The 57,671-nt window shown below is 60.3% G+C and carries 48 protein-coding genes (1 of these 48 cut by a window edge); 24 read left to right on the plus strand and 24 right to left on the minus strand.

Translation table 11 applies throughout. From position 1 onward, the window contains the following. Positions 1-147: 147 nt before the first annotated feature. The 8 genes from ACA060_RS14660 to ACA060_RS14695 all read right to left on the minus strand — a co-directional run bounded on the left by ACA060_RS14660 (position 148) and on the right by ACA060_RS14695 (position 13,286). On the minus strand, positions 148-744 hold the full coding sequence (locus ACA060_RS14660; protein ID WP_497311556.1) for a DJ-1/PfpI family protein: 597 nt from the start codon (positions 742-744) through the stop codon (positions 148-150). 1,124 nt (positions 745-1,868) lie between these two features. Then, a complete protein-coding gene (locus ACA060_RS14665) occupies positions 1,869-2,393 on the minus strand; it encodes a cupin domain-containing protein (RefSeq protein ID WP_109631558.1) in 525 nt (174 codons plus the stop codon). A 102-nt stretch (positions 2,394-2,495) separates the two neighbouring features. Then, positions 2,496-5,393 carry a sensor domain-containing phosphodiesterase gene (locus tag ACA060_RS14670; protein ID WP_497311557.1) on the minus strand — a complete coding sequence of 966 codons (2,898 nt, stop codon included), beginning with the start codon at positions 5,391-5,393 and terminating at the stop codon, positions 2,496-2,498. Positions 5,394-5,515: 122 nt separating this feature from the next. Further along, on the minus strand, positions 5,516-8,005 hold the full coding sequence (locus tag ACA060_RS14675; protein WP_497311558.1) for an efflux RND transporter permease subunit: 2,490 nt from the start codon (positions 8,003-8,005) through the stop codon (positions 5,516-5,518). A gap of 31 nt (positions 8,006-8,036) precedes the next feature. Further along, positions 8,037-9,107 (minus strand): WD40/YVTN/BNR-like repeat-containing protein, encoded by a 1,071-nt coding sequence (locus ACA060_RS14680; protein WP_497311559.1) that lies wholly within the window; start codon positions 9,105-9,107, stop codon positions 8,037-8,039. A 68-nt stretch (positions 9,108-9,175) separates the two neighbouring features. After that, complete coding sequence (locus ACA060_RS14685; protein WP_109631568.1) at positions 9,176-10,534, minus strand: DUF1329 domain-containing protein; 1,359 nt, start codon at positions 10,532-10,534, stop codon at positions 9,176-9,178. A gap of 38 nt (positions 10,535-10,572) precedes the next feature. Beyond that, positions 10,573-12,588, minus strand: a complete 2,016-nt coding sequence (locus ACA060_RS14690) for a DUF1302 domain-containing protein (RefSeq protein ID WP_497311560.1) — start codon at positions 12,586-12,588, stop codon at positions 10,573-10,575. 131 nt (positions 12,589-12,719) lie between these two features. Next, on the minus strand, positions 12,720-13,286 hold the full coding sequence (locus ACA060_RS14695; protein ID WP_497311561.1) for an RBBP9/YdeN family alpha/beta hydrolase: 567 nt from the start codon (positions 13,284-13,286) through the stop codon (positions 12,720-12,722). A 259-nt stretch (positions 13,287-13,545) separates the two neighbouring features. On the opposite strand from ACA060_RS14695, the gene ACA060_RS14700 reads away from it, so the two are divergent. Continuing rightward, positions 13,546-14,595 (plus strand): AraC family transcriptional regulator, encoded by a 1,050-nt coding sequence (locus tag ACA060_RS14700; RefSeq protein WP_497311562.1) that lies wholly within the window; start codon positions 13,546-13,548, stop codon positions 14,593-14,595. 137 nt (positions 14,596-14,732) lie between these two features. On the opposite strand, the gene ACA060_RS14705 is transcribed toward ACA060_RS14700, so the two are convergent. From ACA060_RS14705 to ACA060_RS14755, 11 genes are all read right to left on the minus strand, one after another. Then, positions 14,733-15,743, minus strand: coding sequence for a YeiH family protein (locus tag ACA060_RS14705; RefSeq protein ID WP_109631576.1), 1,011 nt, complete (start codon positions 15,741-15,743; stop codon positions 14,733-14,735). Continuing rightward, positions 15,740-16,066: a Rieske (2Fe-2S) protein gene (locus tag ACA060_RS14710; protein WP_497311563.1), complete on the minus strand. Its 327-nt coding sequence runs from the start codon at positions 16,064-16,066 to the stop codon at positions 15,740-15,742. The genes ACA060_RS14705 and ACA060_RS14710 overlap by 4 nt, the downstream gene beginning before the upstream one ends. Beyond that, positions 16,063-16,725 carry a DsbA family oxidoreductase gene (locus tag ACA060_RS14715; protein WP_109631581.1) on the minus strand — a complete coding sequence of 221 codons (663 nt, stop codon included), beginning with the start codon at positions 16,723-16,725 and terminating at the stop codon, positions 16,063-16,065. The genes ACA060_RS14710 and ACA060_RS14715 overlap by 4 nt, the downstream gene beginning before the upstream one ends. After that, on the minus strand, positions 16,722-18,041 hold the full coding sequence (locus ACA060_RS14720) for an MFS transporter (protein WP_497311564.1): 1,320 nt from the start codon (positions 18,039-18,041) through the stop codon (positions 16,722-16,724). The genes ACA060_RS14715 and ACA060_RS14720 overlap by 4 nt, the downstream gene beginning before the upstream one ends. 92 nt (positions 18,042-18,133) lie before the next feature. Continuing rightward, a complete protein-coding gene (locus tag ACA060_RS14725) occupies positions 18,134-19,186 on the minus strand; it encodes a beta-keto acid cleavage family enzyme (RefSeq protein WP_497311565.1) in 1,053 nt (350 codons plus the stop codon). Positions 19,187-19,272: 86 nt separating this feature from the next. Beyond that, on the minus strand, positions 19,273-20,121 hold the full coding sequence (locus ACA060_RS14730) for a TauD/TfdA dioxygenase family protein (RefSeq protein ID WP_497311566.1): 849 nt from the start codon (positions 20,119-20,121) through the stop codon (positions 19,273-19,275). A gap of 14 nt (positions 20,122-20,135) precedes the next feature. Beyond that, positions 20,136-21,116, minus strand: a complete 981-nt coding sequence (locus tag ACA060_RS14735) for a quinone oxidoreductase family protein (RefSeq protein ID WP_497311567.1) — start codon at positions 21,114-21,116, stop codon at positions 20,136-20,138. Between the two features lie 114 nt (positions 21,117-21,230). Beyond that, entirely contained in the window at positions 21,231-22,046 is an 816-nt protein-coding gene (gene ppk2 / locus ACA060_RS14740) for a polyphosphate kinase 2 (protein WP_497311568.1), read from the minus strand. An 82-nt stretch (positions 22,047-22,128) separates the two neighbouring features. Further along, positions 22,129-23,910 (minus strand): SulP family inorganic anion transporter, encoded by a 1,782-nt coding sequence (locus tag ACA060_RS14745; protein ID WP_497311569.1) that lies wholly within the window; start codon positions 23,908-23,910, stop codon positions 22,129-22,131. Positions 23,911-24,108: 198 nt separating this feature from the next. Then, positions 24,109-24,306: a YbdD/YjiX family protein gene (locus tag ACA060_RS14750; RefSeq protein WP_109631600.1), complete on the minus strand. Its 198-nt coding sequence runs from the start codon at positions 24,304-24,306 to the stop codon at positions 24,109-24,111. Between the two features lie 15 nt (positions 24,307-24,321). Continuing rightward, positions 24,322-26,379 (minus strand): carbon starvation CstA family protein, encoded by a 2,058-nt coding sequence (locus tag ACA060_RS14755; protein WP_497311570.1) that lies wholly within the window; start codon positions 26,377-26,379, stop codon positions 24,322-24,324. A gap of 396 nt (positions 26,380-26,775) precedes the next feature. Between ACA060_RS14755 and ACA060_RS14760 the strand changes: the two genes are divergently transcribed. Both ACA060_RS14760 and ACA060_RS14765 read left to right on the plus strand, forming a co-directional pair. Next, positions 26,776-28,143 carry a cache domain-containing protein gene (locus ACA060_RS14760; protein WP_497311571.1) on the plus strand — a complete coding sequence of 456 codons (1,368 nt, stop codon included), beginning with the start codon at positions 26,776-26,778 and terminating at the stop codon, positions 28,141-28,143. Positions 28,144-28,175: 32 nt separating this feature from the next. Then, the gene (locus ACA060_RS14765; RefSeq protein ID WP_497311572.1) at positions 28,176-28,808 is read left to right on the plus strand and encodes a response regulator; all 633 of its coding nucleotides are present in this window, start codon (positions 28,176-28,178) and stop codon (positions 28,806-28,808) included. A 10-nt stretch (positions 28,809-28,818) separates the two neighbouring features. On the opposite strand, the gene ACA060_RS14770 is transcribed toward ACA060_RS14765, so the two are convergent. Beyond that, positions 28,819-29,343, minus strand: coding sequence for a transporter suffix domain-containing protein (locus tag ACA060_RS14770; RefSeq protein WP_497311573.1), 525 nt, complete (start codon positions 29,341-29,343; stop codon positions 28,819-28,821). A gap of 116 nt (positions 29,344-29,459) precedes the next feature. Here ACA060_RS14770 and ACA060_RS14775 point away from each other — a divergent pair, with 116 nt between their 5' ends. Genes ACA060_RS14775 through ACA060_RS14785 form a run of 3 tightly spaced genes read left to right on the plus strand, consistent with a single transcriptional unit; the run spans position 29,460 to position 33,148 of the window. After that, positions 29,460-31,001: an efflux transporter outer membrane subunit gene (locus ACA060_RS14775; protein WP_497311574.1), complete on the plus strand. Its 1,542-nt coding sequence runs from the start codon at positions 29,460-29,462 to the stop codon at positions 30,999-31,001. Beyond that, a complete protein-coding gene (locus ACA060_RS14780; protein WP_497311575.1) occupies positions 30,994-32,133 on the plus strand; it encodes an HlyD family secretion protein in 1,140 nt (379 codons plus the stop codon). The genes ACA060_RS14775 and ACA060_RS14780 overlap by 8 nt, the downstream gene beginning before the upstream one ends. Continuing rightward, complete coding sequence (locus ACA060_RS14785) at positions 32,123-33,148, plus strand: DUF2955 domain-containing protein (protein WP_497311576.1); 1,026 nt, start codon at positions 32,123-32,125, stop codon at positions 33,146-33,148. The genes ACA060_RS14780 and ACA060_RS14785 overlap by 11 nt, the downstream gene beginning before the upstream one ends. Here the strand turns inward: ACA060_RS14785 and ACA060_RS14790 are convergent. Beyond that, complete coding sequence (locus ACA060_RS14790; RefSeq protein WP_497311577.1) at positions 33,133-33,585, minus strand: hypothetical protein; 453 nt, start codon at positions 33,583-33,585, stop codon at positions 33,133-33,135. The genes ACA060_RS14785 and ACA060_RS14790 overlap by 16 nt on opposite strands. Before the next feature lie 145 nt (positions 33,586-33,730). Further along, on the minus strand, positions 33,731-34,027 hold the full coding sequence (locus ACA060_RS14795) for a hypothetical protein (RefSeq protein ID WP_497311578.1): 297 nt from the start codon (positions 34,025-34,027) through the stop codon (positions 33,731-33,733). Positions 34,028-34,196: 169 nt separating this feature from the next. Between ACA060_RS14795 and ACA060_RS14800 the strand changes: the two genes are divergently transcribed. Next, complete coding sequence (locus ACA060_RS14800) at positions 34,197-36,584, plus strand: DUF3772 domain-containing protein (protein WP_497311579.1); 2,388 nt, start codon at positions 34,197-34,199, stop codon at positions 36,582-36,584. Positions 36,585-36,604: 20 nt separating this feature from the next. Here the strand turns inward: ACA060_RS14800 and ACA060_RS14805 are convergent, their stop codons facing one another. After that, positions 36,605-37,528 (minus strand): helix-turn-helix domain-containing protein, encoded by a 924-nt coding sequence (locus ACA060_RS14805; protein WP_497311580.1) that lies wholly within the window; start codon positions 37,526-37,528, stop codon positions 36,605-36,607. A gap of 161 nt (positions 37,529-37,689) precedes the next feature. On the opposite strand from ACA060_RS14805, the gene ACA060_RS14810 reads away from it, so the two are divergent. From ACA060_RS14810 to ACA060_RS14855, 10 genes are all read left to right on the plus strand, one after another. Further along, a complete protein-coding gene (locus tag ACA060_RS14810; RefSeq protein WP_109631634.1) occupies positions 37,690-39,048 on the plus strand; it encodes a glutamine synthetase family protein in 1,359 nt (452 codons plus the stop codon). Between the two features lie 150 nt (positions 39,049-39,198). Next, a complete protein-coding gene (locus ACA060_RS14815) occupies positions 39,199-40,287 on the plus strand; it encodes a polyamine ABC transporter substrate-binding protein (protein WP_109631637.1) in 1,089 nt (362 codons plus the stop codon). Then, positions 40,284-41,576, plus strand: coding sequence for an NAD(P)/FAD-dependent oxidoreductase (locus tag ACA060_RS14820; RefSeq protein ID WP_497311581.1), 1,293 nt, complete (start codon positions 40,284-40,286; stop codon positions 41,574-41,576). Before ACA060_RS14815 ends, ACA060_RS14820 begins: the two co-directional genes overlap by 4 nt. Positions 41,577-41,805: 229 nt before the next feature. Then, a complete protein-coding gene (locus ACA060_RS14825) occupies positions 41,806-42,402 on the plus strand; it encodes a paraquat-inducible protein A (protein ID WP_497311582.1) in 597 nt (198 codons plus the stop codon). Continuing rightward, entirely contained in the window at positions 42,399-43,058 is a 660-nt protein-coding gene (locus tag ACA060_RS14830) for a paraquat-inducible protein A (RefSeq protein ID WP_497311583.1), read from the plus strand. The genes ACA060_RS14825 and ACA060_RS14830 overlap by 4 nt, the downstream gene beginning before the upstream one ends. After that, on the plus strand, positions 43,039-44,694 hold the full coding sequence (locus ACA060_RS14835) for a PqiB family protein (protein ID WP_497311584.1): 1,656 nt from the start codon (positions 43,039-43,041) through the stop codon (positions 44,692-44,694). Before ACA060_RS14830 ends, ACA060_RS14835 begins: the two co-directional genes overlap by 20 nt. A gap of 16 nt (positions 44,695-44,710) precedes the next feature. After that, positions 44,711-45,271: a PqiC family protein gene (locus ACA060_RS14840; RefSeq protein ID WP_497311585.1), complete on the plus strand. Its 561-nt coding sequence runs from the start codon at positions 44,711-44,713 to the stop codon at positions 45,269-45,271. A gap of 207 nt (positions 45,272-45,478) precedes the next feature. After that, entirely contained in the window at positions 45,479-46,492 is a 1,014-nt protein-coding gene (locus ACA060_RS14845; protein WP_497311586.1) for an iron ABC transporter substrate-binding protein, read from the plus strand. A gap of 3 nt (positions 46,493-46,495) precedes the next feature. After that, on the plus strand, positions 46,496-48,094 hold the full coding sequence (locus tag ACA060_RS14850) for an ABC transporter permease (protein WP_497311587.1): 1,599 nt from the start codon (positions 46,496-46,498) through the stop codon (positions 48,092-48,094). Next, entirely contained in the window at positions 48,091-49,161 is a 1,071-nt protein-coding gene (locus ACA060_RS14855) for an ABC transporter ATP-binding protein (protein ID WP_109631662.1), read from the plus strand. The genes ACA060_RS14850 and ACA060_RS14855 overlap by 4 nt, the downstream gene beginning before the upstream one ends. Positions 49,162-49,164: 3 nt before the next feature. Here ACA060_RS14855 and ACA060_RS14860 read toward each other — a convergent pair whose 3' ends face one another. Further along, on the minus strand, positions 49,165-50,055 hold the full coding sequence (locus ACA060_RS14860) for a site-specific integrase (RefSeq protein ID WP_497311588.1): 891 nt from the start codon (positions 50,053-50,055) through the stop codon (positions 49,165-49,167). A 401-nt stretch (positions 50,056-50,456) separates the two neighbouring features. Here ACA060_RS14860 and arnB point away from each other — a divergent pair, with 401 nt between their 5' ends. The 7 genes in view from arnB to arnF are tightly spaced (each overlapping or abutting the next) and all read left to right on the plus strand, a layout consistent with a single transcriptional unit that may run on beyond the window. Continuing rightward, positions 50,457-51,605 carry a UDP-4-amino-4-deoxy-L-arabinose aminotransferase gene (gene arnB / locus ACA060_RS14865; RefSeq protein ID WP_497311589.1) on the plus strand — a complete coding sequence of 383 codons (1,149 nt, stop codon included), beginning with the start codon at positions 50,457-50,459 and terminating at the stop codon, positions 51,603-51,605. After that, on the plus strand, positions 51,602-52,621 hold the full coding sequence (gene arnC, locus ACA060_RS14870) for an undecaprenyl-phosphate 4-deoxy-4-formamido-L-arabinose transferase (RefSeq protein WP_497311590.1): 1,020 nt from the start codon (positions 51,602-51,604) through the stop codon (positions 52,619-52,621). Before arnB ends, arnC begins: the two co-directional genes overlap by 4 nt. Beyond that, positions 52,618-54,624, plus strand: coding sequence for a bifunctional UDP-4-amino-4-deoxy-L-arabinose formyltransferase/UDP-glucuronic acid oxidase ArnA (gene arnA, locus ACA060_RS14875; RefSeq protein WP_497311591.1), 2,007 nt, complete (start codon positions 52,618-52,620; stop codon positions 54,622-54,624). The genes arnC and arnA overlap by 4 nt, the downstream gene beginning before the upstream one ends. Further along, on the plus strand, positions 54,624-55,508 hold the full coding sequence (arnD, locus tag ACA060_RS14880) for a 4-deoxy-4-formamido-L-arabinose-phosphoundecaprenol deformylase (protein ID WP_497311592.1): 885 nt from the start codon (positions 54,624-54,626) through the stop codon (positions 55,506-55,508). Before arnA ends, arnD begins: the two co-directional genes overlap by 1 nt. Next, positions 55,505-57,154, plus strand: a complete 1,650-nt coding sequence (gene arnT / locus ACA060_RS14885) for a lipid IV(A) 4-amino-4-deoxy-L-arabinosyltransferase (protein ID WP_109631675.1) — start codon at positions 55,505-55,507, stop codon at positions 57,152-57,154. Before arnD ends, arnT begins: the two co-directional genes overlap by 4 nt. After that, positions 57,151-57,495 (plus strand): 4-amino-4-deoxy-L-arabinose-phosphoundecaprenol flippase subunit ArnE, encoded by a 345-nt coding sequence (gene arnE / locus ACA060_RS14890; RefSeq protein WP_497311593.1) that lies wholly within the window; start codon positions 57,151-57,153, stop codon positions 57,493-57,495. Before arnT ends, arnE begins: the two co-directional genes overlap by 4 nt. Further along, positions 57,492-57,671: the 5' portion of a 4-amino-4-deoxy-L-arabinose-phosphoundecaprenol flippase subunit ArnF gene (gene arnF / locus ACA060_RS14895; RefSeq protein WP_497311594.1), read on the plus strand. The gene runs 222 nt beyond the window's last position; only the first 180 of its 402 coding nucleotides appear in the window; its start codon is at positions 57,492-57,494; its stop codon lies off the right edge, out of view. The genes arnE and arnF overlap by 4 nt, the downstream gene beginning before the upstream one ends.

Here is a 57,671-nt window from a genome sequence, read left to right on the forward strand (position 1 = left end):
GTCCTGGATGCTGGAAACCCAGAGGCGAGGTAAACAACTCGTCAGCGGTCGTTTATAAGGCCAGTCTGCATACGCGACCTGATTGCTCGACGAGGCTGAGCATTGACCATCACCGTTTCCAACAACCATTAGCAGCCACTGCTCGCCTTAAAGAAACCGCGAAATATTCGCCATTGCCCGCGTTATGTAAACGTCCTTCTCCCCCACCGGGGCAACATAGTGAAGAGCACTGCGTGCAGCCTCTACACCAGCTAAACGAGAGATGAACCAGGCCGCCAGATACTGCGACGATAGGCAGCCGCCAGCGGTTGCGACATTGTCCTTGGCCACAAACGGCTGATTGAGCACCGCCACGCCGGCTTCTTCAACCCATGGCTTCGTGATCAGATCCGTACACGCCGGAACGTCGTCTAGCAGGCCGAGCGTTGCAAGTATGAGCGTGCCCGAGCACTGGGCGCCCAAGAGTTGGCGAGCCGGGTCGAGTTTCAGTCGAGACATCAGTGCCTCGTCCGCGACGACGTCCCGAGTCAATCTCCCACTACCCACCAGCACTGCATCCGCGCCGCAGGCTTCCTCCAACGACGCCTGCGCCTCGATTTTCAGGCCGTTCATCGATAGCACCTTATCTGTGGGGCTGGCGATAGACACTCGCCAACCAGGCTTTTGAACCCGGTTGAGGATGCCGAACGAAATGAGCGAATCGAGTTCGTTGAACCCTTCGAAGGTAAGGATCGCAATGTGCATGGTGCGCCTCGTGCCAGAAAAGTCTTGAGGTCCATCGTAAAATCAAAAGACCAATACGTTCAAAAAATTGTAATGGATACATTTCGGTTATCTGAAGCGGCTTCGCAGCCATTTGGCGCCACTCTCGCGAGCGTCCGCAATGGATCGATTGCCGGTCGGCCACAACGAAATCGCAGCTCCTCCGTATTGGCTGTAAAAAATTCTAAGCAACCGTTTTTGGTTCCAATCTCGATCACTGTCGATCCGGGACAATTCGCTCGGAATTAGAACCTGCCTCAATCCCCCCCCCCCGACGTTTTGAAGCTGCTACGCTGATTTTGCTTACGCGCCACAATCCATAAATGATCCTAGTAACGAAGTTGTGGTTCTTCATTTTCCGCCGCATCCCCAAATCTGAATTGGTCAGCACGCTTGTGGCTCGTAGCGTGCCTCGACCCAGCGGCCGTTGATCTGATCAAGAAACTGCCGTTATCCGAGTTATTTCAGCGGGTTGGGACTCAACGAAGAGATCGTCGGTGTATTCACTTGCCTCGGGCTCAGCAGCATCGCTCCCCCACTGCCGTCCCTAGTCGTATATTAATGAGCGCCCGCTAAATAGCGTATGCGGTCGGTCATAGCGAGGGGTGAACTGAAGGCAACCAACGGTTCTTTCTCCCTTCAAAGTCAATCGCTAAAGCAGCAATGCCGAAAAGCCAGCGTTGTCGTTGTCGACCGGTTGAATCCACAGCCGATAGCTACCAGTTCAGATCCGCCAGCATTACCAAATTCGACAGGCTCGCGGGGTTCGAACTCGTAGTTGAGCCAAAAATAGGCCTAAATCGAAAGCAGCATTTCGATAGGCTGCAGTGAATGCTTAAGGCTAAACAGCAACATTTGCTTCAGTCATTCATGCGACTGTTAGCTGAGTTAGCCCAAAAGTGTTGCGCACGGACAAGTCCTTTCACGCAACAAAACCGACTGTATGAATATTGCAACACAACAAATGCAATTTTTTAATAAAACTCAATAAATTCAATAAGTAATGAGCCGCACAATCATCCGACCATTCCTATTTTCACCAACATTATGTTTCGAGATTAGCCCGGTTACACGCAGGTTTTGAGGCGATCAATTGGCCAGGCTCCTCATTCCTGCGTCAACTCTCCAATCAGCTGCGAATGCTTCGGGAATTGCTCGCTGAGCTTCTGCCGATTACCCAACTCCATATCCGCATAATCAAACCCGGGCGAAACCGCTTCACTGATCAAACCGTATCCCGACAATCCATCCGTAAGCCGCGAGGCTTTCCAGACACCGCCCGGCACATGCAGCTGCAAACATTCTCCGGCGATAACGTCGCTGCCCATCACCACAGTTTTCAACGAGCCGTCTGGAAAAATCAGGCTGTACTGAATCGCGTCTCCCAAATGGTAGTAATGCACGATGTCTGATTGGTTGAGATGGAAATGGCCTGTCGGCGAATCCTGGGTCAGCAAATAATAAATGGATGTCATCAGGTAACGCGGGCCGCTATCTGTTTCAACCATGGCATGGCGATCCGACTGGAAAGTCCTGCGGTAGAAACCCCCTTCGGTATGAGGCTCCAAATCCAGTGCTGCGATTAGTGCATCAACGCCAGGAACGACGGTTTTGAACACATTGTTGGTCATTTGGCTTGAGCCCTCTCATTCAGTGACTATCAACCTTTATATACCCATGAATTATAACTAAGCTAAATGTCTGTTTAGTTTAGTTATATAAATTGTTCAACCCTAGCGACCGACCAGCGACGTTTCCAGCAATGCATCCAACCCCATAGGCTTGGCAAAGTAATAACCCTGGGCCTGCCCAGCGCCTATTTCGCGCAGCAAGACCAGCGTCGCTTCATCCTCGACACCTTCGGCCACCACGCTAAGGCCAAGCGATTCAGCCATTCGTACAATCGCCCGCACGATCGCGCGGCTGCGGGTGCTGGTGGTCAGTTCGAGGATGAATGACTTGTCGATCTTCAAGCCGCTGAAACGGTATTGATGCACGTAGCTCAGGGATGAAAATCCTGCACCGAAGTCATCGAGCACTACCGACATGCCGTTGTCGGCCAATTGCTGCATGTTCTGCCGGGCAATAGCCGGCTCGGCCACCAACGCTCCTTCGGTCAATTCCAGGCAGATCCGCGACGGCGCAACCTGGTGCAGCGCCAACAGTGCAAGCACATCACTGGCAAAGTCCGGGCGCATCATGCTGTAACTGGAGCAATTGACGTGCACCGCCGGCCAATTGGCGTGCTGGGGTTGTGCGAGGATCACTGCGACGCTGGTGAGCATGTACAGGTCCAGTCGACCGATCAGACGCAATCCCTCGACATTCGGCAAAAACTCACCTGGCCCGATCACTCGGCCGCCCGGCTGATGCCAGCGGATCAGCGCTTCAAGTGCCAACAGTTCGCCGCTTTCGACGCTGACAATCGGCTGGAAATACGGCAGCAATTCGTCGGTACGTTTGAGCGCATTGCGCAAGGCCCCTTCTCGCTCCATCTGGTCCGAGACTTCGCGGCGCACCTCCTGATTGAACACCGCGTAGCTGTCGCGACCGGCACTCTTGACCCGGTACATCGCCGCATCGGCATCGCGCAGCAAGTCGGCGGGTTCGTGATGGAACTGACTGTCGGCGCTGACAATACCGATACTGCAGGACGAAAAAACTTCATGGCCATTGATGAAAAACGGCAGGTCAAACGCCACCAGGATCCGTTCGGCGATTTCGATCAGCACGTCCAGCGGCGCCTCGGGAGCGAGTACCGAAAACTCATCGCCCCCCAGTCGCGCGAGCATGTCGGTGTCGCGCAGGCAACTGCGTAAACGGTGGGCGGCCTGCATCAACAGCAGATCGCCAAAGTGGTGACCGAGACTGTCGTTGACCATCTTGAAACGATCGAGGTCGATGAACATCACCGCCAGGTGCCCGCCTTCGCTGCCGAATCGCGACCAGGCCAGATTGAGGCGCTGTTGCAGGTAGGTACGATTCGGCAGCCCGGTCAGCGCATCGTGGGAGTTTTCGTGCTGCAACTTGGCATTGGCGTGATCAAGTTCGCGTGTGCGGTTCTGCACCCGGGCTTCGAGCTTGAGGTTGGCAGCGTGGATCGCTTCGGCGGCCGTGCGTCGCGACAACGCTGTATCGATGTGCCGCGACACGAACGTGAGCAGTTCCTGGTCACGCAGCGAGTAGCGCACCTGCGAGGTATAGCTTTGCACCGCCAGCACGCCACGCACCACGTCGCCATCGAACAATGGAATGCCCAGCCAGGAGTAAGATCGGACAGACTCATGGCCCAATTCGATTTCGCCCTGTGCAGACAATCGCTCAGCCTCGCCCGAGTCAATCAGGCAAGGTCGACGCTGGCGGATGATGTACTCGGTCAAGCCCCTGCGCCCACGACGTGCCTTTGGACAAGTCGTCTGTCGCTCATCGACATAATAAGGAAAGGTCACTTCACCGGTCGCGTCGTCGAACAACGCGATGTAGAAGTTCTGCGCGAACAGCAGATCACCGACGATGCCATGCAAGGTTTGAAACAGTTCGGCCATATCGCCAGGCTGGCTCGACAGTTCAGCAATCTGGAATAGCGCACTCTGCAGATGTTCAGCGCGCTCTCGCTCTGCCACTTCCTGCCTCAATGCCGCGTTGAGCGCCGAAAGCTCGAGGGTGCGGCGCATGACAATCCCTTCCAGGTTCTCGCGGTGCAGAATCCGGTCCAGCGCCATGGCCACGTGACGGGCCACCACCAGAAACAGCGCGCGGTCTTCAGCGCTGTAGGTGCGGGAAACGTCGTAGACCTGCATGGCCAGCATGCCAAACACGTCATCCGAAGCATTTTTCAACGGTGCGCCCATCCAGAACTCGGGACGATCCCCCACGCAATAGAAGCGGCCCTCGGCCTGAGCCGCGCGAATACCGGCGGCGTCAATCAGCAACGGCTGGCCCGTGGTCAACACCTGGCCGGTCAACGACAGGTGCGAGGCATCAAGGTATTCGTAGTGCTCGGCCTCCACGGCATCAACGTCGATGATGTCGACGTAATACGGGTAGTCGATCTTGCCCGTGTGCGGGTCATACAGCGCGAGATAGAAGTTCTCGGCATCGATCAGGCTAGCCAGCAACTGGTGAACCCCCACCAGAAACACTGACCGGTCGCGGGTCGAACTGGCGAGGTAAGTAATTTCATACAGCACACGCTGAGTAATCTGCGCACGGGCCAGGGTGTTGGTTTGTACTTGAATGCCCAGGCGCTGCGCAAATTCTGCGAGCGCCGACTCCTCGGCGTCATCGACTGGCGCGAGTACCCAACCCAGTACACTTTCGCCTCTGCCGGTTGGCCAGCGGTGCAACTGCCGAGCCAGGCAAAAGGCTTCGAACTCTTCATTGGCAACGCTGGATGGCCACTGCGCCTGTGGATCGCCCTGCCCGACCAGGTGCATTTGTTCACCGGCGCGGTACACCACCCATGCGGTGGTGTGGCACCAGTGGCGCGCAGAGGCCAGCAATTGTTCGACCGCGTCGTCGTTGTTGACGTGGGCCATGCCGACAGATTCCGAACTTCCGTTTAGTTGAGCGGCGACAACGTCGCAATCGATCGATTGCCGCGGGGAGTCGGTCAATGGACGAACACTCATCAGCGCTCCCTGAGCCAAAACTGGCGATACTCATTTATTATTTTCCGGCACTACGCCAGAGAGCCTCCCGTTTAAAGCTTATATACGTTTTTATCAATCGTTTTATTCGCTTAAGTGCCAACCTACGGGTGTGCCCCTACAAGTTCCGCCGGGCGTTCAGTGGCCTTTGATGGAACAGGCGCAATATTTCGCAGCAGGAAATGCGACAGCGCCGGGATAAGGATCAGCGCACCGAGCATGTTCCAGAGGAACATGAAGGTCAGCAGGATGCCCATGTCGGCCTGGAATTTGATCGGTGACCAGGCCCAGCACACCACTCCGGCGGCCAGGGTGATGCCGACCAGCCCCACCACCCGGCCGGTGAACGACACCGCGTTACGGTAGGCCTGTGCCAGCGGCAAGCCCTGGCGCTGGTATTGCAGCTGCACGCTGAGTAAATACAGCGCGTAATCCACCCCGATCCCGACCCCCAAAGCGATCACCGGCAACGTCGCCACCTTTACGCCGATGCCCATGACCACCATCAAGGCCTCGCACAGTATCGACGTCAGCACCAGCGGCAACAGCGCCACCAGCGTGGCGCGCCAACTGCGAAAGGTGATCAGGCAGAACAGCGTCACCGCCGCGTACACGTAAAGCAGCATCGTATGGTTGGCTTCACGTACCACAATGTTGGTCGCCGCTTCGATACCGGCGGTGCCGGCGGCCAGCAGAAATTGTCGGTCCTCGGTGCTGTTTTCCCTGGCGAATCTGTCGGCGATGGCGACCACTGCGTCCAGGGTTTCTGCCTTGTGGTCCTTGAGAAAGGCAATCACCGGCATGACCGAACAGTCGGTATTGAACAATTCCGGCGCATTGACCGAGGCCTGCTGCGCGGCATAGTTCAGCACGTTCTGGTTGCGCTGGATGCTGTTCAGCTTGGGGTTGCCCTCGAACGATCCCGCGGTGATCTGGCGCACCGCGTTAACCAGCGATGAAGTCGCTTGTACACCAGGGTATTGCTGCAGTTCCCAAGCCAAACGGTCGGCCAGGATCAGCGTCTGATAATTCAGGCAGCCTTCCGGCGGAGTCTTGATCATCACCGCGAACAGGTCGCTGGACAGCGCATAGTGGCTGGTGATGTAAGCGTTATCGCGGTTGTAGCGCGAGTCCGCGCGCAACTCCGGGGCGCCGCTGTCGAGGTCGCCGATCTGCAGTTGCAGGCTGACCACGAAGCCCGCTATACCCAACGCCACAGCACCGAGCACGATACCCATGGCCCACTTGCGGGTGGTGAAACGGTCGAGCAAATCCCACAGTTTGCCAAAGCCGCGACTCTGCGCAGCGCGGTTGTCGATCTTCAGTGCGCGCTCGGCAGCCTTGGCGCCAACGCCGATGTAAGACAGGGCCACCGGCATCAGCAACAGCGATGTGAAGATCAGCACCGCGACGCCGATACTGGCAGTAATCGCCAGGTCCTGAATCACCGGAATATCGATCAGCATCAACACCGCAAAACCCACCGCGTCGGCCAGCAACGCGGTGACTCCGGCGATAAACAGACGCCGGAAGGTGTACCGCGCCGCCACCAGTTTATGGGTGCCAAGGGCGATGTCCTGCAGGATGCCGTTCATCTTCTGCGCGGCGTGGGACACGCCAATGGCGAAGATCAGGAACGGCACCAGCACCGAGTACGGATCGATGGCGTAACCCAGCCAGGCCACGATACCCAACTGCCAGACCACCGCCGTCAGCGAGCAGAAAATCACCAACAATGTGCTGCGCAGGCAACGGGTGTAGAGGTAGATGATGACGAACGAGGTGACCACGGCCAGACCGAAAAACATCATCACCTGGATCAGGCCGTCGATCAGATCACCGATCAACTTGGCAAAGCCGATCACGCGGACCTTGTACTTGCCCTGCCCCTCCTCCCCCGCCTGGCGTGCCTTGCTGTCGCCGGCAAACTCGATCTTGTCGCGCAGTTGCTCTTCAAGCATCTGCGCGAACGCGTGGTAATCGATGCTGTGACCGGTCGCCGAGGTCTTGTCCTGCAGCGGCACAATCAACATGCTCGATTTGAAATCGCTGGCCACCAAGCTGCCGACGATGCCCGCTCGGTTGATATTCTGGCGTAGCTGTTCGATGTCTTCGGGGGAGCCGTGGTACGCATCGGGCATCACCGGGCCACCCTGGAAACCTTCCTCGGTCACTTCGTTCCAGCGCACCGAAGGGCTCCACAATGACTTCATCCAGGCGCGGTCAACGCCTGCGGTGAGGAACAAGTCGTCGTTGACTTGCTTGAGCACGGCCAGGTACTCGGGGTCGAAAATGTCGCCCTGGGTATTCTCCACCACCACCCGCACGGAACTGCCCAGGCCGCGCAACGATTTGCGGTTCTCCAAAAAGTTTTTAATGTAGGGCTGGCTCTGCGGAATCATCTTTTCGAAGCTGGGACGCAGCTCCAGGCGGGTAGCCGCCATGTAGCCCAGGACCAACGTGATCAACGCCATGAACAGCATGAACAGCGGGCGGTAATTGAATACCCAGCGCTCCAGCCGGTTGCCGGAGTGCTGATCGAAGTCACGCAAGTGGCGGATCACCGGCATGGTGTCTTGCTTGATGTTTGCCATGTCTGGGTACTCGCTCTTATTGATTCGATTGTTACTTGACGTTCAGTACGCGTGCACCACGGCTGCCCACCAGCACCAGGCTGCCGTCGGGCGCCTTGATGGCGCCGGCTGATGGGGACAGGTTTTGCTGAGGCACCAATGTCAGGCGCGTGCCGTCTACGTGGACCAGCATTTGTCCTGCCTGGCTAAACAGCAGGTATCGACCCTTGGCGTCCACCGTGGCAGTGGAGATGCTGACCTGCTGGCCGGTCTTCAGCGGGGTCCAGCTGGAACCCCCGTCGAGGCTGCGAAACACATGCCCGCGCAGACCGTAGACAAGTACTTCGCCAGGCCGGCCAATCGCTCCGAAAAAGCTGCCCTGATACGGCGAATCGAGTGCCACGAAACGCTGGCCCAGGTCATCCCACTTGAGCAACAACCCCTGTTCGCCAACGATGTAGAGCGCATCCCCCGTCGAGGCGATGGCATTGAGGTGCAACCCTTGCGGGTTGTCGGTGCGGTCCTGGAACGGTGTCCAGTGATGACCGCCATCGTCGGTACGCAGAATCAGGTTGAACGCACCGACCACATAACCGGTTTTTTCGTTGGCGAACCAAACGTCGAGCAGCGGCTTGTCGGCGCCCTCCTCTGTCAGCCGCTGTCCGTCGGCGGCGAGCGTCGCCCATTGCTCATTGGCCGGTTCGGCGCGGGCCAGCGCACCGTAATGTTCAACCAGCAACGCACCGATCTGCCGACCGTCCAGTTGTCTGGTCCAGGTTTCTCCGGCATCGCTGCTGTGCAACACCACGCCATCATTGCCGACCGCCCAGCCCTGGGCTGCTGAAGGAAAACTGACGGCATTGAGGTCGGCACTGACCGGTACGGCGGCCTGTTGCCAGTCTTTGCCGCCATCATCGGAATAGAGAATGTGGCCACGTTGCCCGACGGCGACCAGCCGCTCTCCCGCACGGGCCACGCCCAGCAACGGGCTGCTGACCGCCAGGGCGCTGGCCTTGGCCGGCTGGTCCAGCACGTCGACGAAGCTGGTGGCGTGGGCAAAGCCCTGCAACAGAGCAAGGGCCATACCCAGCGCCAACTGCCGGTACTTTTTGTACGAACACATACGGCGTCCTCATGAAAAAACTGCGCCGGGCGCACGTCGCGTGCAGCCCGGCGTTGCAACAGGTCGCTTTAGCGAATACCGGCGCCCGCCAGGGACTCCGGCGACCACTGCGCCTTGGACAGCGAGTCGATGTAACGGATGCCGCCGTAAGGGCCCACCACACCGTTGATGTTGTAGGACCCGCCGATCAGGTCGTAGATCATGAAAGGCGTGGAGTCCGGTACCTGCTTGTCATAGCTCTGGCTGAGGAACGCGAACGAACCACGGTAGAGCTGACCACGCGCGTCGTACTGATCAGAAGCCAGTGCGGCCCAGCTGTCTTCATCCAGGTAGAAGCGGCGCTTCTGATAGACGTGACGTGCACCTGCCTTGAGGTTGCCTTCCACCACCCACACGCGGTGTTTCTCCCAGCGTACGAAGTCGGGCGCCAGGTGATTGGGCGTGGTCAAGCTTTTCGGATCCTGGGCGTAGGTCAATTTGTAGGTGTTGTACGGTACGATCATTTCTTGCTTGCCGACCAGCTTCCAGTCGTAACGATCCAGTGCGCCGTTGAACACAAACACATCGTCGTAAGTGCCGGCGCCGGCAGTCCCCGGGTTCGGCGTGTCATACGCCAGGTTGGGTGCTAATTTCACGCGGCGCTGGCCCGGCAGGTACTGCCAGGCGCGGCGCGGCTGCTCCAGCGGGTTGGCCGCGTCCTTGAGCATGATCGACTCGCCGGCCCGCCGCGCCGGCCCGGTGTAATACAACTTCATCTGGTAGTACACGTCCGCGCTGCTGATGGGCTGCGCCATATTTTCGTAGATCGGGTAAGTGATGAACGCCTGCCCCGTGGTCGCCAGGCTCGCCACCCCGGCCGAGTCGACGTTCCAGGAGTCGTACTTGGAGTTGATGTTGACGCCCTGATAACGCAGCAGGAAATTCCACATCGCCTCGCTGCCCGATTGCGGAATCGGAAACGGCACGCCGGGCAATACGTTGTCGATGGCCAGCCCGCCTTCCAGGGACTTGGCGCCATTGGCGTTCTTCACGCTGTTGTCCAGCACCGCTTGCGGCAAGGCGACGGTGCGATGGGTCGGGTAGACATCGACGCGGTAGCTGGGGAAGCGCTTGGCCAGTTCAACCGTGGTGGCACTGAGCATGCCCTTGTACTGATCAACGTTCTTGCCATCGATCACCAACACCGGTTTCTCGCTGGCGAAAGGGTCCGGACGCATGCTGTCGCCGGCCTTGAAACTGGCCGGGGCCGTGGTCAGCCCGCCGGCATAGGCGGGAATGGAACCGTCGGCGCTGGCGGCTTTTTCGGCGCCGATCAGGGTCAGGCTGCTGCCCAGCCGGGCGGCTTCTTGTGTCGATACGGCTGCCTGTACATGAACGGCAGCGGCCATGGCCAGGGACGCGGCCAGCAGAGTTGGGACGAATTTCATGGGTCATACTCCTGCTTAGTGACTAAGCATTGGGTGAATCAGAAGGTGGTTTTCAGCGTCAGGTACAGCGCGCCACGGTCTTCGGTGGTCGCACCGCCGCCCGAGAAGGCTGAATAGCCACCGGCGTAGCACGCATAGTTTTCGTTACCGCTGAAGGCGTTCGGCGTGGAGCCGTCGCCACTTCCGGCGTTGGCAGCCCCGGTGCTGTTGCCGCTGACATTGCACTTGTCAGCCTTGCCGAAGGCGTCCACGTACTTGAGGTCGACGAAGTACTTGTTGTAGATCGCTGCACCGACGCCTAACGCATAGTTGCCGGTGTCTTTCGCGCCACCGCCAGAGACCGGTGAAACACCGTCCAGCCCCACGTTGACGGACATCGGCAGGCTCATGTCCACGCCCGGGAATACCTGGTACCAGGTCGGCGTGAAATTGACCGCGATGCCCCAGTTGTCACGGGTCGGCGCATCGAGACCGCGGTAAGTACTCTTGCCCTTGTAGAGCGCTTCATTCTTGTCATCGAGCTTGAGGAGATTGCTGTAATAGAGCTCGGCGAGCAGAACGGCCGAGTCGAACACCGGGGTCTTGGGCAGGGTCATCAGGCCGTTGATCGTCCAGTGCAGCGTGTCGCCGGTGGCGCTCATGCTGTCGCCATCGTGCGGGGTGTCGTAGATGACACCGGTGGCCGCAGTTCGCGGAGGCAACAGACCGAGACCACGCCCCAGCCCAAGCGGACTGCTGGTGCTGACAATCGCCGGGATACTGGCCAGCGGCATGTTATGGCGGATGTTCAGGTCACTGCCGACGCTGATACCCCCGATGTCCTTGGACAGGCTCAGGCCAAAGATGTCGATCTTGTCGGAGTACGCCAGTTGATAGGTGGCGGTGCTCAGCGAGTTCAGCGTGTTGACCACCGCCGGCACTTGACCTGCCGGGGCGGTGCCATTGGCATTGGCCGAGCTCAAACCTCTGGCGTCGAGCCAGGCCTGAGGCAAAATGTCCGACGTCTGGCGGTAGTAAACGCCAAGAGTGCCGTCCAGCCAGGCGGGCGACCATCTGGCCATAACGCCCCAATCGCCAGAATTACGAGGTGTCAGGTCATCGCCACGGCGCACGTTGGTCAATGCGTTGCAAGGTGCCAGGCCGCAACCCAACGGGCTGCCTGGGACCACGGAATTGGTGTTGCCCAGCAGGAACGACTGCGCGCCGAAACCCACCAGATCGGAACCGCCATAGTAGGTGCCCGCCTCTGGCAGGCGCGCGGCATCCCAATCGAAGAAATACTGGGCTCCTACTGTCAGCTCGGGATTGACCGTGAAGGACATCGACATCTGGTTGCGCGGGACAAACAGCTCCTTGGCCTCGGTGCCGGGCGATGCCGCCAGCTTGGCCAGGTCCAGGCCAGCCTGGCCGTAGCTGATCGAATGCACCGGGTTCAGGATGGTTTCGCCCCAGAACACGTTGTGTTGCCCGGCCTTGACGCTGAACAGCGACTCCTCGCCCACTTCGGTGCTGTAGAACACGAAGGCGTCGAGGATTTCACCGGAGGGACCGGTGTAGTAGCGCTGGGCGTAGTTGCTCAGGTGTGGGCTGCCGTTGCCGACATTGTCGCGAGTCACCGGCGCCAGGCGCGGGTCATTGGCGACCAGGCCCGAGGTGCCGCCATTGCCGTTGACGAACGGGTTGGAGTTGGAACCGGTGTTTTCATACGCCTTGTCGTACCAACTCGCGGCACTGACACGAAAACCCATGTGGTCCTTGTAGACCACATCCATCTCGGTCAACAGGTCGACACGGTGGGTGATGTTGGTCCCGGCCTTGCGAAAGTTGTAGTCGCCGTCGTTGTTGTTCGGCGTGCCCAGCATGCGCTTGTCCGCACTTTCGGTGCGCACGCCGTAGTTGTACTTCACGGTGTTATCAAAACGCACGGCCCAGTCAGGATTGCCGGTATCGAGCTCGACGGCGTGGGCCACCGGCATGGATGCAGCGAGAATGGCCAGGGCCAACAGACTGTGACGCGAAGGGTGTGTGTGGCCGTGACTCTTATTGTTATGCATTACGGTGTCTCCGCCATGTTGTACTTATTTTTAAGCGCAGCTTTCCTTGCACAGGCCCTGGTGAAAGGGCCGGCGTTTGTTTCTCGCGTCAGAGCAGTTGCCGGACGTATCGCGGCCGGCCAGATGCCTGACTAGCGATCCAGTTCGAGAATGAGTGCTTCGGCTTGCGGGCAATGGCCAAAGCCCGAGGCAGGGTTGAGGTGGCCGACCTCGCCGAGGTTGACCAGTTCGCTGCCCCAGTCGCGGGCCATTCGGGTGACGGCCTCGAGGCTAGCCAGGTGATCGTTGGTGCTGCCCGCGACGATGCTGCGAAAAGGCAGCTCGCCGGCAGGCAGAGGGTCCCAGCCGTGGGTTCGAAGGGTTTCAGCGGACGGATAGCCCTGGGGCCAGGAGGCATTGAGGTCCGGCGGCGTGGCCAGTAACGCACCCTTGATCGGGGCGCGATGCCGGGCCGCCCAGTGCGCGACCATCAGCACGCCGGCGCTGTGGGCGACGAGAATCACCGGGCCGTCGATCTGCTCCAGTTCATGCTGGATCGCCCGGACCCGGGCCGCGCAGTCGAGCTTGTCGGTTTCAAGCGGCGGGACGCTGCGCACGTTGCTCAACCGGGCCTCCAGCAGCGTTTGCCAGTGCTCGGCAACGTGGTCGCGCAGACCCGGTACGATCAGAACGGTTGCGGCAGTTTGCAGTTTGTTCACTTGAACACCTTCGCCTTCACGATGACTCGACTGGCTGTGTTGCCAGAATCTTTTTGTAGGTCCGACATTAAAGAGCCCACACCTGGTTCGCTTTTCATTTGACGACAGCGATTTTTCTTTTGATGACACCGGGATTGCCGCCGATGAGTCGTCGTTGAGAAGCTGAAAACGCCTCTGCAAAAACTTTTCATTTCATGACGTGCTGGCTATAGTCGGCCACGCTCATTTCCATCGAGTCCCTACCAGGAAAGACTTCTGCATGACCAAGCTTGTTCGCGCCGCCGTCTTGACCAACTACCTGGAAGTGGCCCACTACCTGGCGCTCAACCCCCATGATTTGCTGGCGAACGTCGGACTGAGCAAGGCCCGCCTGCAAGCCCCCGAGCATCGTATTCCGATCGATTCGGCGGTGCGCCTGCTGGAGGATTCGGCGGCGGCCAGCGGTTGTCAGACCTTCGGCCTGAGCATGGCCGAATCGCGTCAGCTCTCGGATTTCGGCGTCGTCAGCCTGCTGCTGACTCATCAGCGAACGCTGCGCGATGCGTTGCACGTGTTGGTGCATTACCGCCACCTGATGAACGATTCCCTGGCGATCTTTGTTGAGGAAGCCGGCAGGATGGTGATCATCCGCGAGGAAGTGGTCACCGAGTCACCGATGCCCTGCCGACAAGCCAATGAACTGGCAATCGGTGTGATGTTCCGGCTCTGCGCCGCCCTGCTCGGTGCGCATTGGCACCCCTACAGCGTCAACTTCACTCACCAGGCTCCGGACAACCTGCAGCTGCATCGGCGCCTGTTCGGTTGCAACCTGGAATTCGGCAGCGAGTTCAATGGCATCGTCTGCCCCGATGCCAGTCTCGACATGACCAACCCTCAGGCCGATCCGGCCATGGCCCGTTACGCCCAGCGCTACCTGGACTCGCTGCAGAGCCCCGAAGGGCCGTCGACCCTGTTCGAAGTGCGTAAAGCCATCTACCTGCTGCTGCCCATGGGGCGCGCCACCATCGAGCAAATCGCCCAGACCCAGGGCATGAACGTGCGCACGCTGCAGCGTCGCCTTAAAGACGATGGCTGCGCGTTCAACGACCTGATCAACGAAGTGCGCCGCGACCTGGTGCTGCGTTATCTGGAGAACCCGAATTACTCGCTGGGCCGGATCGCCGACATGCTCGGTTATTCCATGGCGAGCTCTTTCACACGCTGGTTTATCACGCAATTCGGCATGCCGCCCGCCACCTGGCGCAGCACGCAAAAGCCCGGTCTTTCCAAGGCCTTGACGGACACCCCACCCTCCCCTGGCCCCACATAATCCTGAGCAAAAAAAACGGCGACTGCTGGTGCAGTCGCCGTAAAAAACCGGTGCTTGTGACGCCGGTCGAGTGCCGCACGACGCTGGAGTTAACGCAATGCGGCGGCTGTGGAACAGGGTGCGGCATGCCGTGGGACTTACATCCCCCAGCGCAGTAAAAGCAGCACAAGAATCACAAGGAACACGGTCTCCCCCACCATCAGCAAGATCGGCTTGAGGCCAACGGCGGCCAGTTCCTTGAGTTGGGTTTTCATGCCCAGGGCGCTGATCGAAACCACTAGGCACCAGCGCGACAATTCATTGATCGCCCCCTGCACCTGCGGCGCGACCCATCCGGTGCTGTTGATACAGGCCAGAATCAGAAAACCGACAGCGAACCACGGCAACAGCGGCGGCCGTTTGCCTGTGGGGTCGGCACCTTGCATTCGCGTAATCATGGCCGCGCAGACGATCACTGGCAGCAGCATCGCGACACGCATCAACTTGACGACCGTGGCCGTATCGCCGGTCTCGGTCGACAGGCTGTAACCAGCGCCGACCACCTGGGCGACATCGTGGATGGTCGCGCCCAAAAACACCCCGGCCACCTGCGGCGACAACGACAGCCAGTTGGCGATCATCGGATAGACGATCATTGCCAGGGTTGAAAGCGCCGACACCCCAATCACGGTAAATAACGTGGCACGCTCTTTCTGCGGATGGTTTGGCAGCGCCGCCGCCAGCGCCAAGGCCGCCGAGGCACCGCAGATGGCGGTCGCCCCGCCAGTGAGCATGCCGAACAAACGCTGAAAACCCAGAGCCTTGGCCGCGATCACCGAGACGCCGATGGTCACGACCACCAGAATCACCACCAGGGCCACCGGCTTCCAACCCAGCGCCGCCATCTGTTCAAGGGTGATGCGCATGCCCAGCAACGCCACGCCGATGCGCAATACAGTGCGCGCCGTGAACTCGATACCGGCCTTGCACACGCCGTCACTCGCCAGGAAGTTGAGCGCCATGCCCAGCAACAAGGCAAACAGCATCACCGGCGCACCGTAATGCTCGGACAGAAAGGAAGCGGCAGCCGCGACGATCAAGCTGACGATGAAGCCGGGCGCCAACTCGCGCGTTCGGCTATGGATTCGGGTGAGAGCAATGGCGCTCATGGCGCGGACTCCTGGGAAACGATGACAATAAAGGCCTGGTCGTCGACCACCTCGACCGGGTAGTTGGCGACTTTGAGTGCGTTGGAGTTGAGCAAATAGCCGCTGGCCAGATCGAAACGCAGCCCATGGGCGCAGCATTGAATCGTTCGCCCGTCGAGGCGCCCGCCACACAGCGAGGCGCCTTGGTGCGGGCAGCTATCGTCGATGGCGAACAAATGCCCGTCGACGTTGAACAGCGCCAGACTTTTGTCTTCAAACTCGAACAGCGCACGGCCACCGGCCTGCGGGTGTTTGCCGACAGGTACGGGAATACGTTTGATCATGCCGGCTGCCGCTCGCGATCACTTTCCTTGAGTGCTTCATTCATGGCCCCGAGCAGCGCCTGGGCAGGTTGTGCTCCGATCACTGTCATACGGCCGTCGAACTGAAAGCCTGGCACGCCACTGGTCGCTCCGGGGAATCCGTCAAAAGGCGTGGCGTCGCCCTTCAGGCAATCGAGCACCGTGTTCGTATCGACGCCGCAGGAGCGGGCAATCGCGAGCAACGTCTCACGGCAACCGAGGTTTTCGCCTTTGCGGAAATAAGCGGCGAACAGTCGTTCGAGCAACATTTCACGCTGAGTAGCATTGCCCAGCGCGCTGACCCGCTCGAACAAACGATGGGCGTCAGCGGTGTTGGGCATCGTTTCGATGCGGCCGAGGTCGATGGCCAGTCCAACTGCCCTGGCAGCCTGCTGAACCTGGGCCTGACGCACGGTCATGGCGCCGGCATTACCCAGACGCTTGCGATAGAAATCGGCGAAGGGTTCACCTTCTACCGGCAACTGAGGCAGCAACTGCACCCCATGCCACGCCGTGGTGATCTGCACACCCGGATGGCGACTGCGAAACTGGACCTGCGCATGCTCCAATTGGCGCTTGCCGATCAAGCACCAGGGGCAGATGAAATCGAAAAACACGTCAATCCGTAAACGACCACTCACAACTTCACCTCGCACGCTGCTGTACCGGGCACGTCATCGACGCGCTCATCCCTCATCCGAGTGATGTCTTTGTGGTAATGACACAGGGCATAAAAAAACACCGCCGCCGCCAGGACACTGACGAGGGGCACCAGTTGGAAGGCGCCGTGCAGGCCGATCACATCGGACACTCGGCCGGTGATGAACGGCCCTGGCGCCAGGCCCAGCATGTTGTTGGCCAGGGTCAAGGTGGCGAACGCCGTGCCGTGGACCGAGTGATGGGTCAGATTGGCAACCATGGCCCCGGCCGGGCCGGTGGTGCCCGCGGCAATCAGCATGCCCAGGCAGATCATCCCCAGTTGCGCAGGCCCCGGCGGCAACGCGAAGGCCAGCGACAACAGCACGCAGCTGCCCAGGCAGTATGCGATGGCCAGGGACACCTTGCGCTCCGGTGAATGACGGCACAGACGGTCACTGAGCATGCCGCACAGGATCATCCCCACGCCGCTGCACAGCACGATGATCGCTGCCATGCCCCCGGCTTTGTCCGTGCCCATGTCGTAGTAGCGATTCAAATAACTGGGCATCCACACAATCACCGTGCCGCCGACGAACAGTTGCAAGCCGCTGCCAACATAAGTCGCGATCACAGAGCGGCTGGAAAACAGCGTACGCAACGGGTGCTTGATCGTCGCGGCGGCCTTGCTCACCAAGCGCTGCGGGGCGATGCGTGCTTCCTTGACGATGATCGGGTAAAGCATTGCCAGGACCAGGCCGAACAGCGCCATGCCGGCAAACGACCAGCGCCAGCCAAGCTTGGCCGCGATGGCGCCGCCCAGGGCCATGCCCAATACCGATCCAAACATGCCGCCCGCCATGAAGGCACTGGCCAGCGTGGCCCGCATGTGTTTGGGAAAGAGGGAAATCACCACCGCGATGCCGACGCTGCCGTACGCCGCTTCGCCGACGCCGACCATGAACCGTGCAATGAACATCTGCTGATAGTCCTGCGCCACTGCGCAGCCCAGTGTCGCCAGACTCCACAGCAAAGCCATCAGCGCCAGGCTCTTGACCCGGCCGAAGCGATCCGCCAGCAATGACAGGGGAAATGTCAGCAGCCCCACCATCAGCGCGACAATGCCACTGAGCAGGCCGAGCTGACCGTCGCTCAGGGACCATTCGCCCTTGAGCATCGGAAACACCGCGTTCAGCACCTGGCGCGACATGTAATCGGAAATCAACAGCCCGAACGTCAGGGCGAAGACTATCCAGGCATATTTGCGCGCAACCACGACAGCACCGTCGTCATCGTCTGCGGCGATTGGGTGAAAGGCCATGCAGCCTCCTCAAAGCTTTGTTTTATTGTTGTTATCAAGCGTGTTGCAGTGCAGTGAGCGGGAGGCCACTGACCTCCCCCTTCGTCTGTCGATCAGCCGCGTTGCGGCACACCTTTCTGCCCGGCCTTGCGGTTGGGGGCCATGCCGTTGGCCAGCAGCGTTTCTTCAATGCTCTGGTACTGCACGCCGATGCGGTAGATCTCACGGGCTTCTTTGCCGGTGGCGATTTCGCGACCCAGTTCATGGGCGATGCGCACAGTCTGCTGGATCTGCGCAACTGAGCCGAAACGATCGCCCTTGTGATCAATGATAGTGTCTTCATTGCCCACACGCGGGTGCATACCCATGGCCATCGACATGGTGTTGAACGGCATGACGTTCTTGAGCAGCGACTCGGAGGTCAGGGTGCAACCGTCTGGCGCGCGGTGGATGAAGTTGAAGAAGTTGAATGGATTGGGGCCATCGAAACCGCCGCCAATACCGATCCAGGTCAGGTTCAACGGGCCCTTGTAGACGCCCTTGCGCACCAGGCGCTCGAGGGTTTCCAGCGCGTGCATGCCGGTCAGCTGGAAGTGCGGCTGGATGCCGTTGTCCATCAGACGCTTGAGGTGCTCGGCGACCCAGGCCGGGCCTGCCGGCACGGTCATCTCGCTGTACGCTGCCTGAAAAAGGGGGTTGGCCAGGGACGTGCCTTCCAGGTATTCCGGATACAGCAGTTCCATGATGTTCATCTGGGTGGTGTTGATCGCCACGGTGACCTGATCGGGTTTTGGCGTCAGCTCGGCCAGCATGTGTCGCGTATCGTCAGACAGCCACTTGGCCGCTTCGCCATCGCTTTCCGGCGCGAAGGAAATCGAGCCCCCGACCTGAATGATCATGTCCGGCACGGCTTCACGCACACCGGCGATCAACTCGTTGAACTTGGACAGGCGCTTGGAGCCCTTGCCGTCCAGTTCGCGCACGTGCAGGTGCAAAACCGTTGCTCCCGCCTCATAACAATCCACCGCCTTCTGCACCTGCTCGTCCATGGTCAGCGGGATGTCTTCGGGAAAGTCTTCAGGCATCCATTCCGGGCCGTACGGGGCCACGGTGATGACGACCTTTTCCATGTTTTCCGGGTGCAGGGAATCGTCGAAGAATTGCATGGGTTACTCCTGTTCTTATTGGTTATCCGCCCAGCCGGGATCGTGCCCGGTGGGCGCAGTGACGAGTGCGAATGCAGAGGGGTCGATCAGTAAGTCTTGTCGCCGATGATCCCGGCACGCTCCATCTTGCGGTGGCACGGCGGGTAATCCATGACCGCGTAGTGCTGGGTGCTGCGGTTGTCCCAGATGGCGATGCTGTTCGGCTTCCAGCGCCAGCGCACTTGGTACTCGGGGATGTACGCCTGGCTGATCAGGTAACGCAGCAATTCACTGGCGCCCGGATTGGCGTCCTGGCCGAAGCGCACGCGCTCGGGAGTGTGGTAGTTGCTGAAGTGGGTGGTGAAGGCATTGACGAACAGCACCTTTTCCCCGGTTTCCGGGTGGGTGCGCACCACCGGGTGCTCGGCGTCCGGATACATGGCCTTCAGTGCCAGGCGCTTTTCGACCGGCATGGCCGCGCCGAAACTGGCCTCAATGCTGTGCCGGGCGCGCAGGTCGGCGATCTTCGACTTCACATCATCAGGCAGGTTTGCGTAGGCTTCGACCATGTTCGCCCACATGGTGTCGCCGCCCACAGGTGGACATTCCACGCAGCGCAGCACACAGCCCATCGGTGGCGCCTCGCGCCAGGTTGCGTCGGTGTGCCAGGCGTTTTCGTAGCGGTCCATCGGTTGGTCCGGCTTCTTGTAGATGCGCACCAGACCCGGGTGATCCGGGTCACTGCCGGCCACCGGATGATCCTCCAGCTCGCCGAAACGACGGGCGAAGGCCACGTGCTCGGCACGACTGATGTCCTGATCGCGCAAAAACACCACGCGATGCGTGAGCAACTGGGCACGAATCTCGGCAAAAAGACCGTCGTCATGGATCGCGTCGGCGAGGTTGACGCCGATCAGTTCCGCGCCGATGTTGCAGGTCAATTGTTCGACTTTCATGGCTGGCCGCTCCCTTAAATGACGAAAATCGACGAGCCGGTGGTCTTGCGCGATTCCAGGTCACGATGGGCCTGCACGGCATCCTGTAGAGCATAGTGCTGGTTGATCTCGATCTTGATCCGGCCGCTGCCGACGTGATCGAACAGCTCGCTCGCCAGCGCGGCTTTTTCCGCAGGATCGGCGATGTAGTCGGCCAAGGCCGGGCGGGTCAGGAACAGCGAGCCTTTCATCGCCAGCATCACCGGATCAAAGGCCGGGATCGGACCGGAAGCCGTGCCCACGCACACCATCAGGCCGCGCCGCTTGAGCGAGTCCAGGGAGCCCATGAAAGTATTCTTGCCCACACTGTCGAACACCACGTTGACGCCGACGCCGTCAGTCAGCTCACGAACGCGCTGGGCGACATCTTCATGGCTGTAGTTGATGACATGGTCGCAGCCATGGGCGCGGGCGATTTCGCCTTTGACGTCCGTGGAGACGGTGCCGATGACCGTCAGGCCGAGCAACTTGGCCCACTGCGAAACGATGAGCCCCACACCCCCGGCGGCGGCATGCAGCAGAATGCTGTCGCCGACCTTGAAATCATAAATACGCCGCATCAGGTACGCCGACGTCAGGCCGCGCATGGTCATGGCCGCAGCGGTTTCGAAGCTGATGGTTTCCGGCAGTTTGATCAGCGGTGCGGCCGCGATCAGGCGCTCGGTGCTGTACGCGCCCAGCGTATTGAGAAAACCGGTGTAGGTAACGCGATCGCCGACTTCGACGTGGGTAACGCCCTCGCCCACAGCCTGTACGACGCCAGAGGCTTCAACGCCCATGCCGTTAGCCAACGGGATCGGGTAGGTGCCATTGCGAAAGTAGGTGTCGGCATAGTTCAGGCCGACGGCCACATGACGCAGACGAACCTGACCCGGGCCAGGTTCCCCGACCTCGACGTCTTCATAACGAAGGACTTCGGGACCACCGGTTTCGTGAAAGCGGACGGCTTTGGCCATGTTTTCTTATTCTCCAGTCTGCAATGCGTCGATTTACGCTGACTGGACTGTAGGACGCCGCCTGATGAGACGCTTCTCATCAGACGACAATGGCTTTTCATTTCATGACAATCGTCAGAACTTCTCAGCGACCCGTTTGAGTGGGTAATTCGGTTCACGGTAGCCCCCCGGCCGCTGCCGTTTAGGCAACTTCACTGTCTCGCGCGGCACCTCCTCATAGGGAATACGGCTGAGCAAATCGGTGATGATGTTCAGGCGCGCCCGCCGCTTGTCATTGGAGTTGGCCACCAGCCATGGGGCATGTCCGGTATCCGTCGACTTGAACATGTCATCGCGTGCCCGGGAATAGTCATACCAGCGGCTGTAGGACTTCAGGTCCATGGCAGTCAGCTTCCAGATCTTGCGCCCATCCTTGATGCGTTCCTCAAGCCGGCGAGTCTGTTCTTCAGGGCTTACTTCCAGCCAATACTTGAGCAGGATAACGCCCGAGTCGACTATGGCGCGCTCCACAAGGGGGATGGCCTTGAGGAAACCGGCGACCTGCTCTTTGGTGCAGAACCCCATCACCCGCTCGACGCCCGCACGGTTGTACCAACTGCGATCGAAGATCACCACCTCGCCGGCAGCAGGCAGGTGCGGCAGGTAGCGCTGCACATACATCTGGCTTTTTTCCCGGTCGGTCGGTGCAGGCAGCGCCACGACCCGGAAGATCCGCGGGCTCACCCGTTCGGTCAGCGCCTTGATCGTCCCGCCTTTGCCGGCCCCGTCGCGGCCCTCGAAGACAATGCAGATCTTGATGCCCTTGTGCTTGACCCACTCTTGCAGCTTCACGACCTCGACATGCAGTCGGCGCAGTTCGCTCAGGTAGTCCTTGTTTGACATCTTTACGCTGTCGTCGCTTTTTTTGGCGCTTTTCTTATCCTTTGCCATCACCAAGACCTCACGAGTGCCTCATTCGTTTATAGCCGTGAACCAACCGCGTCAGTCTAGTCCATGGCGCAACTGTCTACCTTCATCGAGCCTCTTCTTGCCGATCCACCTGATGGGTCAGCAAATAGCTGTCGACGGCGGCGCCTATTGTTGGGAAAAACGCCTGTTCGCCCAACTGCTCGAAGAGCCCGAACCGCTTGAGCTTGTCCTTGACCGGGTCTTTCATTTCGGCAATACACAGCTCGATGCCAGCGGCGTGCAACGTTTCGGTCAGTTCAACCAGCATGTCAGCAGAGGTCACGTCCACGCTGGTAACCGGTTCCGCCGTCACGACCAGCCACCGCACTGGCGTCGGCGATGCCGCCAAGGCACTCAGCACGCGGTCTTGAAACTGTTCGGCATTGGCGAAAAACAGCGGTGCATCCCAGCGAAACAGGACCAGTCCGGGGATAAGGCGCGCCTCGGGATAGCGCTGGATGTCATGGTAGCCCTTGAGACCTTCCACGCGTCCGAGCACTGCAGAATAGGGACGCCAGCCATCCCACAGGAATTCGATCACCGCAATCACGATTGCCAGGCCGATGCCCTCAATCGCTCCGAACACGGCCACGCCCACCGTGCAGGCGATCGACAGCCAGAACTCCCAGCGTTGCATGCGATAAATTCGCCGCAAGTCGCTGACCTCGATCAAGCCGATGGCCGATGCAATAACGACAGCCGCCAGTGCACTGGTGGGTAAATGCTGCAGCAAGTTCGGCGCCACCATCAGCAGCAAGGCGACACACAGCGCGCCGACCACGCCGGTCAGCTGGGTTCTGGCACCGGCAGCCTCGGCCACGGGAGTGCGCGACGAACTGCTGGACACGGGAAACCCCTGAAAGAACCCGGCGGCCAGGTTGGCGATGCCAAGCCCGACCATTTCCTGGTTCGGGTCGACATAGGTGCGAGTCCTGGCGGCATAGACACGGGAAAGCACGCTGGTGTCGGCGAACGAGATGAGGGCCACCGCGCAACCACCGATCAGCACGGGGACGATATCGGCGGTCGTGATCCAGGGGATGGCAAAGGAAGGCAAGCCCTGCGGGAGGGAGCCGAGAATCGATACATTTGCCCGCTCGGCGAGGTCCAGCGCACCCACGGCGACGGTCGCCCCGACCACGGCAATTAGAATGCCCGGCACGCGTTTCTGGCCCTTGAGTAGCAAGATGACTGCCAGGGTGGATAGGCCGACCGTGAACACGGTCCAGTTGGTCTCGCCCTCCATGACCGCCGTGGCGATGGCCCACAGGTTTCTCAGCGGCCCGTCCGCCTCGATCGAAAAGCCGAAGAGTTTCGGCAGTTGGCTGATCAATACGGTCAGGGCTATCCCGTTCATGTAGCCGTAGCGGATCGGTTTGGACAGCAACTCGGTGACGAAGCCAAGACGTGCGATCCCCGCCAGGACGCAGACCGCCCCTGAGACGATGGCCATCATGCCCGCCAGGGCGACTGCGCGCTGCGGATCGCCGCCGGAGAGTGGCAGGACGACGGCGAGGATGACCGCAACCAATGAGGAATCCGGGCCCAATACGAGAATCCGGCTAGGCCCGAACAACGCATAAGCGAGTAGCGGGACGATGGTCGCGTAAAGACCATAAATGCCGGGCAGGCCTGAAGCTTGCGCGTAGGCGATGCCGACCGGCACCAACATTGTGGTCAGCACCAGCCCGGCCATGATGTCGTGCCGCAACCCGGCAATCGGGTATCCGCGCAGTGTCTGCAGTCCCGGCATCCAGCGACCCCAGCCGGTCTGATCGCCCGCCTTCACCCGCGGTGCAATACGGCCCGGCTCCGGGACTGGGGGCGAAACATTGGAGTCGCTCATAACTCGGTGGCCGCTGAATGGCTGAAAAAAAAAGCATAGCCGCTGGCGAACGCGCATGCCTCGCCGGAGAGCAATCAGGTAGTGCAACGACGGCGAAGGCAAAGAAAAAGCCCGGATGACCTGCGATGACGATCTTGAGATCGCTATCGCTGGTCATCCGGGCTCCATGAGAGCGACCCGTTACCTAGGTGTCATTATTCAACAACACTTCGGTCCAGCCTTGCTGCCGTAACGCGCCTCCTGGCGTTCCCGAAAGAACACCTCGTAGCTCATCACCGGTTTGTCCGGGTGTTTGCTCTGCATATGCTCGACGTAGGTGTCGTAGTCCGGCATCCCCACCATCAGGCGTGCGGCCTGACCGAGGTATTTGCCGAGACGACTCAGGTCATTGAACATGGGCGCCCTCCTCCGTCACGCTTGCGGCAGCGCCTGGTACGGTGCTTCTTTATCCGTACGCTCCTTGGTGCCCCAGGCGGCAATGCCGACCTTGAGCGCAAAGAACAGAATGCTGAAGACCACCAGCAGGAACAGCGCGGTCAGCGTTGCGTTGGTGTAAGCGTTGTAGATCACGTGGTGCATCTGGTCGATGCTTTTGGCCGGGGCGAGGATCTGACCGTTGGCCAGCGCATCGCTGTACTTCTTGGCCAGCGACAGGAAACCGATCGCCGGGTTGGCATCGAACAGCTTGATGAAGCCTGCGGTGGTGGTGCAAATCAGCAGCCACACCGCTGGCAACATGGTCACCCAGACGTAGCGCTGGCGTTTCATTTTGATCAGTACGACGGTCGCCAACATCAGCGCGATACCGGCCAGCATCTGGTTGGAGATGCCGAACAATGGCCACAAGGTGTTGATGCCGCCCAGTGGATCGATCACGCCCTGGTACAACAGATAACCCCACATCGCCACACAACCGGCAGTTGCGATCAGGTTGGCGGTCCAGGACTCGGTACGTTTCAGGGATGGCACGAACGAGCCGAGCAAATCCTGGAGCATGAAACGTCCGGCACGGGTACCCGCATCGACGGCTGTCAGGATGAACAATGCTTCGAACAGGATCGCAAAGTGGTACCAGAACGCCATGGTGTTTTCACCCGGCAGAACGTGGTGCAGGATCTGCGCGATACCGACTGCCAACGTTGGTGCGCCACCGGCACGGGCCAGAATGGTGGTTTCACCGATGTCCTTGGCCACCGCTTGCAGCGCTTCCGGGGTGATTGCAAAACCCCAACTGCTGACGGTCTGAGCAACCGAAACAGCATCGGAGCCCACCAGCGCCGCCGGGCTGTTCATGGCGAAATACACGCCCGGTTCGATTACCGAAGCCGCGACCATGGCCATGATGGCGACGAAGGATTCCATCAACATGCCGCCATAACCGATGTAGCGGGCATGGCCTTCACTGGCCAACAGTTTCGGCGTGGTGCCGGAGGCAATCAGCGCATGGAAACCGGAGACCGCGCCACAGGCGATGGTGATGAACAGGAACGGGAACAACCCGCCTTTCCACACCGGCCCGGTGCCGTCGATGAACTGGGTCAGTGCCGGCATTTTCAGGTCGGGCATGGTGACCAGAATACCGATCGCCAAAGCGACGATGGTGCCGATTTTCAGGAAGGTCGACAGGTAATCACGCGGCGCCAGAATCAGCCACACCGGCAATACCGCGGCGACAAAACCGTAGCCGATCAACATCCAGGTGATCTGAATGCCCGTGAAGGTGAAGGCTTTGGCCCAGACCGGGTCAGCGGCAATCTGCCCACCGAGCCAGATCGAACCCAGTAGCAACAGCACACCGACAATGGAGATTTCACCAATGCGGCCCGGGCGGATGTAGCGCATGTAGATGCCCATGAACATCGCGATCGGGATAGTCGCCATCACCGTGAACATCCCCCACGGGCTCTCGGCCAGGGCTTTCACGACGATCAATGCCAGCACCGCGAGGATGATGATCATGATCAGGAAACAGCCGAACAGCGCGATGGTGCCGGGGATGCGGCCCATTTCTTCACGGACCATGTCGCCCAGGGAGCGGCCGTTGCGGCGAGTGGACATGAACAGGACCATGAAGTCCTGAACCGCCCCCGCCAGCACCACCCCGGCAATCAGCCACAGCGTGCCGGGCAGGTAGCCCATTTGCGCCGCCAGGACCGGACCGACCAGCGGACCCGCGCCAGCGATGGCCGCGAAGTGGTGACCGAAAAGGACGTGTTTGTTGGTCGGCACGTAGTCCAGGCCATCATTGTTGATGACGGCGGGCGTGGCACGATTGGGGTCGAGTTGCATCACCTTGGTGGCGATGAACAGGCTGTAGTAGCGGTATGCGACGAGGTAGATAGCGACGGCTGCGACTACGATCCACAGGGCGTTGATCGCTTCGCCGCGGCGCAAGGCCACGACACTTAGCGCGAACGCTCCCAGGACAGCCACGGCAAACCAGGCGAGGTGTTTAGCCAGACGGGGCATAGCGTGTCTCCTGCCGACAGCCAGTGACTGCGGCGGTAATTTTTATAATTGTGTCCGCGGTGCGGAGCTGGCCCAATATCCCCGCATGCCGTCTACAAATAAATCCGCGTTACTACGTACGTGGCGTCTACGTAGTTCTACGTAGACGCCACTGATCTTTAAGCTGAAATGCAAAACCTGTGGGAGCGGGCTTGCCCGCGAAGGCGGTGTAACAGCCAACAGAGATGTTGGATGTGATGGCCTCTTCGCGGGCAAGCCCGCTCCCACAGGGTTTTGCATTTCAATAGGCGGACACCACCGCCGCAGGTCATTCCGTCCAGCGCCGCTACTGGAGCCGCGTATCTTTGGCATATGATGCCGGGCCATCGCCTTCCCTCGGTCCGGTCAGGAGCCAAGATGCAGCTCAAACACAAAATCGTCGCGCTCGGGATTCTGCCGCTGGTGCTGGCGATCGCCGTGATCTGCGCGCTGGTGATTTCCCTGAATCGCCAGCTCGGCGATCAACAGGCGCAACTGATCGAAGACAGCATTCTGGCGAGCAAGCGTGCCGAGCTGAAAAACTACGTGGAAATGGCGCAAAGCCTGATCGCGCCGCTGTACGACGACGGCCACGGTGACGAGCGTGCCCAGCAACAAGTGCTGGAGGAACTGCGCAAACTCAGCTTTGGCATCAATGGCTACTTCTTCGTCTACGACCGCGAGGGTCGCAGCCTGATGCACGCACGCCAGACGGAACTGGTGGGCAAATACCTGTGGGACATGAAGGACCCGCACGGTTTGCCGGTGATTCAGGCGCTGCTCAAAAGTGCGCAGTCCGGCGAAGGTTTCCAGCGCTACGCCTGGAACAAGCCCTCCTCCGGCCAGGTGACCGACAAACTCGCTTATGTGGTGATGCTGGATCGTTGGGGCTGGATGCTTGGCACCGGCATTTACCTGGAAGACGTTGAACGCGCCACCCAGCAAGCACGCGACGAAGTGGCTCACGGTATCCGCAAGACCATGCTGGCGATTGCCGCCGTCGCCCTCGTGGCCGTGCTGTTTGTCTTCGCCAGCGGCATGACGCTCAACGTCAGCGAACATCGTCTGGCGGACAAAAAGCTACAGCGTCTGACCCAGCGGATCGTCAGCTTGCAGGAAGAAGAGCGATCACGGGTTTCCCGCGAGCTGCACGACGGCATCAGTCAGGTGCTCGTCTCCATCAAGTTTCAGTTCGAACTGGCCAGTCTGCTGCTGGAGAACGACCAGGGACAAGACAAGGGTTTGAGCACGCTGAAAGACGCCACGGCGCGCCTCGGCGACGCGATTGGTGAGGTTCGCAGCCTCTCCCATGACCTCCGTTCGTCACTGCTCGACACCCTGGGCCTGCCGGCGGCGATCGGCCAGCTCGCCGCAGAATTCGAGCAGCGCAGCGGTCTCACCGTGACCTACGACGACAATGAGTTCGACTGCGATCTGGTGGAAGGAGCAGCCGTCTCGCTGTTCCGGATTGTGCAAGAAGGCCTGACCAACATCGAACGCCATGCGCAGGCTAAAAACGTTTCGATTACCCTGCACGGCTCGGAAGAAACCGTACGACTGACCGTGATCGACGACGGGGTTGGTTTCAACGTCGCCCAGGTCGAACGTCGCCACGCGGGCATTGGCTTGCGTAATATCCGTGAGCGTGTCGAGCATTTCGGTGGACGGTTCGACCTGATTTCGATGCCCGGAAGAAGTGAGCTGGACGTGCTGCTGCCAATGAAAATGGCCAGCACAAAACGCTGACTCGCCCCCTTACAACAAGAGTGAATACCGCGATGAACCTGCCCCACCCGATCCGTGTCGCCCTGGTCGACGATCACTCCCTGGTCCGTGACGGGATCAAAGCGCTGCTGGCGGTCATGGCGCCCCTGGAAGTGGTGGGCGAAGCCGAGAGCGGCGCAGATGCCATCGAGATGGTCGGGCGCTGCCAGCCAGATTTGCTGCTGGTCGACATCGGCCTGCGCGACATGAACGGGCTTGAGCTGACTCGCGTATTACGCGCCCAGTACCCGTCGCTCAAGGTGCTGATGCTGAGCATGTACGACAACAATGAATACGTCAGTGAATCTGTTCGCGCCGGTGCCAGCGGTTATGTGCTGAAGAACTCACCGTCGCGGGAAATCATTGCGGCCATCGAAGCCATCGCCAGTGGCGGCACGTTCTATAGCGCCGAAATCGCCCAGCGGCTGATTGCCGACAAAAGCACCGACAACGAGCTGACACCCCGCGAAAGCCAGGTGTTGTACAAAATGGCCCAGGGGCTGAACAACAAGGAAATGGCCCGCGAGCTCGATATCAGCGTGCGCACGGTGGAAACCCATCGTCTGAGCATCCGTCGCAAGCTCAACATCGACAAACCCGCGGCCCTGGTCAAATACGCGATCGATCACGGGATCATTTCGCGCTAGCAGGCAGGCCTCACACCGCCTCTGGATTGACGACCTTTGCCGTGCGGATAAACAACGCCCGCACCTTCTCCCAGAAATTACCCCCCAGCACAAAAAAGCTGCCGATCAGCATGGCATCGCCCAGCAATTGAAGCTGCCAAAGGTTCGGTCTGAACCCCGGCCAAAACGTGTCGACGTAGGGTTCAAGAAAGGCCGAGATCAACGGCAGGCAAAACATCACGATACCGATCCTGTGACGGATCGGACCTACTTCGGTATCCATGGACGGCGCCAGCCCGGATACATAACCGAACAGCTTGCTCTTCAACTGCTGAAATCCGGCCTTGCCCATGACGGCGATGACGATGATCAGCAGGACTTTATTGCTGATGAACAAAACGCCGGTCAGCGCGGCGACTCTTGAACCTGGAATATCGAGCGCCGCGGCAATCGGCACCATCAGCCACGAACCCAGCATGACGCAGATAATCGCGATGCCTACTTTGAAGCGCCAACCAGCGGAATGCGGTTCGACATAACCTTGGGGGTTACTCATGAGTGTCCTGCCTATAAGTGATCGCAGAAGGTTTGAGGGTGCTTGAGAAGCTTAGCAGCCGGTTGCTCATTTGGACGGCTATGCTCCAGTGACCTTTCCCGGTTGGACGATACGCGATGCATCGAGGCCGTTCCTTGCTGAGGCTGCCAGGCCACCTCCTCTTGTTCGCTGCACTTGGCCTGAGTGGCTGCGTGCGGTTGGGGCCGGACTTCCAGCCGCCGGGCGAAAAATGGGTCGAACGCTGGAACACCGCCGCCCTTGAACAGGCCAGTCAGCGCGCAACCCATCCGGATATCCGCCAGTGGTGGCAGGTCTTCAACGATCCGCTGCTCAATGAGCTGATTGCCGCGTCCGATGCGCATAACTCCAGCCTGAAGATCGCCGGCCTGCGCGTGATGGAGGCCCGTGCCCAATTGGGCATTGCGCAAAGCGGTCTGTACCCGCAACTGCAGCAAGCCAGCGCCGACAGCTTGTACTTCAACCGCCGGCAATCCGGTGGCACCAATCCTCAGGACAGCCATTTCTGGCAATACAGCGCCGGGTTCGACATTGGTTGGGAGCTGGACTTCTGGGGGCGTTTCGCCCGCGCCATCGAATCGTCCGACGCCAATTACTTTGCGGCCCAGGCCAACTATGAAGACGTGCTGGTATTGCTGCGCGCCCAGGTTGCCGACACTTACTTCTCGTTGCGCACCACCGAGGCGCGGTTGCGCGTCGCCCGGGAGAACGCCAAACAGCAAAAGCGCAACTTCGAGATCACCGAAAAGCTGTTCAACAGCGGCCAGCAAGCCGAACTCGACCTGCAACAGGCCAAAACCCAATACCTTGGCACATTGAGCACCATCCCCACCCTTGAAGACCAGTTGCAACGAACCCGCAACGCCTTGGCCGTGTTGATCGGGCAAGCGCCGGGCGCCTTACCGTTGCTGGTGAATAACGAAGGCTTGATCCCGCTGGTCGATCGCGCCGTGCTCCAGGATGTACCGGCCAATCTTTTGCTGCGTCGGCCCGATGTGCGCGCGGCCGAGCTGAATGTCGCGGCCCAGTCGGCGTTGATCGGCGTGGCCGAAAGTGATTTCTATCCGTCGCTGACCTTGCTCGGCAGCATCGTCTGGTCGGCCGACACGCTCAACGGGACGTCCAGGAGCCTGGACCTGATCGGCGGCCCCAGCCTGCGCTGGAACCTGTTCGACCATGGCCAGATCAGTAACAACGTGCGCATCCAGGATGCGCGGTTGCAGCAACTGATCGAGGCGTATCGCGACAAGGTCCGCCAGGCCGCGCGCGAGGCTGACGATGCCGCCACAGGCTTGATCAAATCCCTGGAGCGCGAACGCATCCTCAGCGAGGCCGAAGTAGCCGCCAAACGCTCGCTGGTGCTGGCCAGCGAGCAGTACCGCGAAGGTTACTCGGACTTTCAACGCGTGCTGGATGCTCAGCGCGCATTGCTCGAACAGCAGGACAACTACCTGGTCGCCCGCAGCAACGCCGTGAGCAATCTGATCGCCCTGTACAAATCCCTGGGCGGCGGTTGGTACAGCGCCCAGCCCAAAGTCGATGAAGCCACCCGCCAGCAGATGGAAAAACGCACCGACTGGGGCGACCTGCTGAGCGAGCCCGCCGCCCCTCTGCCCCACAAGGTAAACAGCCATGAGTGAAGTCGCGCAGCCTGTCCCCGAGGCACCTGCCCCCAAGCCTCCCGCGCCTGCCGCCGACCCGGCGAAAAAAGGCATCAAATGGGTGCTGATCCTGATCCTCCTGAGCCTGGCGTGGTACTTGGCGGCGGACCGCTTCACGCCTTATACACAACAAGCGCGAGTGGGGGCCTTCGTCATTCCGGTCGCCTCGGAAGTGGCCGGTCGGGTGATTCGCGTCAACGTGCGCAACAATCAGGACGTCAAGGCTGGCGATGTGCTGTTCGAAGTGGACCCGCAGCCGTATCAGATTGCCGTCGACCGCGCCCGTGCCGACCTTGAATCGACCCGTCGGCAGATCGGCGCCAGCACCGCCGGCATCGCGTCGGCGCAAGCCAATTTGCGCGCTGCCCAGGCCAATGAACTCAAGGCGAGACAGGACAATCAGCGCCTAGAAGGCCTGTACCGCGAAGACCCTGGCACCATTTCCGTACGCCTGCTCGAAGTGTCTCGCGCCAACCGTGAACAGGCGGTCAGCCAGGTCGCGGCCGCTCGCGCCGAAGTGCAACGTGCGCGCGAGCAAGAAGGCGGCAGCGAGGAAGACAACGCCCTGCTGCGTAGCGCCGCCACGGCCCTGTCAAAAGCCGAGCTGGACTTGTCCAATACGCAGATTCGCGCCCGCTCAGCGGGGCTGATCACCGACCTGCGCACCGACGCCGGGCAGTTCGCCGCGGCCGGTGGCCCGGTCATGACGCTGATTGCCATCCACGATGTATGGATCAGCGCGGACATGACCGAAAACAACCTCGGCCTGGTGAAAGTCGATACGCCGGTGGCGATCGTCCTGGATGCACTGCCCGGCGAAGTGTTCGATGGACGCGTGCGCAGCGTCGGTTACGGGGTCAGTGTCGGACAGACACCCGCGCCCGGTACCTTGCCTGGCGTGCAAAACAGCCGCGACTGGCTGCGGCCGGCCCAGCGGTTCCCGGTGATCATCGAGTTCTCCGAGGACGCCCGAAAAGCCTTGCGTGACAGCCGCGCCATCCGTGCCGGCGGCCAGGCCGAAGTCATGGCCTTCCCTACCCAGGGCAATCCGCTGAACCCGTTGGGCCGGGTGTTTGTGGGGTTCATGAGCTGGTTGTCGTATGCCTACTAAACGCACGCCCCGGGAACAGCGCGCATTGCGCCTCGCCACGGGCACGGCGTTGTGCCTGGCCGCGAGCTTCGGCCTGGGATTGCCGATCCCCTTTCTGGCGCCGGTACTGTGCCTGATCCTGCTGGCCTCGATCAACCGCCCGTTGCCGTTCAAGGCCGCGGTGGTACTCGCACTGGCCGCGATGTTGACCACGGGCCTTGGCCTGTTGCTGATCCCGATCCTGCGTTATTACCCTGTCACTGGCGTTCTGCTGATCGGCTTGAGTCTGTTCCTGGTGTTCCGTTTTGGACTGCGCGGCGGCAATGCCCTGATCGTGACGTTTCTGGTGATTGGCCTGACAATGATTTCCTCGGCCGGGGTCGCCGAATTCGATCTGGCGGCGATGGTCATCGGCGCTCTGGTCAAAGGTTTATTGCTCGCCGTTGCGGTCATGGCGCTCAGTCATGGGTTATTCCCGGATCCGCCCAATGCCCCTTCCCCGCCTCCCGCGCCCGCTTTGCCCGCCGAAGAAGTCAGTCGGGTGGCGCTGCGTGCAACCTTGATCGTGTTGCCGACGTTCTTGCTGGCCTTGATCGACCCGGCCGGTTACCTGCCGATCATCCTCAAGGCCGTCAGCCTGGGTCAGCAAAGCTCCACGACCAACGCCCACACCGCCGGCCGTGAACTCGTCGGGTCGACCTTGCTTGCCGGTTTGCTGGCGATCCTGTTCTGGAGCGCCCTCAGCTTGTTTGTGCACCTGTGGATGTTCTACTTGTGGATGCTGCTGTTCGGCCTGGTGCTCGCGCGCAAGCTGTATGCCCTGAGCCCGACCCGGTTCACCCCGGGGTTCTGGCTCAACACGTTGATCACGCTGATCATCCTGTTGGGCCAATCGGTTCAGGACAGCATCGCCGGCAAGGACGTGTACACCGCGTTTGCGGTGCGCATGGGCTTGTTCCTTGCCGTCACGTTGTATGCCTGCCTGATGGTTTATCTGCTCGAACAACGGCCACAAAAAGCTCAGGGATTAACCTGATAGCCCTTGCCTTGCAGGCAACTGGTGTACGCCGTCGAGGTGTTCGCGGCACTGGTTTTCTCTTGTGCCCGGCGCTCCTGACGCTGACGCGAACCGCCCACCACCGCACCCGCCGCAGCGGTCTCTTTGGCGCGATTCTGCCGATAGTCCTGCTTTACGTCGTCATCGACGCGATCATAAACCTCGTCACGCTGATTCCCACGCACCTGGGCCCCGGCCGCTCCGGCGGCGGCCCCTACGGCAGCACCTTTCAGGCGCCCTCCGGAGGGAGACGTCGTCGACGCAGTCTGGCTGGCCGCGATGCTGTTGCATTCATTGATGTCCAACTGGGTCTGTTGCGAACTCTGCCCTTTCATCGGAACGACCGTTGCAGCCCAACCCTGAGTGCATGAAACCGACAAGAGAACGCACAAGCCAAAGGACGATACCTTGCTCATAATGACCTCCAAAGCAGCTCGTCACTCTGCAAGAACGCAGGCTGGGTAAACCGCTGACGGTTGATGACGGGCTCGACTCAGCAACAAGAAGTGTAGATCACCCGGCACTTGCTCTCTGTTGGAGGCTGCTAATTGAGGGCCTGAATTAAGGGCGCACCTGGTATCCCTTTGCCAGCAGGCAGTTTGTGTACGCCTGCTTCGTGGCGTCATCGCCTCCTTCATAAAATTCGTCATGCTGACGCCCGGGCTGCTCAGCCACGGTTGTACCGGCAGCAGGCGCCGCCGCAGTGCCCTGGCTGAGCGCTACGTCATGGCAGTCATCAATATCCAGTTGGGTTCGTTGCGAGGTCTGTCCCTGCATCGGCACGACCGTTTCGGCCCAGGCCTGGGTGCATGAAACCGACAACAGAACGCACAGGCCAATAGACGGAATCTTGTTCATGGTGACCTCCCCGGGGCCTTGTTGAGCAACCAAGAGTGTAGATCACGCGGCATCCACTCCCAGCGCGGTAATGCCTCTTCCGGACGGTCAGCAGGATTCTTTTCGATCGTTTTGGCGTGATGGCCTAACCTCATAGGTTGAGCGACCCACAACAGAGTCGAGCACTCCCATGCGTAATGCATTGAAGTTAATGATGTTCGTCGTGCTTACGCTGCTGGGAACCAGTGGCGGAGTGCTGTCGGCCGCCGACCTGCCGCCGATGCCAACCCCTATGTCAGGTACTGCGACTGTTGCTATCTCCCAGAGTGATCTGCTGGAACTGCAACTCCGCCTTGACCGAATCAAGCAACAGATTTCGCTGGCCAATAACCTTACCCAAATGACCGGCCTGCAAGACTCCGTGCAGTCGTTTATCAACGATGTGGACAGCCTCCAGTCATCCCTGCTGCCCGAACAGAAGCAACTGCAAGCCCAGCTTGATGTGTTGGGCCCGGTATCACAGGAGGATGTCGCGTCCGAGAAAACGGATATTTCGACGCAAAGAGCCTATCTGTTCGAGCAAAAGACCAAAATCGATTCCAGCCTGAAAACCCTGACGGCGCTTCGAAACAATGCCGCTGACCTCATCATTCAAATCGCCGGTATTCGCCGCAGCCTGCTGGAAACCGAAGTCACGTTGCGCAGCGGCAGTATTCTAGGGCCGGGATTCTGGGCGCCGTTGTTCAATCCGCTGAAGGAGGACCGCCAGCGGCTGAGCGATTTCATCCAGCAGGCCTCCAGCGCCATCAAGAATGCCTGGCAACCCGGCGAGCGTCTGTTTGCCGTCGCCCTGATCTTGCTGGCCGTGAGCATCTGGTCCTGGGGCCGAAGAATCGCAGAGCGCGGGCTGACCTGGGTGTGTATTCATCGAATGCCGGAAGGACGTTTGCGGCGAAGTTCGCTCGCACTGGCTTCCGTTGTAGCCACGGTATTGGCCACCGCTATTGCGATGCAACTGCTGTTTTATGCGCTGACCCGACAATTGCCGTTGACGCCCCTGATTCAGACCTTTGCCGAAGAATTCGAAAAAGTCATCTACGTCTGCATCCTGATTACCGGCCTGAGCCGGGCGATGCTATCGACCAAACATCCCTCCTGGCGACTGCCGGCGATCGCCGATCCCGTGGCACTGGCAATCCAGCCGTTCCCCAGGATGCTGGCCGTCACGTTGCTGATTCTGGTGGGCCTGGCACAGATCACCAACGTCACCGGCATGAGCCCGCCCGCCATCCTCTTCGGCCGGGGTTTGATCGCGCTGGCGGTCACCTTGATTATCGGTACGTTGTTCCTGCATGCCAGCAAAGTCCGCAGAGCCGTGGCGGCCACCGGTGAAGCACCGGAGTCGAGCACCACCGTCGCCGGCCTGATTTATTCATTCGCCGGTATCGCCATTGTTGTCGCGATGATTGCCCTGCTGATCGGCTACATCTCCCTGGCGCGATTCATCACCTACCAACTGGTCTGGGGTTTTATCATCCTGTCGGGCTTCTACTTGTTGACCCAGTTGTTCAGAGACAGCTGCGAGTACCTGTTTTCTCCCAAGAGCCCCAGCGGCAAGGCGCTCAAACAGTTGCTCGGGATCGGCGACCTGCGCCTTGAACAAGTGTCGATCATTCTGTCCGGGGTCGGTCGTGCCGGTTTAATGCTGCTCGCCGTCATTTCACTGTTTGTCGGTGGCGTCGGCACCACACTCGGGCAATTGTTCACCCAGACGTTCGCTATCCTTGGCGGCGATGGCCTGCGCAAACTCAATATCATCCCGGGCCACTTGTTGAATGCGCTGCTGGCCCTGTTCATCGGCATCTACCTGATTCGCACACTGCGCCGATGGCTGGACAACGAGTTCCTGCCCAAGACCGACATGGACCCCGGCATGTGTGCCTCGCTCAGCACACTGTTCGCCAACATCGGCTATGCCCTGGTGATTCTGCTGACACTATCGTCTCTGGGCATCAAATGGACCAATCTGGCGTGGATCGTCAGCGCCTTGTCGGTGGGGATCGGTTTCGGCTTGCAGGAAATCGTCAAGAATTTCGTCTCCGGCCTGATCCTCCTGACCGAACGCCCGGTCAAGGTCGGCGACCTGATCAGCATCAGCGGCGTCGAAGGCGACATCCGCCGCATCAACGTCCGGGCCACGGAAATACAACTCAGCGACCGCTCGATCGTCATCGTGCCCAACTCACAACTGATTTCGCAGAACCTGCGCAACGTCACCCTCGGCGGCAGCGCACAAGGGGTGGCGACACTGGAACTGATGTTCCCGCTGGACATTGACCCCGAGGAGGTACAAAACCTGCTGTACACCACCTACGCCGAGCACGAAACCATCCTCGACAAACCGGCGCCCTTTGTTCGGTTCAGCAAACTGAGCCCCGAGGGCATCACGCTGACGGTCACCGGTTACGTCAGCAGCCCGAGGATTGTCGGCACGACCAAGAGCGATTTGCTGTTTGAAATCCTCAAACGGTTGGGCGCGGCGGGTATTGAGCTGGCGAAACCCGCATCAACCACTTGATAAAACCGGCTTTGGCGACGTCACGTCAGCGTTGCGCGAGCGTTAACCGCACGCTTCAGCGTTTCACTCGGCAGTTCCTTAAACAACGCCCGGTAACTGCTGGAAAACCGACCCAGATGCCAGAACGACCAATTCATCGCCACTTCGGCAACGGTGGTGTCATTCGGTGTTCGCGCGAGCAATTCGCGGTGTGCGCTGTTAAGGCGGCGCAGGCGCAGCCAGTGGGTCGGCGTCATCCCGGTGAAAGCCTTGAACGCGTGCTGCAACTGACGCAGTGAAACCCCGGCGACCTGGGACAGCTCCAGCAGGTTGAGGGTTTCTTCCGGTGAATCGGCAGCCCATTCGCCAATGCGTTTCATCACCGCGCGTTCTTCGGTACGGCGCTGCAGGCCGCCGCGATCGAGGCACACGCAGGCGTTGTCGAGGATGTACAGGCAATCCTCGAGCAGTTGCTGGGTCAGCGCTTCTTTGCTCGGCGGGTCGAGCGTTTCGGCGAGCCGGGTCAAGGTGCCGCTCAACCAGCGGCTGAACAAGGCGTTCTGCCCCGAGTTCAGTGGCGACATGAACAAGCCTTCCAGCCGCGCGACATTCAAACCGTGACGCTGCACAAACTCCGGACCGAACACCACGGCGATTTCCTGGTAGTTCTCCGGGGTGATCCAGATGTTGCGGCTTTCACCATTCAACACGTACAGCGCGTTGTCGCTGCGATCGAAACAGAACGCCAGCGAACCCTCGGGCGCGCTGAAATTCTGTTCGACCCGGGTGTTCATCTGCTCTTCGTAGATTTCCACGCCTTGCAGGTCGAGGTAGCGCACACGCCCGGCGAAATGCCCCGGCGACATCTGCTGATAATGCTGGACCCAACCCGGCGTGGCGCGGATTTGCGCGGCGACATCGTCGGTGTTGAACGCTTGAACCTGAATCGGACTGGACGCTGACATGAATGACCTTACGCACTCGTTTGGTGCGTTTTGGTGCTGCTGAAAGTGGATAGATGGAACCGCAAGGCTCGCCCAAGATAGTCGTCAACGCGCCTCAGGGGAAGTGTGTGGTGGATGAAACCACCCTCCCCGGCGTTAATAAAACCAATAACGAGGTCTTTATGAATGCCCCTTTCGATCAGCTGTTCACTTGGCTGAAAGATCACAAGATTACCGAAGTCGAGTGTGTCGTCAGCGACCTGACCGGCATTGCACGCGGCAAAATCGCACCCACCAACAAGTTCCTGCATGAGCGAGGCATGCGCCTGCCGGAAAGTGTGTTGTTGCAAACGGTAACCGGGGACTTTGTCGACGACGACATCTACTACGACCTGCTCGACCCGGCCGACATCGACATGGTCTGCAAGCCCGTCGCCGACGCGGTCTACGTGATTCCATGGGCCATCGAGCCGACCGCCATCGTGATCCACGACACCTTCGACAAGTTCGGCAACCCGATCGAACTGTCGCCGCGCAACGTGCTGAAAAAAGTGCTGCAGCTGTACACCGACAAAGGCTGGCGGCCGATTGTCGCCCCGGAGATGGAGTTCTACCTGACCCAACGCTGCGAAGACCCGGATTTGCCACTCAAGGCACCGCTGGGCCGTTCGGGCCGCGCAGAAAGCGGTCGTCAGTCGTTTTCCATCGACGCCGCGAACGAATTCGATCCGCTGTTCGAAGACGTCTACGACTGGTGCGAACTGCAAGGCCTGGACCTCGACACGCTGATCCACGAAGACGGCCCGGCGCAGATGGAAATCAACTTCCGTCACGGCGACGCGCTGGACCTGGCCGACCAGATCACCGTGTTCAAACGCACCATGCGTGAGGCGGCGCTCAAGCACAACGTCGCCGCGACCTTTATGGCCAAGCCGATTGGCGATGAGCCCGGCAGCGCCATGCACATCCACCAGAGTGTGGTCGACATCGCGACCGGGCAGCCGATCTTCGCCAATGCCGACGGCACGATGAGCGAGCTGTTCCTGCATCACATCGGCGGCCTGCAAAAGTACATCCCGAAAGTGCTGCCGATGTTCGCGCCCAACGTCAACTCGTTCCGCCGCTTCCTCCCGGACACCTCGGCACCGGTCAACGTCGAATGGGGCGAAGAAAACCGCACCGTCGGCCTGCGAGTGCCGACCTCGACGCCGGACTCGATGCGCGTGGAAAACCGCTTGCCGGGCGCCGACGCCAACCCGTACCTGGCGATCGCGGCCAGTTTGTTGTGCGGTTATCTGGGCATGGTTGAACGCATCGAACCGAGTGCGGCGGTACAAGGCCGAGCCTACGAGCGCCGCAACCTGCGCCTGCCGATCACCATCGAGGATGCGCTGACGCAGATGGAAGAGAGCGAAACCATCGGCCGGTATCTGGGCGACAAATTCGTGCGCGGTTACGTGGCGGTCAAGCGTGCCGAACACGAGAACTTCAAACGGGTGATCAGCTCCTGGGAGCGTGAATTCCTAATGCTTAGCGTCTGACATTTGCGTTGTCTGTGAAGGCCTCATCGCGAGCAGGCTCGCTCCCACAGGGGAACGCATTCCAAATGTGGGAGCGAGCCTGCTCGCGATGGCGGCCGCCAGGACACCAGAAAAAATGCGGAAGAATCCAATAATTAGAAGAGGTGTCGAATGCGTCTATTGAAATCCATGGTTCCCGCCGCGCTGGCCGTGCTGTTCAGTGCTGTTGCCCAGGCTCAGCCCACCGTCAGCGTCTACAACTGGACCGATTACATCGGCGAAACCACCCTCGCTGACTTCCAGGCCAAATCCGGGATCAAGGTGACCTACGACGTCTTTGATTCCAACGAAACCCTGGAGGGCAAGTTGCTCGCCGGCCGCACCGGGTATGACGTGGTCGTGCCGTCCAACCACTTTCTGGCACGTCAGGTGAAGGCCGGCGCGTTCCTTAAACTGGACCGCGCGCAGTTGCCCAACTTCAAGAACCTCGACCCGAAACTGTTGGCGCTGCTGGAGAAAAACGACCCGGGTAACGAGCATTCCGTGCCGTACCTGTGGGGCACCAACGGCATTGGCTACAACGTCGACAAGGTCAAGCAAGTGCTCGGCATCGACCGCATCGATTCCTGGGCCGTGCTGTTCGAGCCGGAAAATATCAAGAAGCTCAGCCAGTGCGGCGTATCGATGATGGACTCGGCCGATGAAGTGTTCCCGGCGATTCTCAATTACATGGGCATGGACCCGCGCAGCGAGAACCCCGAGGACTTCAAAAAAGCCGAAGCCAAGCTGTTGAGCATCCGGCCGTACATCACCTATTTCCACTCGTCCAAGTACGTGTCGGACCTGGCCAACGGCGACATCTGCGTGGCTTTCGGCTATTCCGGTGACGTGTTCCAGGCCGCGAACCGGGCCAAGGAAGCCAAGAACGGCGTGAACATCGCCTACGCGATCCCGAAGGAAGGCAGTAACTTGTGGTTCGATCTGTTGGCGGTTCCTGCCGATGCCGGCAACCAGAAAGAAGCCCACGCCTTCATCAACTACCTGCTCGATCCGCAAGTGATTGCCAAGGTCAGCGCCTCCGTCGGTTACGCCAACCCGAACCCGGCCGCCAAGCAATACATGGACGCTGAACTGGTGAACAACCCTGAGGTTTACCCGCCCCAGGCAGTCCTCGACAAACTCTACATTTCGACCACCCCGCCCCAGGCGATCATGCGACTGATGACCCGTTCCTGGAGCAAAGTGAAGTCCAACCAATGAATAACGAACACGCACATTCCTATTACACGGCCACCGCCAATGGCCTGACGTCCTACCCCACGCTGGCCTCGGACCTTGCGGCCGATGTCTGCGTGATCGGCGGCGGTTTTACCGGGGTCAATACCGCGATCGAACTGGCTCAACGCGGGCTTTCGGTGATTCTGCTGGAGGGCCGGCGGATCGGCTGGGGCGCCAGCGGACGCAATGGCGGGCAACTGATCCGCGGCATCGGGCATGACGTCAGCGGTTTCACCCGGCATGTCGGTGAGGACGGCGTGCGCTATCTGGAGCGTGCGGGTGTGGAATCGGTTGAACTGGTGGGCAATCGCATCCGTGAACACGGGATTGAGTGCGACCTGCGCTGGGGCTTCTGCGAGCTGGCCAACACCCAGGCGCAGTTCGCGGCGTTCAAGGCGGAGCAGGAAAGTCTGGCCGAATCAGGTTACGCCCATGAAACCCGTCTGGTCGGGCCGGAGCAGATCCGTCAGCAAGTGGTGGATTCAGGTGTGTATGCCGGTGGCCTGATCGACATGGGCTCGGGCCATTTGCACCCGCTCAATCTGGTGCTGGGCGAAGCAAAACTGGCGCACTCCCTTGGCGTGCAGATTTTCGAGCAGAGCCCGGTACTGGAGTTGATCCATGGCAGTACGGTGCAGGTTCGCTGTGCCGGTGGCACGGTGCGCGCCGGCACTCTGGTGCTCGCCTGCAACGCACACCTGGAAGAACTCGAACCGAAACTCAGCGGCAAGGTGCTCCCGGCCGGCAGCTACATCATCGCCACCGAGCCTTTGGCACCTGAGGTCGCCGCGCAGTTGATCCCGCAGAACCTGGCGCTTTGCGACCAGAAAGTCGGTCTGGATTACTACCGGCTCTCGGCGGACCGGCGCCTGCTGTTCGGTGGCGCCTGTCATTATTCCGGGCGCGATCCGGCCGACATCACGGCGTACATGCGCCCGCAGATGCTCAAGGTCTTCCCGCAATTGCGCGATGTGCGTGTCGACTATCAATGGGGCGGCCGGATCGGCATTTCTGCCAATCGTTTTCCGCAGGTTGGCCGCTTGAGTCAGCACCCGAATGTGTTTTATGCCCAGGGTTACTCGGGGCATGGGCTGAACGTCACGCATTGGTGCGCGAAGCTGTTGGGCGAAGCGATTCATGCCGGGCACAGCCGAGGGTTTGATGTGTTCAGCGCTGTGCCGCACATGACCTTTCCCGGTGGGCCGATGCTGCGTTCGCCGCTGCTGGCACTTGGGATGTTGTGGTATCGCCTGCGCGAACTGGTTGGCTGAGTACCTGTGGCGAGGGGGCTTGCCCCCGTTGGAGTGCGAAGCGCTCCCAGATATTTTGACAGTTACCTGAATTTTGGGGCTGCTGCGCAACCCAACGGGGGCAAGCCCCCTCGCCACAGGTCGCCGTCTATCCCAATGAAATGTTTAGGCCTTTCGATTTGCTCAATCGCAAGGCACTTCTATATTGAGGAGGTGCTCTGACTTTCCTGCGTTCTGGCGAGTGCGGCCTATGGCTACGACTGACCCACTGATCATCTGCGAGCACTGCGACTGCGTGTATGAAAAAGTCACGCTCGCCAAACATCAAAAAACCCTGTGCACACGCTGCGGCGGCGTGCTCCAGCGCTATAACGGCCTGACGGTGGAGCAACGCCTGGCGTTGACCTGGACGGCGTTGATGCTGTGGATTTTCGCCAATTTCTACCCGGTCATGAGCATCAGCCTCAAAGGCCTGAAAAACAGCGCAACCCTCTGGGATTCGGTCTTGGCCCTGAGCCTGGGTCCGATCACCTTCATCGCCATGGTGGCCGCGATCTCGATGATCATCGCGCCGATCTTCCAGCTGTTGTTGTTGATCTGGGTGCTGAGCTACGCCCTCGCCTCCCGACGCGCACCCGGCTTTAAATTCTGCATGCGCTGGCTGGAAACCCTGCGGCCCTGGAGCATGCTCGAAGTTTGCCTGTTGGGGGCGATGGTCGCGGTGATCAAACTCGCCGGGCTGCTCGATGTGCTGCCCGGCATCGGTCTGTTCGCTTTGGCCGTGCTAAGCCTGATGATGATCCGCATCGCCGGGCGCGATGTCCGTGATCTGTGGGACACCTTATGACAAGGCCTCCGGTCGCCAGCGAACTCAACCTGTGCCTCTGTCACAGCTGCGGGCTGGCCTGTGACATGACCCATGATCCCCACGAATGCGAGCGCTGCGGCGCGCCGTTGCATCGGCGCAAAACCAACGCGCTGGCCCGGACCTGGGCCTATCTGTTGGCCTCGTTGGTGTTTTACATCCCGGCCAATCTGTTGCCGGTGATGAACACCAAAATGGTCGGCAACGGTGCTGACAGCACGATCATGAGCGGCGTCCTGGATTTCTGGCAGCACGGCGCCTGGGACATCGCCCTGATCATTTTTATCGCCAGCATCGCGGTGCCGGGCATCAAGTTCGGCGCCCTGATGCTGTTGCTGGTCACGGTGCAGCGCGACAGCCTGTGGGCGCGCAAGGAACGCTCGAAGCTTTACCGTTTCGTCGAGGTCATCGGTTACTGGTCCATGCTCGATGTGATCGTGGTGGCCCTGGTGGCCTCACTGGTGAAGTTCCAGGCCCTGGCCGATATCGAACCGCGCCCGGGCATTCTGTTTTTTGGTCTGGTGGTGGTGTTCACCATGCTGTCAGCGATGAGTTTTGATCCGCGCATGATCTGGGATCAGGAGCGCGATCAACACTCACAAAACGAGGAGGACATGGATGAAGTCGCAAGCCACTGACGGGCCGCAAGCCCCTGGGCAGGCCCCCATCAAGACCCGTCGATTCAGCATTTCGATGGTCTGGATCGTGCCAATCGTCGCTGTACTGGTGGGCATTTCCCTGGTCGTCCACAGCATCATGCAGGAAGGCCCGACCATCACCGTCACCTTCAAGACCGGCAACGGCCTCACCGCCAACAAGACCGAGGTCAAATACCGCAACGTGGTGATCGGGCAGGTCTCGGACGTGGAACTGAGCGACGATCAGAAGAGTGTCAACGCCACGATCAAACTCGCCAAAACGGCGGAAAGCTTCACCCGCGAAGACTCGCAATTCTGGGTGGTGCGTCCGCGAATCGGTGCCGGCGGCGTGTCGGGCATCGACACGTTGCTTTCCGGTGACTACATCGGCGCCGACATAGGCCAGGCCAACAACCGCTCGAAAAACTTCACGGGTCTGGAAAATCCGCCACCCATCACCTATGGCGAGCCGGGCAAACGCTTTACCTTGCACACCCAGGACCTCGGGTCGCTGGACATTGGCTCGCCGGTTTACTACCGGAAAATCCCGGTCGGCCAGGTCGTGGCCTACGCCCTGGACCCTGACGGCAAAGGCGTGAACATCGACCTGTTCATTCACTCACCGAATGACGCCTATGTCACCGAAAATACCCGGTTCTGGAACGCCAGCGGCATCGACGTCAGCGTGGGCGCCAATGGCTTTGCAGTGAAGACCGAGTCGTTGTCCTCGCTGTTGGTGGGCGGCATCGCCTTTCGCGCGCCGGAGTACAGCCCCAACGATAAACCGGCGCCGGAAGAGTATGCCTACGAACTGTTTTCCGACCAGCAAACTGCCCTCGCCCCGCCCAGTGGCAAGGGCCAATACTTGAGCCTGCGTTTCGACCAGGCCCTGCGCGGCCTCAAGATCGATGCACCGGTGGAGTTCCTCGGTGTGGAGTTCGGCAAAGTGGTGTCGATCAATCTGGATTTCGATGCGAAAAAGCGCACCTTCCCGGTCAACGTCGGCATCGTGATCTACCCGCAGCGCCTCGGTATGGCCCACACCAAAATGCTACAGGCGCTCAATCATGATCCCAATGATGAAGCTGCGGGTGTGCGGTTGATGGGCACCTTTATCGAGAACGGTCTGCGCGCCCAGGCCCGTAGCGGCAATCTGCTGACCGGCCAGCTGTACATCTCGCTGGATTTCTACCCCAAGGCCGAGAAAGTCGCGTTCGACCCGAGCGTCCGTCCAGTCAGTATTCCCACCGTCCCCGGCAGCCTCGAACAGTTGCAGGAGAAACTGGAAGGCATGGTCGACAAGATCAATCAACTGCCGATCGGGCGGATTGCCGGCAATCTGGACAGCAACCTCGTCGAACTGCGCAAAGGCCTCGCCCAGTTCAACGCCAAGACCTTGCCGGGCGTGCAAACCACCCTGGCCGACGTGAGCAAGACGCTGCAATCGGCCAGTTCGACCCTGGCCGAAGACTCACCGCAGCGGGAACAGTTGACCCAGACCCTGGACGAACTCGGACGCATGTCGCGCTCCTTGCGTGAACTCTCGGATTACCTGGGACGGCATCCGGAATCGCTGATTCGTGGCCGACCCAACAACGCCGCACCGATGGATCTGCAGGCGCCACCGCGCAACTGACCACAGGAGCAACACCATGGCTTTATCGCTGAAAATCACCTTGGTCACCGCGCTGTTACTGCTCACCGCTTGCCGCAGTGATCCAATCCAGTTCCACACCCTGATGCCGACCCAATTGGGAAATCAATCCAGAGGTGGTGCCGCGGAAATTCAGATTGAAGGCATCAGCGTTCCGCCCCAGGTTGATCGTCCGCAGATCGTCATCCGCCAGGGCAACAGCGGCCTGGCCATACTCGAAACCGAATGGTGGGCCGCCAGCCTGGTGGATGAATTGCGCAGCGCCATGGTCGATCAACTGCTCAACACTAACCCTCAGCGCAAACTGTCCGTGCGCCTGGATGTGCAGCGCTTCGACTCAATTCCGGGGCAATACGCATTGATCGACGTCAAATGGCGCCTGCGCAACCTCGGCGAAAGCGATGCCACGCTGCTGACCTGCCGCAGCACCTTGCAGACCCCTTCGGGCCCCAGCATCGATGAATTGGTGGTGGCGCATCAGAACAACGTCAAGCGTCTGGCCGCGGCTATCAGTCAGGCTGCCGGCGGAGCGTCAAGAGGCTGCCCATCCAGTCAATGATGACATCGTTTGATTCAGATCCATCGGGCAAGGGGCCGAGGTGCTGCTAATCTGAATGAAAATGACATGCATTAACGGTTTCTTTGACGTTATTTTCTCATTTTGCTCTCTACATTCCCTGCGACTCACACCCTGCAAACGGTTCGCATCGATTTGCCAGCGAATAGACGTGCATGACTTCCAACAAGAACAGGAGCTGCCGACAGAATGATCCCCCCTATCCCTTCCTTCCTCAAAACAGCCTTGCTGGCCACCACACTGCTCAGCGCCGGACAGGTGTTTGCAGCGGACACCGACGGCATCGTGGTCTACAACGCGCAACACGAAAGCCTGACCAAAGCCTGGGTCGAGGGCTTCACCAAGGAAACCGGTATCAAGGTCACGGTGCGCAACGGCGACGACACCGAGATGGGCAATCAGATCGTGCAGGAAGGCGCCGCCTCCCCGGCTGATGTGTTTCTGACTGAAAACTCCCCGGCCATGGTGCTGGTGGACAATGCGGGGCTGTTTGCACCGGTTGCGCCAACGACGCTGGAGCAAGTCGATGCGGCTTATCGTCCGGCCCACGGCAAATGGGTAGGGATCGCGGCGCGCTCTACGGTGTTTGTCTATAACCCGAGCAAACTGCCTGAAGCGGACTTGCCGAAATCGCTGATGGACCTCGCCACCCCCGCCTGGAAAGGTCGTTGGGGCGCTTCGCCGGCCGGGGCCGATTTCCAGGCCATCGTCGCTGCCGTGCTGGAACTCAAGGGCGAAGCGGCCACACTCGAATGGCTCAAAGGCATGAAAACCAACTTCACCGCCTATCGTGGCAACAGCTCGGTGCTCAAAGCGGTCAACGCCGGGCAGATCGACAGCGGCGTTATCTATCACTATTACAGCTTCGGCGACCAGGCCAAGACCGGCGAGAACAGCAAGAACACCGCCCTGCACTACTTCAAGCACAAGGATCCGGGGGCGTTTGTCAGCATCTCGGGGGGCGGTGTTCTGGCGTCCAGCCAACACAAGGAACAAGCCCAGGCATTGCTGAAGTGGATCACCGCAAAGGAAGGTCAGGAGATTCTCAAGACCGGCAATTCGTTTGAATATGCCGTGGGCAAAAACGCCCAATCCAATCCAAAACTGGTGCCATTGCAGCAGCTCGACGCCCCTGCGGTCGATGCCTCAAAACTCGACAGCAAAAAAGCCGTGGAGCTGATGACTCAGGCGGGACTGCTTTAAGTGATGCCTGAAACCCTGCCAACGGGTATCCCCACGGCGATACCCGACAACTTGCGACGCCGCGCCCGTGGCATCTTCGCCGGTCGCGGGGGCGCGTGGGTGGTCGGTTTGTCGGTGCTGGTGTCGCTGCTGGCATTAATGCCGATTGCCTTCGTCATCGGCGTGTCGATACAAACCGGTTGGGCGACGCTGGTGCCGCTGGTATTCCGGCCACGTGTCGGCGAATTGCTGGTCAACACCGTGTTGCTGGTGGTGATCACCATTCCCCTGTGCGTGGTGCTTGGCCTGGCCCTGGCCTGGCTGACCGAACGCACCAACCTGCCGGGCCGGCGTGGCTGGTCGTTGTTGGCCACCGCGCCGCTGGCTGTGCCGGCGTTCGTTCACAGTTATGCGTGGGTCAGCCTGGTTCCACCGATCCATGGCCTGTTTGCCGGGGTGCTGGTCTCGGTGATCGCCTACTTCCCGTTCCTGTACCTGCCGATCGCAGCGACCTTGCGCCGGCTCGACCCGGCCATCGAAGACGTCGCCGAATCCCTTGGGCTCAAACCCTGGGCAATCTTCTGGCGAGTGGTGATACCGCAACTGCGCCTGGCCATCTGCGGCGGCGCCTTGCTGGTGGGTCTGCACCTGCTGGCCGAATATGGCTTGTACGCAATGATCCGCTTCGACACCTTCACCACGGCGATCTTCGATCAGTTCAAATCCACCTTCAACGGCCCCGCCGCGCACATGCTGGCCAGCGTGCTCGCCCTGTGTTGCCTGCTGATGCTGACCGTCGAATCCGCCGCTCGCGGCACAGCGCGTTACGCCCGGGTCGGTTCCGGCAGCGCCCGTGAGCAGCGGGTTGTACGCCTGGGCGCGCAAGCCACCGTGCTCGGATTGATCCTGCAAGTCACCACCTGCGCACTGGCACTCGGTGTGCCGCTGATCACCCTTGGCAAATGGCTGATCGCCGGCGGCACGCAAGTCTGGGACCTGGCCGAACTGATGCCCGCGCTGGAACAAACCCTGCTTCTGGGGATTTGCGGCGCAATCCTCACCACCGGCGCTGCCATTCCGATTGCCTGGCTGTCGATCCGCTCACCGGGGCGGCTGCAACGATGGCTGGAAGGCTGCAACTACATCACCAGTTCGTTGCCCGGGATCGTCGTGGCCCTGGCCCTGGTCACCATCACCATTCATTTCGCCCGACCGATTTACCAGACCACGGTCATGGTACTGCTGGCGTATCTGCTGATGTTTTTGCCTCGCGCCCTGGTGAGTTTGCGTGCAGGCATTGCGCAGGCGCCGATAGAACTGGAATACATGGCGCGCAGCCTCGGCCGTTCGCCTGCGCGGGCCTTGTGGCTGATTACCCTGCGCCTGGCCGCGCCGGGGGCTGCCGCGGGTGCTGCGCTGGTGTTTCTGGCGATCACCAATGAGCTGACCGCCACCCTGCTGCTCGCCCCCAACGGCACGCGCACCCTGGCCACCGGTTTCTGGGCACTGACCAGCGAAATCGACTACGCCGCCGCGGCGCCCTATGCCCTGCTGATGATTGTGCTGTCGCTTCCGTTGACCGGACTTCTTTATCACCAATCCAAACGAACGGCTGGCCGATGAACGCTCTGGAACTCCACTCGATCTGCAAATGTTACGGTTCTCAGCGAGCGCTGGAGAACGTCAGCCTGTCGGTGCCCAAAGGTAGCCGAACAGTCATTGTCGGCCCCTCAGGTTCCGGCAAAACCACGTTGTTGCGGATGATCGCCGGCTTCGAATTTCCGGACACGGGCAGTATTTCGCTGGATGGCCAGACACTCGTCGACGACACCCACGAGGTCCCGGCCCACCAGCGCCTGATTGGCTATGTCCCCCAGGACGGCGCCCTGTTCCCGCACATGACCGTGGCCGCCAATATCGGTTTCGGGTTGGCGACCAAGGGTGACGCCAAACACCAGCGAGTCGCCGAACTGATGGACAGCGTGGCTCTCGATTCGAGCATGGGCAAACGTTGGCCCCATGAGCTTTCCGGCGGCCAGCAACAGCGTGTGGCACTGGCGCGGGCACTGGCACAGCAGCCGCGCTTGATGTTGCTGGATGAGCCGTTTTCGGCACTCGATACCGGCCTTCGCGGCGCCATGCGCAAAATGGTCGCACGGCTGCTAAGCGACGCCGGCGTCACCACCATTCTGGTGACCCATGATCAGAGCGAAGCATTGTCGTTCGCCGATCAACTGGCGGTGATGCGCGACGGTCGGCTGGTGCAGTCGGGCCATCCGCTGGACCTGTACCGCTATCCCGACGACGAACAGACCGCGCTGTTTCTCGGCGACGCCGTAGTCATGCCCGCCCGGATCGAGGCCGGCTGGGCTCATTGCGATCTGGGCCGAATTCCGGTCAACAACCACCGCAACAACAAATCGGCGCAGATCATGCTGCGCCCCGAGCAGCTGCAATTGGTCAGCATCCAGCCCAGCCCGACCGAAGTCGCCGGGTGCCGCGCCGTGGTGACCGAGCGGGATTTCAGCGGCAACACCTGCACCCTGACCGTGGAGTTGCAGCCTACCGTTGCCGGCGACCCGCACGGTCGATCATTGATGGTGCGCGGTTCCGGCATGTACGCGCCACCCGCTGGCAGTGCGGTTCACGTCTCGACCATCGGCCATGCCCATGTGCTGAGCGAACCGTGAACATCAGAGATCGAAGCGATCCACCGCACGCCGCCGCTCGTTGTCGTCGCGCACGTCGTAGTTGGCCGTTGTCTGGATGTTGCTGTGATGAGCGAGTTTCTGCGCGATCGACAGGTCGTGTTCTTCGATCACCCGGGTAATGAACGAACGCCGAAAATCGTGGGGCATGATTTTCACCCCCACCTGCGCGCCGCGCTGACGGGCGATGTAATAGATCGCGTGCTTGGTGATGCGCTCGCGGGTGATGTGGCTGCCACGACGGATGCGGTTGAACAGAAACGGGTCGTCCACCTCGCCTTCCTTGAGGTGCGAACGGCGCAGTTCCAGCCAGGCTTGCAGCTTTTCAAAAGCCCAGGCCGGGGCGTATTTGATCAACTGTTTGTTGCCCTTGGCGGTGACCTGCAAGCTGCGCTCGCTGAAATCCACCTGTGACAGGTCCAGGTTCACCGACTCGGATTTACGCATCCCCGAGCCATACAAAATCCCGATGATCGCTGCGTCTCTCAACCCTTGAGGACGCGGGTCAGCGGCACACACCGCCATCATTTCCTGAATCAGCGAGCGCCGCAGGTTGCGGCCCTGGGACAACCGAGTGCCGGCAATCCCCTTTACCGTACGCATTTTCAGCAGGTGTTCCTGGCTGATCAGGCTCATGCGCCACGCTTCGTTCATCACCCCGCGCACCGCGTTGACGTACAGCGAAGAGGTGTTCGGCGCGTACCCGTCTTCGCGCAACGCCGCGACCAGCGCAATCACGTTGTCGGGTTGGAGTTGATGCCAGGGAATCTCCTCGACGTTCAAGTCTTCGAAACCCAAACGGTCGGCTGCATCCTGCAAAACGTAACGCATGGTCAGCTGACTGGAGGGCGCCAGTCGGGCCAGGTAGACGGTCATTGGGTTGGTCTTTGAAGCAATAGGATCAGTATTAGCTAAGTCAATCAAACGAAACGGCCTTGAGTGGAAACAATTCAGTAAAGACAACTAAGGATTGAAACATTGTTCATATAAAGGGGACACTTCTGTAGGACCATTCTTCTAAAAATCGCGATAAACGGCAGAAGCCTGAACAGTGGCTGTATGACTTTCAGATAAACGATTCGAAGACCGTTTTTTCATGTTCCTTTTACAAAATCGGGCATAACCTTCAATCAGCCCGACGAACCCTTGTGGGGCGTCACGCTGCCGGTCGCGGTCCGGAAAGTCAATTGATGGCTTCCTGCTCCGGTGGTCAAACCCTTGAAAACACGCATCTTTCGGCGATTTCGCTGAAGGGCGTCGTTCGCCCGGAGATTCTTATGAATGAGGCGTTTCTGCCCTTCTCCCGCCCCACTATCGGCGAAGAAGAAATCGCTGCTGTAGAGCAAGTACTGCGTTCCGGCTGGATCACTACCGGGCCGAAAACCCAGCAACTGGAAGAGCAATTCGCCCACTATGTCGGCTGCCGTCATGCCGTTGCACTTTCTTCGGCTACAGGCGGCATGCACATCGCATTATTGGCCTTGGGCATCGGTGCGGGCGACGAAGTCATTACGCCGTCCCAGACATGGGTGTCTACCGCCAACATGATTTGCCTGCTGGGTGCCAAACCGGTGTTCGTCGACGTTGACCGCGACACGCTGATGAGTGACCTGGCCAGCATTGAAGCGGCGATCACGCCGCGCACCCGGGCCATCATTCCGGTGCATTACGCCGGTGCCGCCTTCGACCTTGATCCGCTTTACGCCTTGGCCGACAGACACGGCATCCCCGTCATCGAGGACGCCGCCCATGCGGCAGGCACCTTCTATAAAGGTCGGCATGTCGGCGCGCAAGGCACGGCGATCTTTTCGTTCCACGCGATCAAGAACATGACCTGCGCCGAGGGCGCGATGTTCGTCAGCGACGATACCGCGCTGGCCAACCGGGTACGCATGCTCAAGTTTCATGGTCTGGGTGTGGATGCTTACGACCGGCTGACCCATGGCCGTAGACCTCAGGCACAGGTGATGGAACCGGGTTTCAAATACAACCTGGCCGACATCAATGCCGCCATTGCCCTGGTGCAGCTGGAACGTCTGGACGCGATCAACGCCAAGCGCACCGAGCTGGCGCGTACCTACCTGCAACGCCTCGAAGGTTCACCGGTGCAACCGCTGGCCATTCCGACGTACCCGCAGCGGCACGCTTGGCACCTGTTCATCCTGCGCATCGATGCCGAGCGCTGCGGACTGGATCGCGATGCCTTCATGAAGTCCTTGCAGGAACAGAACATCGGCACCGGCATTCATTTCATCGCTACGCATCTGCACACCTGGTACCGCCAGCGTTTTCCTGACATTTACCTGCCCAACACTGAATGGAACTCGGCGCGCCTGTGCTCGATCCCGTTGTTCCCCGACATGACCACCGATGACGTCAATCGAGTCGTCGATGCCATTGAACACACCCTGGACGCCAGCCTGTGAAACCCTATCCGATCCGTTGCGTGTCGATCGTCATCCCGGTCTACAACGAACAAGACAGCCTGCCCGAATTACTGCGGCGCACCGAAGCGGCGTGCCAGCAGCTGCACCATGACTATGAAATCGTGCTGGTCGATGACGGCAGCCGCGACAACTCCGCGCAAATCCTCGAGGACGCAGCCAATCGCGAGTGCAGCCCGGTGGTGGCGGTCATTCTCAACCGCAATTACGGCCAGCACGCGGCAATCATGGCCGGGTTCGAGCAGTGCAAAGGCGACGTGGTGATCACCCTCGACGCCGACCTGCAAAACCCACCGGAAGAAATCCCTCGCCTGGTGGCGCAGGCCGAGCTGGGCTATGACGTGGTCGCCACGGTGCGCAACAACCGTCAGGACTCGGCCCTGCGCCGCTGGCCGTCGAGGCTGATAAACCTCGCCGTGCAGCGCTCAACCGGCGTCGCCATGAGCGATTACGGCTGCATGCTCCGCGCCTACCGCCGCAGCATCGTCGACGCGATGCTCGCCTGCCGCGAACGCAGCACCTTCATCCCGATCCTGGCTAACAGTTTCGCCCGGCACACCACGGAAATCCTGGTGATGCACGCCGAGCGCGAACACGGCGAATCCAAGTACAGCCCCATGCGCCTGGTCAACCTGATGTTCGACTTGATCACCTGCATGACCACCACACCGCTGCGCCTGCTGAGCATCGTCGGTTTCGCCATGGCCGGATTGGGCGTGGCGTTCGCCACCGCGCTGATCATCCTGCGCCTGGTGTTCGGCGCCGAATGGGCCGGCGACGGCACCTTCGTGTTGTTCGCCGTGCTGTTCGTGTTCACCGGCGGGCAATTCATCGGCATGGGCCTGTTGGGCGAATACCTGGGCCGCATGTACAGCGACGTCCGCGCCCGCCCCCGGTTTTTCGTCGAGAAGGTCCTGCGTAGCCAACCCGCCCCCCCGGCGTCGGTTCTCACCTTTGACGGCCTCACTTCCACTTCTTCCGATCAGGTTCTCTCATGAGCGCAAAAGCTATTGTCTTCGCCTATCACGATATCGGCTGTGCCGGCATCGAAACCCTGCTCGACTCGGGCTTCGACATCGCTGCGGTGTTTACCCACGCCGATGATCCGAAGGAAAACGCCTTTTACGCCTCCGTTGCGCAGTTGTGCGCGCGCAAGGGCATCCCGATTCACGCCCCGGAAGATGCCAATCACCCGCTGTGGATCGAGCGCATCAGCCAGCTCAATCCCGACTACCTGTTCTCGTTCTACTACCGCCACCTGCTGAGCGAACCGCTGTTGGCCACGGCGCGCAAAGGTGCATTCAACCTGCACGGTTCGTTGCTGCCGCGCTACCGCGGTCGCGCGCCGGCCAATTGGGTGCTGGTCAACGGTGAAACCGAAACCGGCGTGACCCTGCACCGTATGGTCAAACGTGCCGACGCCGGCGCGATCATCGCTCAGCAACGGGTGGCCATTGAACGCAGCGACACGGCGCTGAGCCTGCACGGCAAATTGCGCGTGGCCGCCATCGACCTGCTGCGCGATGCCTTGCCGGCGTTGCTCGCGGGTCAAATCAGCGAAACCGCGCAGGACGAATCCCAAGCCACGGTGTTCGGTCGTCGCACCGCGGCCGATGGCAAACTGGTCTGGCAAAAACCGGCCGAAGAACTGTTCAACCTCGTTCGCGCCGTCACCCAGCCTTACCCGGGCGCATTTTGCGCCGTGGGTGAGCACAAGCTGATTGTCTGGAGCGCAAAAGTCGCCAAGGGCAATGAAGGCCTGGCGCCGGGGCGGGTTATCAGCGTCAATCCGTTGCGCATTGCCTGTGGCGAAGACTCTTTGGTGATCAGCGCCGGCCAGCGCAACGACAACGGCTTTTACCTGAGCGGGCCGCAACTGGCCAACGAACTGGGGCTGGTCGAGGGTTCGGTGTTGCGTGGTGCCGAGTCTGGCCGCGCGCCGCGTCGCACTCGGGTGCTGATCCTTGGCGTCAACGGGTTCATCGGCAATCACTTGTCCGAGCGTCTGCTGCGTGACGACAAATACGAGGTGTACGGCCTCGACATCGGTTCCGATGCCATCGACCGCTTGCGCAGCCATCCGCGTTTTCACTTCGTCGAAGGCGATATCAGCATTCATTCCGAGTGGATCGAATACCACATCAAAAAGTGTGACGTGATCCTGCCGCTGGTGGCGATTGCCACGCCGATCGAATACACCCGCAACCCGCTGCGGGTGTTCGAACTGGACTTCGAGGAAAACCTGAAACTGGTGCGCTACTGCGTCAAATACAACAAGCGCGTGATTTTCCCTTCCACCTCCGAAGTCTATGGCATGTGCCAGGACCAGAACTTCGACGAAGACAGCTCCAACCTCGTCGTCGGCCCGATCAACAAGCAGCGCTGGATCTATTCGATCTCCAAGCAATTGCTCGACCGGGTGATCTGGGCCTACGGCCAGAAAGGCCTCAACTTCACGCTGTTCCGGCCTTTCAACTGGATGGGCCCGCGTCTTGACCGTCTGGATTCGGCGCGGATCGGCAGCTCCCGGGCCATCACTCAATTGATCCTCAACCTGGTGGAAGGTACGCCGATTCGCCTGTTCGACGGTGGCGAGCAGAAACGCTGCTTTACTGACATCGCCGACGGCGTCGAAGCGCTGGCCCGGATCATCGACAACGAAAACGATGCCTGCAATGGTCAGATCATCAACATCGGCAACCCCGACAACGAGGCCAGCATCCGCCAGTTGGGCGAAGAGCTGTTGCGTCAATTCGAAGCGCACCCGTTGCGTGGCAACTTCCCGCCGTTCGCCGGTTTCCGCGACGTGGAAAGCAAGGCTTTCTACGGCACCGGCTATCAGGACGTGTCCCATCGCAAACCGAGCATCGTCAACGCCAAGCGCCTGCTGGACTGGACGCCAACGGTGGAGATGAGCGAGACCATCGGCAACACGCTGGATTTCTTCTTGCGCGAGGCCATGTTCGAGCAAGCGGAGCGCTCTTCAAAAGAGGCATGCTGATGCAGGCAGGCCTTCGAATCGATGTCGACACTTACCGAGGCACCCGTGAGGGCGTGCCGCGGCTGCTGGACATCCTCGATGAAGCGCAGGTCAAGGCGACGTTTTTCTTCAGCGTCGGGCCGGACAACATGGGGCGCCATCTGTGGCGCCTGATCCGCCCGCAATTCCTCTGGAAAATGCTCCGGTCCAACGCCGCCAGCCTGTATGGCTGGGACATTCTGCTGGCCGGCACCGCCTGGCCAGGCAAACCGATCGGCCGCGACCTCGGGCACCTGATGCGTCAGGCCCGGGATGCCGGCCATGAAGTCGGCCTGCACGCCTGGGATCACCATGGCTGGCAAGCCAATGCCGGGCACTGGAGCGACGCGCAATTGATCGAACAGATCCGCCAGGGCGTGGACAGCCTCAGCGATATCCTCGGGCAAAAAATCGAGTGCTCGGCGTCTGCCGGCTGGCGCGCGGACAAGCGTGTGATCGAAGCCAAGCAAGCCTTCGGTTTTCGCTACAACAGCGATTGTCGTGGCCAATGCCTGTTCCGGCCGACGCTGGCTGGGGGTGGATTGGGAACGCCGCAGATTCCGGTGGACCTGCCGACCTTCGATGAAGTGGTGGGCCCGACCGTCGCAGCCAAGGACTTCAACAGTTTCACTCTCGATCGATTCACCCCCGAAAAACTCAACGTCTATACGGTTCATGCCGAAGTAGAAGGGATTCTGATGGCCAACGATTTCCGCCGACTGCTGGCCGATGCGCGCCTGCGTGGCATCGGCTTCAAACCTTTGGGCGATTTGCTGCCCGAAGCCCTCGACACCTTGCCAACAGGCCGTGTCGTGCGCGGCACGCTCGAAGGCCGGGAAGGCTGGCTGGGAGTGCAAGGCGTATGAGTCAACGCTGGGCACTGCCGCTGCTGCTGGGGATTTTTCTGTTGGCGTATCTGCTGCCATTGAGCAGCCATGGCTTGTGGATCCCCGACGAAACCCGCTACGCGCAAATCAGCCAGGGCATGCTCCTGAGCGGCGACTGGGTGTCGTCGCATTTCATGAACGTGCGTTATTTCGAAAAACCGGCAGCCGGTTACTGGATGATCGCCGCCAGTCAGGCGCTATTTGGTCAGAACCTGTTTGGGGTGCGCTTTGCCTCGGCCCTAAGCACTGGCCTTAGCGTGATGCTGTGTTTCCTGATCGCCAGCCGACTGTGGAACGAACCGCGCAAGAGCTTTGCCTGCGCGCTGCTGTACATGAGTTTCACCGTCATTGCTGGTGCTGCGGGCTACGCCAACCTCGATCCGCAATTCACTTTTTGGGTCAATCTGAGCCTGGTCGCTTTGTGGTTTGCGCTGGACAGTGTCCGCCGTGGCCCGCGCCTGATCGGCTGGGCGGTGCTGGGACTGGCGTGCGGCATGGGTTTCCTGACCAAGGGTTTCCTGGCCTGGTTGCTGCCGGTGCTGATCGCCCTGCCCTTCATGATTTGGCAAAAACGCTGGCGTGAGCTGCTGGTCTACGGTTCGCTGGCGGTTGTCGTGGCTATCGCGGTGAGTCTGCCGTGGGCGCTGGCGGTTCACGCCCGGGAGCCCGATTACTGGCGGTTCTTCTTCTGGCACGAACACATCCGTCGCTTCGCTGGCGACGATGCCCAGCATGATGCGCCGTGGTGGTTTTATCTGCCGTTGCTGGTCGCCTTCAGTTTGCCGTGGGTGGGTTTATTGCCTCCCGCTTTGAAGCAGGCATGGCACACGCGCGCGCAGGCCCCCATCGGGTTCCTGTTGTTGTGGTTGCTGATGCCGCTGCTGTTTTTCAGCCTCAGCAACGGCAAGTTGCCGAGTTACATCCTGCCGTGCCTGCTGCCACTGGCGTTGTTGCTGGGCCACACGCTCGCCGACCGCTTGAAGCTGGAACAGGGCCGGGCCCTTGGGATCAACGGCTTGCTGAACCTGCTGTTGGGCCTGACCACCCTGTTCATCCTGATCTATCTGCAACTGCAAAAGCCGATTTACGACCATGAACTGCACAACCTCGTGCTGGTGTTCATCGGCCTGATCGGCTGGATCATGGCCAACCTGCTGCAAGCCTTCAGACCCCTGCAATGTTGGGCGGCGCCGGCGTTCGGCAGCCTGCTGCTGATCGGGCTGCTGCCCGCCGGGCTGCCCGATACGGTAGTGGCCAACAAGATGCCCGACCAATTCATCCGCGAACATGCCCGGGAACTCGGGCAGACCGACCGCCTGCTGAGCAACGATCTCGGCGCTGCGGCCGCCCTGGCCTGGCGCCTGAAACGCCCGGACGTGGCGTTGTACAACACGATAGGCGAACTGAAATATGGCCTTGCTTATCCTGACTCGGTGCAGCAGCGCGTCGATCCCGATCAGGTTCAGCAATGGATGCGCAACGCCCGGCAGAGCGGCTCGGTCGGCGTGGTGATGCGGGTCAAGGGTGAGGACGAGCTGCAAGAAATCGAACGCCTGCCCAAGGATGGCAAACGCTATGAACAAGGCAATCTGGTGATTCTGATCTTTCCTCAGGGTGCGTCATGAGCCTGCTCCTGCTGTTGGCCGCGTGCCTGCTGACCTGCCTGGGCCAGATCGCCCAGAAGTTCGCCGTCGAGAGCTGGCGCGCGAAGCCGTCGGCCTGGGGCGAGAAACTGCGTTCGCCGTGGTTGTGGCTGGCACTCGCAGCGCTGGGTGCAGGCTTGCTGGTCTGGCTGCTGGTGTTGCAGCGCCTTGAAGTCGGCATTGCTTATCCGATGCTGAGCCTGAATTTCGTACTGATCACCCTGATCGCCCGCTTTGTCTTTCACGAACCCATCGACCGTCAGCACTGGCTGGGCGTGGTGCTGGTGATTGGCGGCGTGATGCTGCTGGGGCAACACGCATGAGCCTGCGTCGCGGAATCACCTTCGCCATGGGCAGCGTACTGCTCGGCAGCGCGGCGCAGTTGGGCATGCGCTGGAGCATGACGCGCCTGCCATCGCCAGAACATTTACTGACTTCCAGCATCGATCCGACGGCAGTCGCCGTGGTGCTGGGCGCGATCCTGGCCTACGCCCTTTCA

The sequence above is a fragment of the Pseudomonas sp. LBUM1671 genome, from assembly GCF_059695685.1.

Coding starts and splice junctions, on each gene's coding strand:
- ACA060_RS14660 (WP_497311556.1), bottom strand. CDS start 744: ATGCACATTGCGATCCTTACCTTCGAAGGGTTCAACGAACTCGATTCG.
- ACA060_RS14665 (WP_109631558.1), bottom strand. CDS start 2,393: ATGACCAACAATGTGTTCAAAACCGTCGTTCCTGGCGTTGATGCACTA.
- ACA060_RS14670 (WP_497311557.1), bottom strand. CDS start 5,393: ATGAGTGTTCGTCCATTGACCGACTCCCCGCGGCAATCGATCGATTGC.
- ACA060_RS14675 (WP_497311558.1), bottom strand. CDS start 8,005: ATGGCAAACATCAAGCAAGACACCATGCCGGTGATCCGCCACTTGCGT.
- ACA060_RS14680 (WP_497311559.1), bottom strand. CDS start 9,107: ATGTGTTCGTACAAAAAGTACCGGCAGTTGGCGCTGGGTATGGCCCTT.
- ACA060_RS14685 (WP_109631568.1), bottom strand. CDS start 10,534: ATGAAATTCGTCCCAACTCTGCTGGCCGCGTCCCTGGCCATGGCCGCT.
- ACA060_RS14690 (WP_497311560.1), bottom strand. CDS start 12,588: ATGCATAACAATAAGAGTCACGGCCACACACACCCTTCGCGTCACAGT.
- ACA060_RS14700 (WP_497311562.1), top strand. CDS start 13,546: ATGACCAAGCTTGTTCGCGCCGCCGTCTTGACCAACTACCTGGAAGTG.
- ACA060_RS14705 (WP_109631576.1), bottom strand. CDS start 15,743: ATGAGCGCCATTGCTCTCACCCGAATCCATAGCCGAACGCGCGAGTTG.
- ACA060_RS14710 (WP_497311563.1), bottom strand. CDS start 16,066: ATGATCAAACGTATTCCCGTACCTGTCGGCAAACACCCGCAGGCCGGT.
- ACA060_RS14720 (WP_497311564.1), bottom strand. CDS start 18,041: ATGGCCTTTCACCCAATCGCCGCAGACGATGACGACGGTGCTGTCGTG.
- ACA060_RS14725 (WP_497311565.1), bottom strand. CDS start 19,186: ATGCAATTCTTCGACGATTCCCTGCACCCGGAAAACATGGAAAAGGTC.
- ACA060_RS14730 (WP_497311566.1), bottom strand. CDS start 20,121: ATGAAAGTCGAACAATTGACCTGCAACATCGGCGCGGAACTGATCGGC.
- ACA060_RS14735 (WP_497311567.1), bottom strand. CDS start 21,116: ATGGCCAAAGCCGTCCGCTTTCACGAAACCGGTGGTCCCGAAGTCCTT.
- ppk2 (WP_497311568.1), bottom strand. CDS start 22,046: ATGGCAAAGGATAAGAAAAGCGCCAAAAAAAGCGACGACAGCGTAAAG.
- ACA060_RS14745 (WP_497311569.1), bottom strand. CDS start 23,910: ATGAGCGACTCCAATGTTTCGCCCCCAGTCCCGGAGCCGGGCCGTATT.
- ACA060_RS14750 (WP_109631600.1), bottom strand. CDS start 24,306: ATGTTCAATGACCTGAGTCGTCTCGGCAAATACCTCGGTCAGGCCGCA.
- ACA060_RS14755 (WP_497311570.1), bottom strand. CDS start 26,379: ATGCCCCGTCTGGCTAAACACCTCGCCTGGTTTGCCGTGGCTGTCCTG.
- ACA060_RS14760 (WP_497311571.1), top strand. CDS start 26,776: ATGCAGCTCAAACACAAAATCGTCGCGCTCGGGATTCTGCCGCTGGTG.
- ACA060_RS14765 (WP_497311572.1), top strand. CDS start 28,176: ATGAACCTGCCCCACCCGATCCGTGTCGCCCTGGTCGACGATCACTCC.
- ACA060_RS14770 (WP_497311573.1), bottom strand. CDS start 29,343: ATGAGTAACCCCCAAGGTTATGTCGAACCGCATTCCGCTGGTTGGCGC.
- ACA060_RS14775 (WP_497311574.1), top strand. CDS start 29,460: ATGCATCGAGGCCGTTCCTTGCTGAGGCTGCCAGGCCACCTCCTCTTG.
- ACA060_RS14780 (WP_497311575.1), top strand. CDS start 30,994: ATGAGTGAAGTCGCGCAGCCTGTCCCCGAGGCACCTGCCCCCAAGCCT.
- ACA060_RS14785 (WP_497311576.1), top strand. CDS start 32,123: ATGCCTACTAAACGCACGCCCCGGGAACAGCGCGCATTGCGCCTCGCC.
- ACA060_RS14790 (WP_497311577.1), bottom strand. CDS start 33,585: ATGAGCAAGGTATCGTCCTTTGGCTTGTGCGTTCTCTTGTCGGTTTCA.
- ACA060_RS14795 (WP_497311578.1), bottom strand. CDS start 34,027: ATGAACAAGATTCCGTCTATTGGCCTGTGCGTTCTGTTGTCGGTTTCA.
- ACA060_RS14800 (WP_497311579.1), top strand. CDS start 34,197: ATGCGTAATGCATTGAAGTTAATGATGTTCGTCGTGCTTACGCTGCTG.
- ACA060_RS14805 (WP_497311580.1), bottom strand. CDS start 37,528: ATGTCAGCGTCCAGTCCGATTCAGGTTCAAGCGTTCAACACCGACGAT.
- ACA060_RS14810 (WP_109631634.1), top strand. CDS start 37,690: ATGAATGCCCCTTTCGATCAGCTGTTCACTTGGCTGAAAGATCACAAG.
- ACA060_RS14815 (WP_109631637.1), top strand. CDS start 39,199: ATGCGTCTATTGAAATCCATGGTTCCCGCCGCGCTGGCCGTGCTGTTC.
- ACA060_RS14820 (WP_497311581.1), top strand. CDS start 40,284: ATGAATAACGAACACGCACATTCCTATTACACGGCCACCGCCAATGGC.
- ACA060_RS14825 (WP_497311582.1), top strand. CDS start 41,806: ATGGCTACGACTGACCCACTGATCATCTGCGAGCACTGCGACTGCGTG.
- ACA060_RS14830 (WP_497311583.1), top strand. CDS start 42,399: ATGACAAGGCCTCCGGTCGCCAGCGAACTCAACCTGTGCCTCTGTCAC.
- ACA060_RS14835 (WP_497311584.1), top strand. CDS start 43,039: ATGAAGTCGCAAGCCACTGACGGGCCGCAAGCCCCTGGGCAGGCCCCC.
- ACA060_RS14840 (WP_497311585.1), top strand. CDS start 44,711: ATGGCTTTATCGCTGAAAATCACCTTGGTCACCGCGCTGTTACTGCTC.
- ACA060_RS14845 (WP_497311586.1), top strand. CDS start 45,479: ATGATCCCCCCTATCCCTTCCTTCCTCAAAACAGCCTTGCTGGCCACC.
- ACA060_RS14850 (WP_497311587.1), top strand. CDS start 46,496: ATGCCTGAAACCCTGCCAACGGGTATCCCCACGGCGATACCCGACAAC.
- ACA060_RS14855 (WP_109631662.1), top strand. CDS start 48,091: ATGAACGCTCTGGAACTCCACTCGATCTGCAAATGTTACGGTTCTCAG.
- ACA060_RS14860 (WP_497311588.1), bottom strand. CDS start 50,055: ATGACCGTCTACCTGGCCCGACTGGCGCCCTCCAGTCAGCTGACCATG.
- arnB (WP_497311589.1), top strand. CDS start 50,457: ATGAATGAGGCGTTTCTGCCCTTCTCCCGCCCCACTATCGGCGAAGAA.
- arnA (WP_497311591.1), top strand. CDS start 52,618: ATGAGCGCAAAAGCTATTGTCTTCGCCTATCACGATATCGGCTGTGCC.
- arnD (WP_497311592.1), top strand. CDS start 54,624: ATGCAGGCAGGCCTTCGAATCGATGTCGACACTTACCGAGGCACCCGT.
- arnT (WP_109631675.1), top strand. CDS start 55,505: ATGAGTCAACGCTGGGCACTGCCGCTGCTGCTGGGGATTTTTCTGTTG.
- arnE (WP_497311593.1), top strand. CDS start 57,151: ATGAGCCTGCTCCTGCTGTTGGCCGCGTGCCTGCTGACCTGCCTGGGC.